51 protein-coding genes (2 of these 51 cut by a window edge) are annotated in these 57,671 nt (G+C 32.8%); 32 read left to right on the top strand and 19 right to left on the bottom strand.

The window, feature by feature from the left end; genetic code table 11:
- The 4 genes from K6T82_RS07305 to K6T82_RS07320 form a co-directional block, all read left to right on the top strand.
- Positions 1 to 1,533, top strand: the 3' portion of a protein-coding gene (locus tag K6T82_RS07305) for a CTP synthase (protein WP_223705278.1). The gene continues 81 nt to the left of window position 1, outside the view; only the last 1,533 of its 1,614 coding nucleotides appear in the window; its start codon lies off the left edge, out of view; it ends in the stop codon at positions 1,531 to 1,533.
- Between the two features lie 79 nt (positions 1,534 to 1,612).
- Positions 1,613 to 3,526, top strand: a complete 1,914-nt coding sequence (gene yidC / locus K6T82_RS07310; protein WP_223705279.1) for a membrane protein insertase YidC — start codon at positions 1,613 to 1,615, stop codon at positions 3,524 to 3,526.
- 98 nt (positions 3,527 to 3,624) lie between these two features.
- Complete coding sequence (locus K6T82_RS07315; protein ID WP_223705280.1) at positions 3,625 to 4,350, top strand: toxin-antitoxin system YwqK family antitoxin; 726 nt, start codon at positions 3,625 to 3,627, stop codon at positions 4,348 to 4,350.
- A gap of 89 nt (positions 4,351 to 4,439) precedes the next feature.
- A complete protein-coding gene (locus tag K6T82_RS07320) occupies positions 4,440 to 4,997 on the top strand; it encodes a DUF4956 domain-containing protein (RefSeq protein ID WP_223705281.1) in 558 nt (185 codons plus the stop codon).
- On the opposite strand, the gene K6T82_RS07325 is transcribed toward K6T82_RS07320, so the two are convergent.
- The gene (locus K6T82_RS07325; protein WP_223705282.1) at positions 4,991 to 6,871 is read right to left on the bottom strand and encodes a PEP/pyruvate-binding domain-containing protein; all 1,881 of its coding nucleotides are present in this window, start codon (positions 6,869 to 6,871) and stop codon (positions 4,991 to 4,993) included. The two genes, K6T82_RS07320 and K6T82_RS07325, sit on opposite strands and share 7 nt — an antisense overlap.
- A 143-nt stretch (positions 6,872 to 7,014) precedes the next feature.
- Here K6T82_RS07325 and mnmA point away from each other — a divergent pair, with 143 nt between their 5' ends.
- The 4 genes from mnmA to K6T82_RS07345 are packed head-to-tail and all read left to right on the top strand — an operon-like array spanning position 7,015 to position 11,234.
- A complete protein-coding gene (gene mnmA, locus K6T82_RS07330) occupies positions 7,015 to 8,202 on the top strand; it encodes a tRNA 2-thiouridine(34) synthase MnmA (protein ID WP_223705283.1) in 1,188 nt (395 codons plus the stop codon).
- Between the two features lie 41 nt (positions 8,203 to 8,243).
- Complete coding sequence (locus tag K6T82_RS07335) at positions 8,244 to 9,851, top strand: S8 family serine peptidase (RefSeq protein WP_223705284.1); 1,608 nt, start codon at positions 8,244 to 8,246, stop codon at positions 9,849 to 9,851.
- Between the two features lie 8 nt (positions 9,852 to 9,859).
- Complete coding sequence (locus K6T82_RS07340; RefSeq protein ID WP_223705285.1) at positions 9,860 to 10,804, top strand: NAD(P)H-dependent flavin oxidoreductase; 945 nt, start codon at positions 9,860 to 9,862, stop codon at positions 10,802 to 10,804.
- 19 nt (positions 10,805 to 10,823) lie between these two features.
- Positions 10,824 to 11,234, top strand: a complete 411-nt coding sequence (locus K6T82_RS07345; protein ID WP_223705286.1) for a hypothetical protein — start codon at positions 10,824 to 10,826, stop codon at positions 11,232 to 11,234.
- Positions 11,235 to 11,406: 172 nt separating this feature from the next.
- On the opposite strand, the gene K6T82_RS07350 is transcribed toward K6T82_RS07345, so the two are convergent.
- Entirely contained in the window at positions 11,407 to 11,841 is a 435-nt protein-coding gene (locus K6T82_RS07350) for a DUF4268 domain-containing protein (protein ID WP_223705287.1), read from the bottom strand.
- 92 nt (positions 11,842 to 11,933) lie between these two features.
- Here K6T82_RS07350 and K6T82_RS07355 point away from each other — a divergent pair, with 92 nt between their 5' ends.
- On the top strand, positions 11,934 to 12,584 hold the full coding sequence (locus tag K6T82_RS07355) for an NUDIX hydrolase (RefSeq protein ID WP_223705288.1): 651 nt from the start codon (positions 11,934 to 11,936) through the stop codon (positions 12,582 to 12,584).
- 126 nt (positions 12,585 to 12,710) lie between these two features.
- Positions 12,711 to 13,520, top strand: coding sequence for a lysophospholipid acyltransferase family protein (locus K6T82_RS07360; protein WP_223705289.1), 810 nt, complete (start codon positions 12,711 to 12,713; stop codon positions 13,518 to 13,520).
- A gap of 147 nt (positions 13,521 to 13,667) precedes the next feature.
- Here the strand turns inward: K6T82_RS07360 and K6T82_RS07365 are convergent, their stop codons facing one another.
- The 3 genes from K6T82_RS07365 to K6T82_RS07375 all read right to left on the bottom strand — a co-directional run bounded on the left by K6T82_RS07365 (position 13,668) and on the right by K6T82_RS07375 (position 16,013).
- On the bottom strand, positions 13,668 to 14,300 hold the full coding sequence (locus K6T82_RS07365; protein WP_223705290.1) for a hypothetical protein: 633 nt from the start codon (positions 14,298 to 14,300) through the stop codon (positions 13,668 to 13,670).
- A gap of 8 nt (positions 14,301 to 14,308) precedes the next feature.
- Complete coding sequence (locus tag K6T82_RS07370) at positions 14,309 to 14,803, bottom strand: RNA polymerase sigma factor (protein WP_008462500.1); 495 nt, start codon at positions 14,801 to 14,803, stop codon at positions 14,309 to 14,311.
- A 148-nt stretch (positions 14,804 to 14,951) separates the two neighbouring features.
- The gene (locus K6T82_RS07375; RefSeq protein WP_223705291.1) at positions 14,952 to 16,013 is read right to left on the bottom strand and encodes a DUF3810 domain-containing protein; all 1,062 of its coding nucleotides are present in this window, start codon (positions 16,011 to 16,013) and stop codon (positions 14,952 to 14,954) included.
- 239 nt (positions 16,014 to 16,252) lie between these two features.
- On the opposite strand from K6T82_RS07375, the gene K6T82_RS07380 reads away from it, so the two are divergent.
- The gene (locus K6T82_RS07380) at positions 16,253 to 17,713 is read left to right on the top strand and encodes an aminoacyl-histidine dipeptidase (protein WP_223705292.1); all 1,461 of its coding nucleotides are present in this window, start codon (positions 16,253 to 16,255) and stop codon (positions 17,711 to 17,713) included.
- A gap of 99 nt (positions 17,714 to 17,812) precedes the next feature.
- Here the strand turns inward: K6T82_RS07380 and K6T82_RS07385 are convergent, their stop codons facing one another.
- The 3 genes from K6T82_RS07385 to K6T82_RS07395 form a co-directional block, all read right to left on the bottom strand.
- Positions 17,813 to 18,586 (bottom strand): carboxypeptidase-like regulatory domain-containing protein, encoded by a 774-nt coding sequence (locus K6T82_RS07385; protein WP_223705293.1) that lies wholly within the window; start codon positions 18,584 to 18,586, stop codon positions 17,813 to 17,815.
- A gap of 171 nt (positions 18,587 to 18,757) precedes the next feature.
- A complete protein-coding gene (locus K6T82_RS07390; protein ID WP_223705294.1) occupies positions 18,758 to 20,674 on the bottom strand; it encodes a DEAD/DEAH box helicase in 1,917 nt (638 codons plus the stop codon).
- A gap of 203 nt (positions 20,675 to 20,877) precedes the next feature.
- The gene (locus K6T82_RS07395; protein WP_223705295.1) at positions 20,878 to 21,456 is read right to left on the bottom strand and encodes a non-canonical purine NTP diphosphatase; all 579 of its coding nucleotides are present in this window, start codon (positions 21,454 to 21,456) and stop codon (positions 20,878 to 20,880) included.
- 83 nt (positions 21,457 to 21,539) lie between these two features.
- Here K6T82_RS07395 and K6T82_RS07400 point away from each other — a divergent pair, with 83 nt between their 5' ends.
- Positions 21,540 to 23,318: an ABC transporter ATP-binding protein gene (locus K6T82_RS07400; protein ID WP_223705296.1), complete on the top strand. Its 1,779-nt coding sequence runs from the start codon at positions 21,540 to 21,542 to the stop codon at positions 23,316 to 23,318.
- Here K6T82_RS07400 and K6T82_RS07405 read toward each other — a convergent pair.
- Entirely contained in the window at positions 23,299 to 23,682 is a 384-nt protein-coding gene (locus tag K6T82_RS07405) for a ribosomal maturation YjgA family protein (RefSeq protein WP_223705297.1), read from the bottom strand. The genes K6T82_RS07400 and K6T82_RS07405 overlap by 20 nt on opposite strands.
- A gap of 119 nt (positions 23,683 to 23,801) precedes the next feature.
- Between K6T82_RS07405 and K6T82_RS07410 the strand changes: the two genes are divergently transcribed.
- The 3 genes from K6T82_RS07410 to K6T82_RS07420 all read left to right on the top strand — a co-directional run bounded on the left by K6T82_RS07410 (position 23,802) and on the right by K6T82_RS07420 (position 26,092).
- Positions 23,802 to 24,980 carry a glycoside hydrolase family 88 protein gene (locus K6T82_RS07410; RefSeq protein ID WP_223705298.1) on the top strand — a complete coding sequence of 393 codons (1,179 nt, stop codon included), beginning with the start codon at positions 23,802 to 23,804 and terminating at the stop codon, positions 24,978 to 24,980.
- A 7-nt stretch (positions 24,981 to 24,987) separates the two neighbouring features.
- Positions 24,988 to 25,395 (top strand): hypothetical protein, encoded by a 408-nt coding sequence (locus tag K6T82_RS07415; RefSeq protein WP_223705299.1) that lies wholly within the window; start codon positions 24,988 to 24,990, stop codon positions 25,393 to 25,395.
- 265 nt (positions 25,396 to 25,660) lie between these two features.
- Positions 25,661 to 26,092: a hypothetical protein gene (locus tag K6T82_RS07420; RefSeq protein WP_223705300.1), complete on the top strand. Its 432-nt coding sequence runs from the start codon at positions 25,661 to 25,663 to the stop codon at positions 26,090 to 26,092.
- A gap of 54 nt (positions 26,093 to 26,146) precedes the next feature.
- On the opposite strand, the gene K6T82_RS07425 is transcribed toward K6T82_RS07420, so the two are convergent.
- Entirely contained in the window at positions 26,147 to 27,661 is a 1,515-nt protein-coding gene (locus tag K6T82_RS07425) for an FMN-binding glutamate synthase family protein (RefSeq protein ID WP_223705301.1), read from the bottom strand.
- A 36-nt stretch (positions 27,662 to 27,697) separates the two neighbouring features.
- A complete protein-coding gene (locus K6T82_RS07430) occupies positions 27,698 to 28,477 on the bottom strand; it encodes an NYN domain-containing protein (protein ID WP_223705302.1) in 780 nt (259 codons plus the stop codon).
- A 200-nt stretch (positions 28,478 to 28,677) separates the two neighbouring features.
- Between K6T82_RS07430 and K6T82_RS07435 the strand changes: the two genes are divergently transcribed.
- From K6T82_RS07435 to K6T82_RS07455, 5 genes are all read left to right on the top strand, one after another.
- A complete protein-coding gene (locus K6T82_RS07435) occupies positions 28,678 to 29,127 on the top strand; it encodes an RrF2 family transcriptional regulator (protein WP_223705303.1) in 450 nt (149 codons plus the stop codon).
- A gap of 22 nt (positions 29,128 to 29,149) precedes the next feature.
- A complete protein-coding gene (locus K6T82_RS07440) occupies positions 29,150 to 29,677 on the top strand; it encodes a plastocyanin/azurin family copper-binding protein (RefSeq protein ID WP_223705304.1) in 528 nt (175 codons plus the stop codon).
- Positions 29,678 to 29,775: 98 nt separating this feature from the next.
- Complete coding sequence (locus tag K6T82_RS07445; RefSeq protein WP_223705305.1) at positions 29,776 to 32,010, top strand: nitric-oxide reductase large subunit; 2,235 nt, start codon at positions 29,776 to 29,778, stop codon at positions 32,008 to 32,010.
- A gap of 31 nt (positions 32,011 to 32,041) precedes the next feature.
- On the top strand, positions 32,042 to 32,773 hold the full coding sequence (gene ric, locus K6T82_RS07450) for an iron-sulfur cluster repair di-iron protein (RefSeq protein ID WP_223705306.1): 732 nt from the start codon (positions 32,042 to 32,044) through the stop codon (positions 32,771 to 32,773).
- Between the two features lie 262 nt (positions 32,774 to 33,035).
- Positions 33,036 to 34,247, top strand: a complete 1,212-nt coding sequence (locus K6T82_RS07455) for a cbb3-type cytochrome c oxidase subunit I (protein WP_223705307.1) — start codon at positions 33,036 to 33,038, stop codon at positions 34,245 to 34,247.
- Between the two features lie 546 nt (positions 34,248 to 34,793).
- Here the strand turns inward: K6T82_RS07455 and K6T82_RS07460 are convergent.
- The 3 genes from K6T82_RS07460 to nirK are packed head-to-tail and all read right to left on the bottom strand — an operon-like array spanning position 34,794 to position 37,651.
- Positions 34,794 to 35,390, bottom strand: a complete 597-nt coding sequence (locus K6T82_RS07460) for an SCO family protein (protein ID WP_223705308.1) — start codon at positions 35,388 to 35,390, stop codon at positions 34,794 to 34,796.
- A 16-nt stretch (positions 35,391 to 35,406) separates the two neighbouring features.
- Positions 35,407 to 36,189, bottom strand: coding sequence for a formylglycine-generating enzyme family protein (locus K6T82_RS07465; protein WP_223705309.1), 783 nt, complete (start codon positions 36,187 to 36,189; stop codon positions 35,407 to 35,409).
- A 16-nt stretch (positions 36,190 to 36,205) separates the two neighbouring features.
- On the bottom strand, positions 36,206 to 37,651 hold the full coding sequence (gene nirK / locus K6T82_RS07470; RefSeq protein WP_223705310.1) for a copper-containing nitrite reductase: 1,446 nt from the start codon (positions 37,649 to 37,651) through the stop codon (positions 36,206 to 36,208).
- 256 nt (positions 37,652 to 37,907) lie between these two features.
- On the opposite strand from nirK, the gene capB reads away from it, so the two are divergent.
- Both capB and K6T82_RS07480 read left to right on the top strand, forming a co-directional pair.
- Complete coding sequence (gene capB / locus K6T82_RS07475) at positions 37,908 to 39,167, top strand: cysteate-C-fatty acyltransferase (protein ID WP_223705311.1); 1,260 nt, start codon at positions 37,908 to 37,910, stop codon at positions 39,165 to 39,167.
- Between the two features lie 124 nt (positions 39,168 to 39,291).
- Positions 39,292 to 39,780: a hypothetical protein gene (locus K6T82_RS07480; RefSeq protein WP_223705312.1), complete on the top strand. Its 489-nt coding sequence runs from the start codon at positions 39,292 to 39,294 to the stop codon at positions 39,778 to 39,780.
- Positions 39,781 to 40,094: 314 nt separating this feature from the next.
- On the opposite strand, the gene K6T82_RS07485 is transcribed toward K6T82_RS07480, so the two are convergent.
- The gene (locus K6T82_RS07485; protein WP_223705313.1) at positions 40,095 to 41,213 is read right to left on the bottom strand and encodes a GTP cyclohydrolase; all 1,119 of its coding nucleotides are present in this window, start codon (positions 41,211 to 41,213) and stop codon (positions 40,095 to 40,097) included.
- A gap of 45 nt (positions 41,214 to 41,258) precedes the next feature.
- Complete coding sequence (locus K6T82_RS07490) at positions 41,259 to 42,224, bottom strand: transporter (protein ID WP_223705314.1); 966 nt, start codon at positions 42,222 to 42,224, stop codon at positions 41,259 to 41,261.
- Positions 42,225 to 42,348: 124 nt separating this feature from the next.
- Between K6T82_RS07490 and K6T82_RS07495 the strand changes: the two genes are divergently transcribed.
- The 6 genes from K6T82_RS07495 (at position 42,349) to K6T82_RS07520 (ending at position 50,280) form a co-directional block, all read left to right on the top strand.
- Positions 42,349 to 42,642 carry a DUF4834 family protein gene (locus K6T82_RS07495; protein WP_111378714.1) on the top strand — a complete coding sequence of 98 codons (294 nt, stop codon included), beginning with the start codon at positions 42,349 to 42,351 and terminating at the stop codon, positions 42,640 to 42,642.
- Positions 42,643 to 42,691: 49 nt separating this feature from the next.
- On the top strand, positions 42,692 to 45,148 hold the full coding sequence (locus tag K6T82_RS07500) for a YfhO family protein (protein ID WP_223705315.1): 2,457 nt from the start codon (positions 42,692 to 42,694) through the stop codon (positions 45,146 to 45,148).
- Between the two features lie 64 nt (positions 45,149 to 45,212).
- Positions 45,213 to 46,499: a glycosyltransferase family 4 protein gene (locus K6T82_RS07505; RefSeq protein ID WP_223705316.1), complete on the top strand. Its 1,287-nt coding sequence runs from the start codon at positions 45,213 to 45,215 to the stop codon at positions 46,497 to 46,499.
- A gap of 37 nt (positions 46,500 to 46,536) precedes the next feature.
- Complete coding sequence (locus K6T82_RS07510) at positions 46,537 to 48,006, top strand: oligosaccharide flippase family protein (protein ID WP_223705317.1); 1,470 nt, start codon at positions 46,537 to 46,539, stop codon at positions 48,004 to 48,006.
- A gap of 45 nt (positions 48,007 to 48,051) precedes the next feature.
- Positions 48,052 to 49,722, top strand: coding sequence for a mechanosensitive ion channel family protein (locus K6T82_RS07515; RefSeq protein ID WP_223705318.1), 1,671 nt, complete (start codon positions 48,052 to 48,054; stop codon positions 49,720 to 49,722).
- A 258-nt stretch (positions 49,723 to 49,980) separates the two neighbouring features.
- On the top strand, positions 49,981 to 50,280 hold the full coding sequence (locus K6T82_RS07520) for a hypothetical protein (RefSeq protein ID WP_223705319.1): 300 nt from the start codon (positions 49,981 to 49,983) through the stop codon (positions 50,278 to 50,280).
- A gap of 87 nt (positions 50,281 to 50,367) precedes the next feature.
- On the opposite strand, the gene uvrA is transcribed toward K6T82_RS07520, so the two are convergent.
- Positions 50,368 to 53,163, bottom strand: a complete 2,796-nt coding sequence (uvrA, locus tag K6T82_RS07525) for an excinuclease ABC subunit UvrA (protein ID WP_223705320.1) — start codon at positions 53,161 to 53,163, stop codon at positions 50,368 to 50,370.
- Between the two features lie 391 nt (positions 53,164 to 53,554).
- On the opposite strand from uvrA, the gene K6T82_RS07530 reads away from it, so the two are divergent.
- From K6T82_RS07530 to K6T82_RS07540, 3 genes are all read left to right on the top strand, one after another.
- A complete protein-coding gene (locus tag K6T82_RS07530; protein ID WP_223705321.1) occupies positions 53,555 to 54,139 on the top strand; it encodes an RNA polymerase sigma factor in 585 nt (194 codons plus the stop codon).
- Positions 54,140 to 54,188: 49 nt separating this feature from the next.
- Positions 54,189 to 54,332 carry a hypothetical protein gene (locus K6T82_RS07535; protein ID WP_223705322.1) on the top strand — a complete coding sequence of 48 codons (144 nt, stop codon included), beginning with the start codon at positions 54,189 to 54,191 and terminating at the stop codon, positions 54,330 to 54,332.
- A gap of 525 nt (positions 54,333 to 54,857) precedes the next feature.
- Positions 54,858 to 55,922 carry a tetratricopeptide repeat protein gene (locus K6T82_RS07540; protein ID WP_223705323.1) on the top strand — a complete coding sequence of 355 codons (1,065 nt, stop codon included), beginning with the start codon at positions 54,858 to 54,860 and terminating at the stop codon, positions 55,920 to 55,922.
- Between the two features lie 56 nt (positions 55,923 to 55,978).
- On the opposite strand, the gene K6T82_RS07545 is transcribed toward K6T82_RS07540, so the two are convergent.
- Complete coding sequence (locus K6T82_RS07545; RefSeq protein ID WP_223705324.1) at positions 55,979 to 56,647, bottom strand: endonuclease III domain-containing protein; 669 nt, start codon at positions 56,645 to 56,647, stop codon at positions 55,979 to 55,981.
- Positions 56,648 to 56,917: 270 nt separating this feature from the next.
- Here K6T82_RS07545 and bcp point away from each other — a divergent pair, with 270 nt between their 5' ends.
- On the top strand, positions 56,918 to 57,370 hold the full coding sequence (gene bcp / locus K6T82_RS07550; RefSeq protein ID WP_223705325.1) for a thioredoxin-dependent thiol peroxidase: 453 nt from the start codon (positions 56,918 to 56,920) through the stop codon (positions 57,368 to 57,370).
- 232 nt (positions 57,371 to 57,602) lie between these two features.
- Here bcp and K6T82_RS07555 read toward each other — a convergent pair whose 3' ends face one another.
- Positions 57,603 to 57,671: the 3' end of a TonB-dependent receptor gene (locus K6T82_RS07555; RefSeq protein WP_223705326.1), read on the bottom strand. 1,392 nt of this gene lie beyond the right edge of the window; the window shows 69 of its 1,461 coding nt (coding positions 1,393-1,461); its start codon lies off the right edge, out of view; the stop codon is at positions 57,603 to 57,605.

Genomic DNA, 57,671 nt, shown 5'->3' on the forward strand with positions numbered 1-57,671 from the left:
AAATTGTTACAAGGAAGAGGATACCGTACAACTATTCAGAAATTTGATCCATACATTAACGTAGATCCGGGGACACTAAACCCGTATGAGCACGGAGAATGTTATGTAACAGATGATGGAGCTGAAACTGACTTAGACTTAGGACACTATGAGCGTTTCTTGAACGTTCCTACTTCTCAGGCTAATAACGTTACTACAGGAAGAGTTTATCTTTCGGTTATTGAAAAAGAAAGAAGAGGAGAATTTTTAGGAAAAACGGTTCAAGTTGTTCCTCATATCACAAACGAAATCAAAGACAGAATGCAATTGCTAGGTAAATCTGGCGATTATGATATTGTTATTACTGAAATTGGTGGTACTGTTGGTGATATCGAATCTCTACCTTATATCGAATCTGTTCGTCAGTTAGTTTGGGAGTTAGGTGAAAATAACGGAATTGTTATTCATTTAACTTTAGTTCCATTTTTGGCTGCAGCGGGTGAATTAAAAACAAAACCAACACAGCATTCTGTTAAAACTTTAATGGAAAGCGGTATTAAAGCCGACATTTTGGTTTGTAGAACTGAGCACGAATTGTCTCAGGAATTACGTCAAAAATTAGCTTTATTCTGTAATGTGAAAAAAGAAGCAGTAATTCAGTCAATTGACGCTTCTACTATATATGAAGTTCCAAATTTAATGCTTGAAGAAGGATTAGATGTTGTAGCTTTAAAGAAATTAGATCTTCCTAAAAAAGCATCTCCAGATCTTAAGACTTGGAATACTTTCTTAAAAAGATTAAAAAGTCCAAAACAAACTGTAAACATTGGTTTGGTTGGAAAATATGTAGAAATGCAAGATTGTTACAAATCTATTTTAGAGGCGTTCATTCATGCAGGTGCTGCAAATGAAACTAAAGTAAATGTAATTTCGATTCACTCTGAGCATATTAATGCTGATAATGTAGAAGAGAAATTAGGTTCATTAGATGGAGTTTTAGTTGCTCCAGGTTTTGGTGAAAGAGGTATTGAAGGAAAAATCGAAGCAGTTCGTTATGTTCGTGAAAACAATATTCCTTTCTTCGGAATTTGTTTAGGAATGCAAATGTCTGTTATCGAATATTCTAGAAATATTTTAGGTTACGCTGAAGCGAATTCCACTGAGATGAACGAAAAAACGTCTCATCCGGTTGTGAATTTAATGGAAGAACAGAAAAATGTAACAGATAAAGGAGGAACAATGCGTTTAGGTGCTTGGAAATGTGATATTAAACCAAATACGTTGGCATTTAAAATCTACGGAGAAAAAACTATTTCGGAGCGTCACCGTCACCGTTATGAGTACAATAACAAATATGCTGATGAATTGCAAAAAGCGGGATTAAAAGCTTCTGGAGTTAATCCTGATACAGGTTTAGTTGAAATTGTAGAGCTTGAAAATCACCCGTTCTTTATTGGTGTACAATATCACCCAGAATACAAAAGTACAGTTGCAAATCCGCACCCGATTTTTGTAAACTTTGTGGCTGCTGCTGTAAATGCACATAAAAAATAATAATTATATTCTAAGAGGTGTAACTTTTAAATTAAACGAATAACTAATAACCTCAAACGAATAACTTTTTTTAAAAATAATGGAAGAAAAAAAATTAGACTTTAATTCAATCATTGGTTTTGTATTGATATTTGGAATTTTGATTTGGATTATGTACCAAAATCAACCTTCTGAAAAAGAAATTGCTGCTGAAAAAGCCAAGAAAGAATTAGTTGCTAAACAAGAAGCACAAGCAAAAGCTGATAAGGCTAAAACTGCATCATTACCAGCTGTGGCTGTAACTCCTGGAGATACGCTACAATTGGCTCAATTGCAAAAAACTTTAGGAGGATTTGCTTATTCTGCAACGCTTCCTTCTGCAAAAGAAGCTTTTACAACAATTGAAAACGAGAAAATTAAACTTAAAATCGCTAATAAAGGTGGTTACATTGTTGAAGCTACTTTAAAAGAATTCGAAAGATTTAAAAAAGGTTCAGGTCAATTAGTGGAGTTAATCAAAAATAATAACTCGAATTTAAATTTACAGCTTCTTACTACAGATAACAGAACATTAAATTCTAAAGATTTGTATTTTGAACCTACTTTAGAAAAAATTGGTGTAGACCAAGTTTTATCTATGCGTTTGAAAGCAGGAGCTAACGAATTTTTAGAATATAAATATATCTTGAAACCAAATGATTATTTAGTTGGTTTTGATATTCGTTCTCAAGGTTTGAATAGAGTTCTAAATTCTGCTAAACCAATTGATTTGCAATGGGATCTAAAAACGTATCGTAATGAAAAAAGTATTTCTTACGAAAATCGTTATGGACAAATTGATTACAAATACGAGGAATCAAAATACAATAATGTAAGTTCTCACGGTCAAGGAAAAGAAGAAACTCCTACTAAAGTAAGTTTTATAGCTTTTAAACAACATTTCTTTACGACAATTTTGTCTACAGAAAAACCTTTTGAAACTTCAAAATTACAATCTGATGATTTAGTTAAGGATGAAAAGATCGATACTGTTTTTACAAAGCAGTTTAGAGCTAATTTGCCTTTAGTATTTACAAATGGTGAGATCGATTACAAAATGAATTTGTATATGGGTCCTGCAGATTATAAGACATTAAAAGCTTACGATAAAAACTTCGAAAAAATCATTCCATTAGGATGGGGTATTTTCGGATGGATCAACAAATGGATTTTTATTCCGTTATTTGGATTCTTAAGTTCAACAATTGGATTGGCATTAGGAATTTCAATTATCATTTTTACCATTATCATCAAATTGGCTATGTCGCCAATTACGTATAAGTCATTCTTGTCTCAGGCTAAAATGAAAGTTTTAAGACCTGATATTGCAGAGTTGGGAGAGAAATTCAAAAAAGACCCAATGAAGAAACAACAGGAAACAATGAAACTGTACAACAAAGCAGGAGTAAACCCAATGGCAGGATGTATTCCAGCATTGATTCAGTTGCCTTTCATGTATGCTTCTTTCCAGTTTTTCCCTGCAGCATTTGAATTAAGACAAAAAAGTTTCCTTTGGGCAGACGATTTATCATCTTTTGACTCGGTTGTAAAATTACCATTCAATATTCCAATGTACGGAGATCACATCAGTTTGTTCCCAATTTTGGCTGCAATTGCGATTTTCTTCTATATGAAAATGACTTCTGGAGATCAGCAAATGGCAGCTCCTCAGCAAGAAGGTATGCCGGATATGGCTAAAATGATGAAAATCATGATTTATGTTTCGCCATTGATGATGTTAATTTTCTTCAACAACTACGGTTCTGGATTGTCTTTATATAACTTTATTTCCAACTTAATTACAATCGGAATTATGTTTGTAATTAAGAATTACATTGTAGATAGTGATAAAATTCACGCTCAGATTCAGGAAAATAAACAAAGAGAACCTAAAAAGCCAAGTAAGTTTCAACAGCGTCTTCAAGAAGTAATGGAACAACAAGAAGCGGCAAAAGCTCAGAATAAAAAGAAATAATTCTCATATAAAAAAAATCCCGATTTAATCGGGATTTTTTTATATCAATATAATTTATAATTTAGATTTTCGTTAAGCTTAAAAACAAAACTATTTCTATGATCTCTAAAAAAATCATATCAGCAATATTATTCTTGTCATCTTTAATTTCTAACGCTCAGGCAGACATCAATAAGGTCGATGCAGCTGGAAAAAAAGACGGGCTTTGGAAAGGTACTTATACAGAATCTAAACGACCTCGTTATGAAGGAACTTTTAATCACGGGAAAGAAACCGGTATTTTTAAATTTTTCGATGATACCAAAAGAGGAGATGTTATCGCTACTAGAGATTTTAGCGCAAATGATGGAAGTTCGTATACTATTTTTTACGATCAAAGCAAAAACAAGGTAAGCGAAGGAAAGGAAGTTGGAAAATCTCGTGAAGGAGAATGGAAATATTACCATAAAGCTTCTAAAGTTTTGATGACGCTTGAGAACTATAAAAATGGTAAGTTAGAAGGGTTGAGAACTATTTATTATCCAAATGCAAATGTTGCAGAAGAGATGATGTATAAAAATGGTATGCAAGAAGGACCGTATAAAAAAATGGGAATAGACGGAACGCTTTTGGAAGAGTCAAATTTTAAAAATAATGAATATAACGGAGATGCTGTTTTTTATGATTCAGACAAATCTGTTGCTTCTAAGGGGAAGTTTGTAAATGGTAAAAAAGCAGGGATGTGGCAGTTTTATCAAAAAGGCAAATTGGTAAAGGAAGTCAATATGAGTGATCCTAAAAATACTAATAAAGCTGCTGAAAAAGGTTCGGCTCCTAAAAAGTAATAGTGTAAAAGCTTTGTGTCTACTTCATTAAAAATAAAATTGATAAAGAATAAAATTGTTTACATTTGAGTAACCAATTATTCTAACCAATGGATTTAAAAGAGCTTTTAGGACGATTTTTATTATTGTTTGTCTCAATTTTAATTCTCTATTTTTTCTCTAACAGAAAAGACAATGCTACTATAAATCCGTTAATGGTGATTGTCGGACTTTGCACTTTTTCTCTTTGTTATCTTTTTACGAAAATAGAAATCGGAGTTGGAATCGGTTTTGGACTTTTTGCTATTTTTTCGATACTTCGGTTTAGAACACAATCTTTTACGGTAAATGCTATAATCTTTCTTTTTGCGACAATAACTTTGTCAATTCTGGATATTATGTATCCGTTTGAAAAGATGGAGCTATTACTTTTCTTTCAGGTCATAATTATCGGATTTTACATTGCTGCTTCAATAATCGTCAATAAAAAAGCTTCAAAATATCTCAATACCGTAGATTTGAAAATTCCGCTTGACGATAATTTTTCTTTAAATTCAGAAGTAATTCGCAAATCAATTCAGGAGAAAATTAAGATTGAAGATTTTGATTTTAAGATTGTTTTGATCAACACGGCAAGCAACGAAATAGATGTATTAATTTTCTATTGATCGTTAAAAGGTCGAACTTGTTTGATGTATAAGTGTCTTTTTTCGCCCACAATTTTAAATTCAATATCAACAGGATGAAATTGGTTTTTACGCCAATAACGGTACATCTTTTCTTCAATTTTTTTACTGACATTAAAAATGTTGCTCATTTCTTTTCGACTCAATAAAGGCTCGTTATTGTTTAGATTTGAATTGGAGGTATAATCGATTTCAAAGTCGGTTTCATCTTTACCATCATTAAAATGATAAGCTACAAATTGTTCGCAGATTTCTCCTTTTTCTGGTTTTACAACCGAGTTTTCTCCTTTTTGAATGTTTACCGTAATGCCGGGGAAATTTTTTCTAAAAAGATTTTTGGTAATGATAACGCCATTTGCCAATTCGTCCGGAAAAGAACGATGTACTAGAACGCCCATTGCGATGTTTTGCTGGTCGATTCCAAAAAGTTCTCTTTCATTATACGAAGCTTCGTTCCAGACACTTGCCCAAACTTGTTTTATAGCTTTTTCGAAAGTTTTGATGCTATCGCCTAATATTCCAGTTTTAGAATCGTACAATCCAGCGCCATTAAAATCGTCTAAATCTTCTGCGTTTGTTGAGGAGCGGAATCGAAAGTTTTTAAATTTTGCATTTTTAAGTGTTTCGTTCAGTTTGGCAATCAATACTGGATTGACATTTTCTTTTTTAATCGCATCTCTGATTTTTTTCAATTGTTTATTAATCCAGACTGTTGAGTCTTTGTGCGGATAAGCTATAAGTTCTGCAATTAAAGGAGAAATTGACGGGTTTTGGATGTGTTTCGTATAAAAATAAAATGGAATAGCGTATGCATCTTCCGGAGTTTTAAACGGAATCTCTTTTGAAATTGCAATTAAATACGCCATGTTCTGCGCTTTTGAGCCAATGTAATTCACTCCCTTTTTAGGAATTGAGGATAAGCTGACTAACTCTGTTACAGAATTGTCAATGATAAGTTTTTTCTTTTTTCCGACTATTTTTACTGAGATTTTCTTAGTTGTTTCTTTAATGAAAAAAGTATCAACCTGAATTTTTAATTCGACTTTTTTAGAAAGTAGGTTTTTAATATTGTTGTCTTTTTCAATATCAGTATAAGCCATAATTGGGATTTTTCTATTTTTTCCCAAAAGAACCAAATGACTCAAAGGTGTCTGAAGCTCACTTACAATTATTCCCCGAACATTTGGAAGAATATCAGGTGTTCCATCCAAAATAATAATTTCGTCGGAATTAGGTTTTAAAGTTTCTAATTCTTTGATTTTGTATTTTTTCAAAATTCCAATGTTACTTCCATGAACAACTTCCTGATACTTTATTTCACCGAAAATATAATCTGATTTAACGCATTGAATTTTAAATTTTCCTTGCTGAAATCCTACCATCATTTCGGGATTATTCAAGTAAAATTTTAATTTTTCGCCTATAAAAGTTGAGCTTTTGACCAAATTGAAAAATCGTTCAATCAATGGAATGGGCATATGGTCTGATGCGGCTAATTCAAAAATCCATTTGTCAGTTCCTTTAATATGATTCAAATTTCCGAGAAGAAAATCTCTGTTTTTTTCGGTGTCACTATAATTTTCATTGTTAAATACATCAAGATCTTTGCTGTAGCCTAAATAATTAGTAACAAAATCGAAGTGCAATAAAATAAGGCTACTGTTGAAGTAATACATTTTCTGTTTTCGGAGATCGTAAATCACCTTTACTGATTCGATGTTGGAGAATTTATCAGACAAAGGTTTTCCTTTAAATGCTTTGTAGGCTTCATAACTTGGAATAGTAGCTGTGAAACGCTGCGCACTTAAAGTAGTGAGTATGAATAGGAAAAATAAACTGTAAATGTATTTTTTCATATCTTTAAAATAGAGGATTAAATGTACTTAAAAAAGCAATAAGTTTTATCTACTGTTGGATTACTTAAACTAATGAAAAGCTTTGTGAAATTCTCTATTATTTGGTGTACCTTTGCAACCTTAAAAAAAATAAACATTTCAAAATGAAACGAGTAGTTGTTGGACTTTCAGGTGGAGTAGATTCTAGTGTTGCCGCTTATTTATTGCAGCAGCAAGGATACGAAGTAATTGGCCTTTTTATGAAGAATTGGCACGATGATTCGGTTACTATTTCTAATGAATGTCCGTGGCTTGAAGACAGTAATGATGCTTTGCTTGTTGCTGAAAAATTAGGTATACCGTTTCAAACTGTGGATTTAAGCGAAGAATATAAAGAAAAAATTGTGGACTATATGTTCAACGAATACGAAAAAGGAAGAACTCCAAATCCTGACGTACTTTGTAATCGCGAAATCAAATTTGATGTGTTTATGAAAATCGCTTTAAGTCTTGGTGCAGATTATGTTGCAACAGGACATTATTGTCAAAAAAACGAAATTGAAGTAGACGGAAAACCTGTTTATCAATTGGTTGCTGGAGTTGACAATAATAAAGATCAATCTTATTTCTTATGTCAGCTTTCGCAAGAGCAATTGTCTAAAGCATTGTTTCCAATTGGAGCTTTAACCAAACCAGAAGTGCGTAAAATCGCAGCTGAAATGGAATTGGTTACAGCAGAAAAGAAAGATTCTCAAGGTTTATGTTTTATTGGGAAAGTTCGACTTCCAGAATTTTTGCAGCAAAAATTACAGCCAAAAGAAGGTAAAATTGTTCAGGTTGATAAAAATGATCCGATTTATGATGTTGAAAAATCTACTGGAATTTCATTAGAAGAAGAGTTAAAACTAGAATCTCATAAACTGGAATATCTTCCAACAATGGGAAAAGTAGTTGGAAAACATCAAGGAGCTCATTATTTTACAGTTGGACAAAGAAAAGGTCTTAATGTTGGAGGAACAACAGATCCTTTATTCGTAATTGCAACCGATGTCGAAACGAATACCATTTATACCGGTTTATCAAGTCAACATCCAGGTTTGTTTAAAAAAGCACTTTTTGTCGGAAAATCAGAAGTTCACTGGATTAGAGAAGATATGATGCTAAAACCAGGAGAAAAAATGGAAGTAATGGCAAGAATCCGTTACCGTCAGCCTTTGCAAAAAGCAGTTTTACATCAGTTTGAAGATGGAATGTATGTAGCTTTTGATGAAGCACAATCTGCTATTACAGAAGGACAATTTGTGGCTTGGTATTTAGAAAATGAATTAGTTGGTTCGGGAGTAATTTCTTAAATTTATACCTTATTTGGAAGAAATTCCTCAAAAGGTATACAATGAGATATAACTTTACTTTTCTTTTATTACTTCTGTCATTTGCTGTTTTCGCGCAGCAAGATGCTTGGGTTTATTTTAGTGGAAAACCTAATTCACAGGCTTTCTTTACCAATCCGTCTACAGAACTTTCTCAAAGAGCTTTAGATCGAAGAACTGCTCAAAATATCGCTTTAGATATTACTGATGCTCCATTGGAGATTTCGTACGTAAATCAAATTAAAAATAGTTCTGGGATTGCAGTAATGGCACAGTCTAAATGGCTGAATGCGCTCCATATTCAGGGAACACAAGCAAATATTGAGGCTTTAAAAACATTGGCTTTTGTTTCTAAAATAGAATTTGCAGATAAGACTTTAAATGCAACAGCAAAGAAAGTTTCGCAAGCTAGAGCCAGTCAAAACAATAATAAATTAAAAGCTGCAATTGATTATTCTTATGGGAATTCTGCCAATCAAATCCAGATGTTGAATGGACAGGTTTTACATCAGCAGAATTATACTGGAGAAGGAAAAATTATTGCAGTTTTAGATGCTGGGTTTCCAGGTGTAAATACTGCTCAGCCGTTTGAAAATCTTAGAAATAATAATAAAATTTTGGGTGGTTATGATTACACAACTAGAAATGCAAATTTTTACACAGGAAGTGATCATGGAACAAAAGTTCTTTCTACGATTGGTGGTTATAAAGAAAATTCATTAATTGGAACAGCGCCAAATGCATCGTTTTATCTTTTTATTACCGAAATTAATGCTTTTGAAAATCCTTTGGAAGAATCACTTTGGGTAGAGGCAGCGGAGAAAGCCGATGCATTAGGAGTCGATATCATTACAACTTCACTTGGGTATTTTGCAGATCGCGATAATCCGAATTATAATCATACTTACAAGGATATGGACGGAATCACGAATTTTGTATCGCGTGGAGCTGAAATTGCTTTTAGTAGAGGGATTTTGGTTTTGGCCTCTGCAGGAAATGAAGGAGCGCAAGTCGAAAAGCACATTGGTTCGCCAGCTGATGCAGTTTCTGTACTTGCAATAGGTTCGGTTACAGCATTGAAGGTACAATCAAGTTTCAGCTCGATTGGTCCAAGTTATGATGGCAGGATAAAACCAGATGTTATGGCACAAGGAACTGCTTCTGTAGTTTCTGATGCAAATGGAAATATTGGTACCGTAAACGGAACTTCTTTTTCTTGTCCGATTATGGCCGGTATGGCAGCTTCTTTGTGGCAGGCTTTTCCAACGAAAACCAATAAAGAAATCAGACAAATGATCATCACTTCAGCTGATCGATATTCAAATCCAGATAATAATTATGGTTACGGAATTCCGAATTTTGGAAAGACATTAAGCGTCGATAACTTTATTGCAGAAACTGCTTTTTCAGTTTATCCAAATCCGGTAAAAAATACGGTAACATTTTCTTTTTTAAATGAAAGTAATACTGCATCGGTAACGATTTATTCTGTATTAGGACAGAAATTAATAGAAGAAAAAATAAATAACTCAAATCCGGTTCTTTCTTTACAATCACTTCAGAGCGGATTGTATTTTTATAGTTTTGATGCTGATAATATGCATAAAACAGGAAAGCTAATCAAGCAATAATTCTTTTAATGAATAAAATTACTCAACTTTTCAATATCAAATATCCAATCATTCAAGGTGGAATGATCTGGAACAGCGGTTATAAATTAGCGTCAGCAGTTAGTAATGCAGGAGGTTTAGGACTCATTGGAGCGGGTTCCATGTATCCTGAAGTTTTGCGGGAACACATTCAGAAATGTAAAAAAGCGACAAATAAGCCTTTTGGAGTTAATATTCCGATGTTATATCCAAATATTGAAGAAATCATGAATATTGTGGTAGAAGAAGGGGTGAAGATTGTTTTTACTTCTGCAGGAAATCCAAAAACCTGGACTTCTTTTTTAAAGGAAAATGGTATTACTGTTGTGCATGTTGTGAGTAGCAGTGTTTTTGCTTTAAAGGCGCAGGATGCGGGTGTTGATGCCGTCGTAGCGGAAGGTTTTGAAGCAGGCGGGCATAACGGACGTGAAGAAACCACAACCTTAACTTTGATTCCGATGGTAAAGGAAAAAATCCAAATTCCTTTAATTGCCGCTGGCGGAATTGCTACAGGAAGAGGAATGTTGGCAGCAATGATTCTTGGAGCAGATGGTGTTCAGGTTGGAAGTCGTTTTGCAGCATCTGTAGAATCTTCATCACACAATAATTTCAAAGAAACGATAGTTAATACTAAAGAGGGTGGTACGCAGTTGACTCTGAAAGAATTAGCGCCAGTACGATTGGTGAAAAATAAATTTTATCAGGATGTTCAGGAACTCTATCAAAAATGCCCTTCTAAAGAAGAATTAGTTCAACTTTTAGGACGTGCCAGAGCAAAAAAAGGCATGTTTGAAGGAGATTTGGAAGAAGGCGAATTAGAAATCGGACAAGTTGCAGGTTTGATTCATGAAATTTTACCTGTTGATCAAATTGTTCAACAAATGATTGCCGAATTTGAAGTCGCATCCAAAGAAAAGACTACATTTGAGTTTTAATTATCTGCAAGAAATATTTATGAATTCTATACGCACTTATATACTATTCCTTTTTTTAGCATTTGGTCTGCAACAGGCTCAAAGTCAATCGTATCATTTTAAAACTTCAGGATTTAGTGTTTTAGAGAAGAATGAAAGAGGAAAATGGGGTGAGTGGTCCAATTTAGATTTAGTGAATCTATCAGTTGTTTTGGATACCAATAAACATAGAATTGTAGTTTATTCGCAGGAAATACAACTTTTCAATATTCTGGATTATATCGAAAGAGAAGAAAATGATACCGATATTACTTATTCTTTTATGTGCAAAGATAACGATGGGAGAGAGTGTAAATTATCAATCATTACACGTAAAAAGCAGGATTTCAGAAAACAGCTTTATATTAATTACGACAACCGTATTATTGTTTATAATATTTTTACAGTGTAATTAAGATGCTAAGTTTCTAAGCTTCTAAGATACTAAGTTTCTAAGATTTGAAACTTAAGTTTAAAAATAAGAAACCCGACAGATTTTAAAACCTGTCGGGTTTGCTATATAAATACTAAAAAGCTTAGAATCTTAGAAACTTAGAAGCTTAGAGTCTCAGAAACTTAGGATCTTAAGAGATGTCCTTAATAAACTCATCATATTCTAGATAGAACATTTCCAAGGCATGCATTTTTTCATTGAAAAAGTTGAAAATTGCATCCCAATTGTTTTTATTGCTAAAACCAACGCCAAGTTTTTCAACCCAGATTCTACTGATCGTCTTACCACTTTCTAAAGTATAGTTTTTCTCGAAAACCAAATCTTTGATGAATTCTTCTTCCAGAATGTTTTTCAAAGCTTCTAATTTTTCAAAATAAGCAATTCGTTTTTCATCGCTTCGATGTTCGATATCAATTAAAACCTGAGCTTTTTTATTATCAACAAAAAACTTAAAGGAGAAATCTTTAATTTTAGTATCATAAAGCACCCATTTACGAGGATATTTTTCGGCAAAAGCTACCCAAAATTCTCTTTTAATTCTTTGTGATTCTTCTCTACTGTACATTTTTTTAGGCTTTAATAATAGAAAACTTGCGGTACTGCGTTTTCTGAAGTATATTTATGTTTTATTTGAAAGTACAAAAATAAGCTTTGATTATGAATTTTCAAGACTTTTTGAAATATGTTCCCAATATAATTCCAGTTGAATTGCCCGCAGTGGCTTCACATTTGAAAATGGCTCCCAAAGAGCGTATAGAGGGATTAAAAAATCTTGATATTGAAGCCTTAAATGCGAGAATGGCAGGTGTAATGATGTTGTTTTATCCCAAACAGGAAAAGACACATTTGGTTTTGATTGTGAGAAATGCTTATGATGGGGTACATTCGGCTCAAATAGCTTTTCCGGGAGGAAAATACGAAAAAGAAGATCTGAATTTTGAAACCACAGCATTAAGGGAAACACAGGAGGAAATTGGAATAACACGAGACAAAATAGAACTTATCAGGCATTTTTCTCCTATGTATATTCCTCCAAGTAATTTTTTGGTACATCCATTTTTAGGAATTGCAAAAGAAGAACTTTCATTTTATCCTGATATTAGAGAAGTTGCAGGAATTATAGAATTGCCTTTGTCTGTTTTTTTAAATGATGAAATAATAATCGAAGCTAGATTATCAACTTCTTACGGAGCAAATATCCTAGTTCCTGCATTTAATATTCAAAATCATGTTGTTTGGGGAGCCACAGCAATGATTTTAAGCGAATTGAGGGATGTGCTGAAAACAACCTTTGAGAGTAAGTTTTAGAAATGATTATTTAACAATTTGATATTCATTTAGATAACATTTAATTCGGGAAAATGTTTTAAAATGTTGCTGAAAGAATAATTTTTGTATGTTTGCGACCTAACAAAAAAATAAGATAAATTAGTTATGGGATTGTTTAAACGAAATCCTTTTGGGCATATATTATTCATCAAGAAATGGTTAATCCGTATTTTGGGTGCCATGACGCATAGAAGATATAGAGGTTTTAATGACTTGCAGATTGAAGGGTCTGAAATCATTAAATCGCTTCCAGATACTAATGTTTTATTTATATCAAATCATCAAACTTATTTTGCAGATGTTGTAGCGATGTTCCATGTGTTTAACGCAAGTTTATCAGGACGTCAGGACAATATTAAGAATATTGGTTATTTATGGCAGCCCAAAATGAATATTTATTATGTTGCTGCCAAAGAAACGATGCAAGCAGGTCTGTTACCGAGAATATTGGCGTACGTAGGCGCTATTACAGTCGAAAGAACCTGGCGTGCAAAAGGCGTTGACGTAACTGAAAAACGCGAAGTAAACCCAAACGATACAGAAAACATCAAAATTGCTCTAGCCGATGGTTGGGTAATTACTTTTCCTCAAGGAACTACAAAATCTTTTAAACCTGTTCGTAAAGGAACAGCCCATATCATTAAACAACATAAACCAATTGTGATTCCAATCGTTATCGACGGTTTTCGCCGTTCTTTTGATAAAAAGGGATTACGAATGAAAAAAAAAGGTATCCTTCAATCTTTCATCATCAAAGAACCTCTTGATATTGATTATGAAAACGATACAATCGACGAAATCGTAGAAAAAGTAGAATATGCTATTGAACAACATCCTTCTTTCTTAAAAGTTATCCCAGCAGAAGAAATCAAAGCACAGGAAGAGCTTAACAGGTTGAGACAGTGGGAGTATTAAGATTTTTGTTTCAGGTTTAATGTTTCAAGTTCCCTTCGACTTCGCTCAGGGTGACAAATAAGTTTATTCAAGTTTTTTGTTTGAATTCTTAGATTTCAAGTGGAAAACTTTGTCCCTTTGTAACTCTGTTGCTTTGTCCCTTCAAAATTAGAAATCTATCTTCTTCAACTCTTTATAATTTGCGTACAATCTGCGCAAAAGTGTACCGTAAATTACTCTGTAGAAACACCAGAACAATCCGAAAAAGCCTAAGATTACTAAGATTAGTATACCAATTGTAAAAAACATTGCTCTTCCGTTCATGGCTAATTTGTCTCGTAGAAATTCCATGTCCGGATTGTAAACGTATGCAATGAAAAAGCTTAAGATAGATGTGATTACAATCATACCTAAATTATACCAAACATAATATTGAACTGCTTTACGAGTTTTTAAAATAGAACTCATCAAAGATTTTGTTGCAATTGTAGTCGAAATTGTCTTGTAATTTTTGTAGAAAATATAAACGAAAATTAACACAACAATGTAGTTGAAATAAGTTAGAAACTCTAAAGTAGCAACAATTTCAGGATGATTTATTTTTCGAAGTACATCATCGGTATTGAGGAATAAGTTTGAAAAAGTCCAAAACGAAATTTCCAAAATGCTGATAATTAAAATCCATTTTACGATAGATGATGATTTTTTGTGGATCATCTTATAGATTTCATTTTCAGAAATTTGTTGAAAAGAATCCGAGTTCTTTTGCCAGTCTTTTTTTAGTAAATCCAGTTCTTTCATAATAATTTTTAAGGATTTAGTATTTTTTTAAGTTTCCCTTTAATTCTGTTCATTTTCACGCGCGCATTCACTTCGCTGATTCCTAACGTTTCAGCTATTTCTTGATAGTCTTTGTCTTCTAAATACATAAAAACTAATGCTTTTTCGATATCATTCAATTGATAAACTGCTTTGTACATCAGTTTAATCTGTTCTTCTTCTTCATAATTATAATCAACATCTTTTACAAAATGCTGATGATTTTCATAATCTACGGTAGAAATAGTTCTTTTGGTTTTTCGGTATAAGGTAATAGCAGTGTTTAGAGCAACACGGTAGGTCCATGTTGAAAATTTACTGTCGCCTCTAAATTTTGGATAAGCCTTCCAAAGCTGAATGGTGATTTCCTGAAACAAATCCTTATGAGCATCTTCGCCAGCAGTATACAATCTACAAATCTTGTGGATTATATTCTGATTTGCCTGCAGCTGCGCAACAAATGACTGTTCTAGATTTTCACTCATATAGTATTAGTAGTTATGAAATCATTTTTGTTACAGTTGATGTTTTATTTTTTTTGCCACTGATTAAAAAGATTTCAATGATTTTTTATTTTAGATAAAAAGAAAGTTTTAGAAATCTTTTATAATCCTTTAAATCTTTGGTATAAAACTATAATTCTTTTGTTCTATAATAATTAATCATCAAATCAATAAACTTGCTGTAACTGTCCATTCCGTCTTTTTGATTGTTTGTTTTCAAGAAATTATCATAAAGAAAATGAAAACCTTTATCAATAAAAGTGTAATATTTTTTCCAGAAATCTTCGCTTTCTTGGTAGTTTTTTAAGATTCCTACGTGAACCATTTTATTTAATTGGTTAAATACCTTTTCGTTTTTATACTTCCAAATTCCAAGACAATTACGTAAAGCAAAACTGTAGCCAGAATATTGGTAATAAAGATTTTCGTTTTTAATAGAAGCCAATACTCCAATAAAATTACATTCGCTTTCGTTTGCAAAACCAATCTGATGTGCCATTTCGTGTGAAGTCGTTAATGGGAAATTGTACATAGGAAGTAAATCATTGATTTGGGCTTCATTTGTAAATGGATTCAAGTAACCTCCGAAACCCATATAAGTCAAAGGAACACTAAATAGTGATTTTTTTACACTTAAAGTTTTGTATTTAAAATAAGGATGTTCTTTTGCTAAATTATCATAACCATTTAAAATCATTTTAAAAGATTCCTTCTGCGAATATGGAAAGACAATCTTAGCGCTATCATTTTTTGTTATTTGAAATTGAATTTCATTTGTTTTTGCAATTAATCTTTTAGTGAAAGCCAAAAGATCAGCATCGGTGTATTCTCTTTTGATTTCCATTTTTTCAAAAAGAGGTTTTCGGTAATAATTGAAAGCCCAGAGAAGATGAAAGAAAAAGTAAAAAACAGATATTTTGCCTAATATTTTCAGAAGATGATCTTTCCAGTCTGTTCGCCATGTTTTTCTAATTCTCCAAAACCAGCTTATTATTGAAATGATTAAAATAGCATAAAAAATGTCACCAACAGAAAATGGAATTTTACCTAAAACAGTTCTTGAAAAATGAGAAATTCTGACAAATAAATTTTTGCTGTAAAAGCCCTCCACAAAATCTGGAAAGAATGGTAGGATTTTATAAAAAATAATCTGAACAAGAAGGAATAAAGGTAAAATGTATTTTGATTTCACAGTGTAATTTTTAGATAAGTAAATATAAATACAAATATTAATGGATGAAAAGAAGTTAGCTAGGAATTCTGAGAATTTTCGGTAATTAATAGTTTCTCCATGGTTAAAACAAGAATTTATTCGAGAAATTGTATTTTAATTTCAATAAGATTAGTGCTAATTCGTGGAATTCGTGGCGAAAAGACTTTGAAACTTTGTAACTTTGGGACTCTTAATTGTTAAACATCAAACAAAATATAATGAGTCAAGAAATAAGAAATCTCGAACCAAAAGCACTTTGGAACAAATTTGCAGATTTAAACGAAGTTCCTCGTCCATCGAAGAAAGAAGAGCGTGTAATTGAGTTTATGAAAAACTTTGGAAACAGCTTGGGTTTAGAAACTTTCGAAGATGAAATCAGAAACGTAATCATTAGAAAACCAGCGACTCCAGGAATGGAAAATCGCAAACCAATCGTAATGCAAGGACATTTAGATATGGTGCATCAAAAAAATGCAGATACCGTTTTTGACTTTGATACGCAAGGAATCGATATGTATGTGGATGGTGACTGGGTTCGCGCTCGCGGTACAACACTTGGGGCAGATAATGGGCTAGGAGTGGCGACTATTATGGCTGTTTTAGAAAGCAATGATATTCCGCATCCTGCAATAGAAGCTTTGTTCACTGTTGATGAAGAAACAGGAATGACAGGTGCTTTAAACTTAAAAGGAGGTATTTTGCAAGGTCAGATTTTGTTGAATTTGGATACCGAAGAAGACGATGAAATTGATATTGGATGTGCTGGCGGAATTGATGTAACGGCTACAAGAACATATCATGAAGAAGAAGTTCCAGAAGGTTCTGTTGGGTATACCATTACGGTAAAAGGCTTAAACGGAGGACATTCGGGAATGGATATTCAAAAAGGTTTAGGGAATGCCAACAAAATCATGAATCGTTTGTTGTTTGATGCATTCGAAAACTTTGGTTTGCAGATTGTTGAAGTAAACGGAGGAAGTCTTAGAAATGCTATTCCGAGAGAAAGTGTTGCGAAAGTAATTATTTCTCAAATGTTTGATGAGGCGTATGTTTATGATATGCAGGAAATTATTGCGGATATCAAAGCCGAATACAAAACAACTGAACCAAACTTATCTATTGAAATCGTAAAAGGCGATTTGCCTGAAAAAGTGATGGATTTAGGAGTTCAGGAAGGAATTATCAGAGCGATTTACGCGGCACAAAATGGAGTTTACAGAATGAGTGCAGATATGGCTGATTTGGTTGAAACTTCAAATAATATTGCTCGTGTTGTGATTAAAGACGGAGAAATCTTAGTTGGATGTTTAACGCGTTCTTCTGTTGAATCTTCAAAATTTGATTTGGCTAATTCTTTGCGTTCAGCTTTTGAATTGGTTGGATGTGAAGTAGAGCTTTCAGGTTCTTATCCAGGATGGACTCCAAATGTAAACTCTGAAATATTAGAAGTTTTAAAAGAAATTTACGAAAAGCAAAACGGAGAACAGCCTAAAGTTGTGGCTTGTCACGCTGGTTTAGAATGCGGAATCTTAGGAACAAATTATCCTGGTATGGATATGATTTCTTTTGGTCCAACAATTCACGGAGCGCACTCTCCAGATGAAAGAGCAAGTATTTCATCTGCACAGAAATATTGGAAATTTGTATTGGAAATTCTTTCTAATATACCGTTGAAATAGTATTCAGTCGCAGTTACAGTTTTCAGTTTTACTCAGACTGAAAACTGAGACTCAAAAAAAATCCCCAATTGAAAATTGGGGATTTTTTTATATCGTGAATTAATTTCGTTTCAAGACTTTATATTGTTCGTAACAGGCGCTGATGGCGTCCATAATTTGCAAATCATTAGCAGATTGAATGAAAGAATCAGAATAGTTACAACGATGCATAATTTCGGGAATTTCATCTTTGCTTACTCCTAATAATACTGCGACTGTTTCACGATCGTATTTGGATTCTAAAAGCGTTCGAACGGTATCATCTTTCTTCATTTCTTTTAATTTCTTAAGCTCCTTGCCATTTTTACCAAAAAAATTATAGAGCATATCGGCGGGATTAAAAATCGAACCGAGGACTTTACCAAATGCATTTGGAGCATATTCTCCTGCTTCATAACCTTGTGTAAGCCCGGAAATACTATATCTGTAATTTTCTTTTGTTGGAATAAGTTTAGAATCGATTTCAAGATAACCGGTCAAAGTAAACGGAGCGATAACGACTTCCTCTAATGCAATTGCTTTTTCTGTAAGTTGAATACGGGTTACTTTGTTTTTTATCCAGTCATTGGTTACTCTGATTCTCAAAGATTGAAATCCCAGAATAGTAAAATGGAGTGTATCATTAACCTGGACGTCAATTTCAAAATATCCTTTTTCATCAGATTTTGCACCACGCACTTTGTTGGTGTTAATAATGTTTACACCTGCAAGCGGTTGTTTGCTGTTGTCATTAATAATGTAACCTGAAACTCTTTGTGGAACTGTTGGCTGCGTATCTTGTGCAAAACCAAAGTTGGCTAGTAATGTAAAAAAGAAAACTGCGAAATATTTCATATCCTGATTTAAAGCACTAAAAGTAGTAAATCGGGATTAAATATCTCGTAGTCTTGGAATTTAATTATAAGAAAATTAACAAAGACACTAATAACATTATTAGATATAAGAAAAAATCCCAAATTCCGTATAAATTGGAATTTGGGATTTGTATTTTAAGAAATTAAATGATTAATCTCTTCTTGATCTTCTTGGTCTTGAATTGTCACCAAAGTTCTCTGAACGTCTTGGAGCTCTATCAGAACCACCATTTTCGCTTCTTGGAGCAGAACTTCTGAAACCGCCTTCTCTTCTTGAAGAATTTCTATCGCCTCTGAAACCTCCATCACGAGATCCGCCTTCGCGTGAACCTCCATCTCTTGAAGAATTTCTATCGCCTCTGAAACCGCCTTCACGTCTTGGAGCGAAGTTTCCGTCTCTTCTTCCAGAATCACGTCTTCCGCCACGGTTGTTGTGATCACGTCTTCCACCACCATCATTTTTAGAAATCTCAACATTAATACGACGACCTTCTAATTGAACGTTGTTTAAAACATCCATTACTTTGTCTGTATGCTGTGGATCTGTGTTAAAGAAAGAGAATCCTTCTTTTACATCTACTTTGAAGATATCATCACGACCTAAGTCTAATGTTTCTTTTAAGTAATCTTTTAATGACATCCAATCGAAGTTGTCTCTAGAACCAATGTTTACGAAATAACGAACAGCTCCATTATTGCTGAATTCTCTTGGCTCAGAATCACCTCTTTCACGTCTTTCTCCACCAGAAACAGAAATATCTCTGTTTTTCTTGTAGTAAGCGATGAAACGGTTGAATTCTACAGATACCATTTTCTTAATCAATTCTTCTTTAGAAAGATCTTCAAGAACGTTGTTGATTGCTGGTAAATAGTTGTCAATTTCGTGGTCAACCTCAGTATCTTTAATTTTGTTTGCTAAGTGCAATAACTGAATTTCGCAGATTTCGATTCCAGATGGAATAGATTTTTCTTCGAATTTTTGTTTGATGATTCTCTCGATAGAAGAAATTTTACGTAATTCACTTTTTGTAACAATTACAATAGAAGTACCTAATTTTCCTGCTCTACCTGTACGGCCAGAACGGTGGTTGTACGTTTCGATTTCGTCAGGTAATTGATAGTTTACAACGTGTGTTACGTTATCAACGTCAATACCACGTGCAGCAACGTCAGTAGCAACAAGCATCTGAATTTGTCTTCCACGGAACGATTTCATTACACCATCACGTTGTGCTTGAGATAAATCTCCGTGTAACGCAGCAGCGCTATATCCATCTTCAATTAACTTTTCAGCAATAGCTTGAGTGTCTCTTTTTGTACGACAGAAAACTACAGAGAAAATGTCTGGATTAGCATCGGCTAATCTTTTTAAAGCTTCGTAACGGTCACGAGCATTTACTAAATAAAATTCGTGAGAAACTGTAGAAGAACCAGAGTTTTTAGCTCCTACAGTAATTTCTAAAGGCTCGCTCATGAATTGTTTTGCAATTCTAGCAACCTCTTGCGGCATAGTTGCAGAAAACAACCATGTGCTTTTTTCGTCTGGAGTATCTGATAAAATAGATACAATGTCATCATAGAATCCCATGTTTAACATTTCGTCAGCCTCATCAAGAACACAGTAATCTATGTTTTTAATGTTAACCAAACCTCTGTTAATCATGTCTTGCATTCTTCCTGGAGTTGCCACAATAATTTGTGCACCTCTCTTTATTTCTCTTGCTTGCTCTGTTATACTAGCTCCTCCGTAAACTGCTACCACATTAATACCTTTTTCGTATTTTGAGTAGTTTTTAAGTTCGTTAGTAATCTGTAAACATAACTCGCGTGTTGGCGATAAAACTAATGCTTGTGTATTTCTGTTGTCGGCATCAATTTTTTGAATTAGCGGAAAACCGAAAGCTGCCGTTTTCCCTGTCCCTGTTTGAGCCAACGCAACCATATCCGTGTCTTTTTCCAATAATAGGGGAATCGCCTTTTCCTGTACCTCTGACGGATTTTCAAATCCTAGATCTAAAATCGCCTTCAGTAACGATTCATTCAATCCTAATTGTTCAAATTTATTCATATGTGTTTTAAAATAGGGTGCAAAATTACTGTTAATTATTCAGATAAACTAATGCAATTTTAAGAATTGTGTATTTGTTAAGAATTGATTATCAAAAAGTTACAGTTTTATTAAAATAAAATTTCATGCATAAATGAGAAATTGACTAAAAAATACGTCGTGAAATGTAAAATTTAGCGCTTAAAATGTTGTATTTTAAACAATTATTTTGTGTTGTTCAGAAAATCAATTAGTTGCTTTACGGCTTTTCCTCGATGACCAATTGTGTTTTTAGTTTCTAATGGCAGTTGGGCAAAGGTTTCGCTGTAATTTTCAGGTTGAAAAATGGGATCATATCCAAAACCATTTGTTCCCACTTTTTCTAAAGTGATATTTCCTTTAACGATTCCGGTAAATAAATATTGTTTTCCTTTTAAATTTAAAGTAATAACAGTCTTGAACTGAGCGCTTCGATTTTCTTCATTTTTTAAAGCATTCAAAAGTTTGTTCATGTTATCATCAGCATTTTTTTGTTCGCCTGCGTAGCGTGCAGAATAGACTCCAGGTTCTCCGTTTAACGCATTTACTTCTAAGCCGGTATCGTCTGCAAAACAATCGTAGCCATATTTCTGAGTTACATAATCGGCTTTTAAAACCGCATTTCCTTCAATTGTATCCGCAGTTTCAGGAATATCTTCCAAACAATTGATATCTTCTAAACTTAATATTTTAATGTTTTCGGGAAGCATACTTTGAATTTCTGCGATTTTATTTTTATTGTTGGAAGCGAAAACGAGATTCATAAAATTTCTTTTTTGAGTTGGAATAGATTTTAAATACAAATTTAGAATTCTTATATTTGATAGAGGGTTAAAAATATAATTAAATGCAATTATCAGTACTTTATAAAAAAATAATGCCATTTGTAAAGCCTTACAGAAAAATGGTAATTGCTACTTTGCTGCTCACTTTTATAGGGTCATTTGCCGCACAGGTCAATGCACTCATCTTAAAATATACTGTTGATACAATTAATAATTTAATGGTGGCGCACGAACCACTCTCCAAAGGATTTCATTTGTTGGGTATAATAAGTATTGTGCTGCTCACTAAAGAATTAGTGAATTCGGTTGTACAGTTTGGACAAAAATTTTACGGAGAAAAACTTCGTATTTTTATTACTCGTGATATTTCTCAAACCATTGTAGAAAAAATTCTGAGCTATAGAATGGAATTTTATACCTCTGATGAAAATGAAAGCGGGAAGCTCCAAACCAGAATAGATGCCGGAATAAGTAGTCTCACAAGATTGGTTCAAAATTTCTTCATCGATATTTTTCCATTGTTTGCAAATGCTTTCGTCGCGTTGGTCATTATGTTTTATGCGAATGTATATGTTGGTTTAGTCAGTTTGTGTATTATCCCGATTTACTTTTACATCAGTCAGTTGCAAGCTACTAAGTTGAGCGGATTTAGAAGAAGAATGCGTAATTATCGGGAAACAAAAAATAACGGAATTATCAGTTTGATTGAATCTATAACTGTAATAAAGTCTTTCGTACGAGAGCCTTCTGAAGCTGATCGTCATCAAAAAATTCAATTTGAAATGACCGAAAATCAGCTCGCAACTAGAAAAACGAGTTTTATTTTTGAAAGTATTAAAAGTTTCGTAGAACAAATAGGGGTGGTGATTATCATTATTTTGACAGCTTATTTTGTGTTGAATAATCAAATGACAATTGGCGCTATTATGTTTCACATTATGTTGTTTAATAATGTCTCGGCACCGATTCGTCAATTGCATCGAATTTATGATGAAATTAATGATGCTCTCATTTATTCTGAAGGATTTTTTGATATTCTGGAATCCGATAATGAGATTGAAACGAGCGGAGATTACATTCCAGAGAAAATTATCGGATTGATCGAAGTAAAAAATGTAGATTTTGTATATCCAAATGGTACAAAAGCACTTTCGGATATCAATTTTACAGTAAAACCAAACGAAACAACTGCTTTGGTTGGATTAAGTGGTGCAGGAAAAAGTACTATAATTAATCTTCTCGATAAGTTTTATCTCCCTTCATCAGGAAAAATTTGTTTGGATGGAGTTAATTTGATGGATTATAATACCGATTTCCTTCGTAAAAATATCGGATTGGTTTTGCAGAAGAATCATATTTTTAAAGGAACAATTGCAGAGAATATTTTATATGGAAATCCTGGAGCTTCTCAAGAAGAAATTATCGAAGCTGCAAAACAAGCTTATATTCACGATCAGGTAATACAATTGCCTAAAGGTTATGAGTCTGATGCGCATTTGCTTTCCGGCGGACAACAACAACGAATTGCCATTGCGAGACTTTTTCTTAAAAACCCACCGATTATTTTTCTGGATGAACCAACAGCAAGTTTGGATGCCATCGCAACAGAACAAATCAAAAAATCATTAGATGCAATTAAGAAAGATAGAACTGTGATTATCATTTCGCACAGCATTTCTCAAATTGTAGATGCAGCCAATATTGTTGTTTTAGAAAAAGGTAAGTGTGTCGAAAAAGGCACTCACGATGAATTGTTTGATAATAAGGGAGTGTATCATCAAATATTTATGGCAATGGCAAATAGCTTGAATATTGATAAAATTACGCAGACTTTTGATTGATGATTTTCGAAATAATATTCTCTAAAACAAAAGCTGAGGAAGCACCAAAAGTATAAGCCAAAATATCCGACCATAAAAAGCCTTGCCCTAAAACGTATCTTCCAAAAAGCGTTTTCCTTAATTCAATAATCCACTCAGCTTGGTACAATTGAAGAAATTCAATGCAATAACAAATGATCAAGGAAAGAAATAATATTGCGAAAGCTTTTTTGAATGGAAGAAATATTCTAACCAAAAAATAAATCATTACCGCATAAAGAAAATCGCCGATCCATAAAGGGATGAATGAGATTTTTCTTGAGAGGATTCCAAGAATAATAATACTCAGAAAAACGAAGAAATAATGGGTTCTGGTTTTGCTCAAAATAGTTTTTGCTGTATGAATTGTACATTTTTAGTGAAACAAAAATACAAAGATCCAAATACGTTTCGTTTATTTTATAAATTTATCAGTTCAATTAACTATCCATCAAAAATAACCACATGAAGGCAAAATTTTTTACGCTGATGATTGCTCTATTTCTATTAGGAAATCAAAGTTATTCTCAAAAAAGTAATTCGTTTAACATCAAAAAGCAATTGGATTATTGCGCAGAACAAGCTTCAAAAACTTTAAAAGTAATTCCAAATGATGGAACTTCACCAAGAACAATTCCGAACGGAAGTAAAGAATGGAAATTTGTAGGTTACAAAGATTGGACAAGCGGATTCTGGCCTGGAGAATTGTGGTTTTTGTATGAAGCAACAAAAGATAAAAAATGGGAAAAAGAAGCGGATAAATTCAGCCGTTTTTTAACGCCTTTGTCTGTCAGTAAAGCAGGAGATCACGATTTAGGATTTCAGGTTTTTAATAGTTTTGGAAATGGGTATCGATTAACCAAAAATCCAGAATACAAAGAAATTATTTTAAAAACAGCCGATACTTTAGCGACGCTTTTTAATCCAAAAGTTGGAACAATTCAATCTTGGCCTCACAATAAAATGGGAGGACATAATACCATTATTGATAATATGATGAATTTGGAATTGCTGTTCTGGGCTTCTAAAAATGGAGGAAACAAAAAACTGTATGACATTGCAGTGAAACACGCCGAGACTACAATGGCAAATCATTTCAGACCGGATAATACTTCTTATCACGTAATTATTTACGATTACGAAACTGGGAAAAAGATAAAAGGAAGAACGGCTCAAGGTTATAGTGATGATAGTATGTGGGCGCGTGGTCAAGCGTGGGCGATTTATGGATTCACAATGACATATAGAGAAACGAAAGACCCTAAATTTTTAGACTTTGCGCATAAATTAGCGCGTGTCTATCTGGATAAATTAACTACAGAAGATTTAGTTCCGTATTGGGATTTTAATGCACCAAATATTCCGAACGAGCCAAGAGATGCTTCTGCAGCGGCTATCGTCTCTTCTGCGCTTTTGGAGTTAAGTTCTTATACTAAAGACAAGAATTTAAAAGCAGAATATTTGACTAAAGCAAAAAAAATGATTGTTTCTCTCTCAGATAATTACCAGAGTCATGATACTAATTCAGCATTTTTATTGCACTCAACAGGACATAAACCTGCCGGAAGTGAGATAGATTGTTCTATAAATTACGCAGATTATTACTATCTTGAGGCATTATTAAGACTTCAAAAATTAAAATAGAAAAATTATGCTAAAGAAAATATCTCAAATTGCCTGTGCGATTTTACTTGTGGCAACGTTTGTTAGCTGTAAAAACGCCAAACAAAAACTTCAGGAATATGTAGTTACGTACAACAAAACTATTGCGCCGAGTTTTAGAGCTGAAAATGTAACACTTACAACAGCAAGAGGTTATATTAATGACGATAAAATCGAATTACGATTTGAAACTAATTTAGAACAGAATGAAACCAATAAAGCTGCTGCAGCAGTTTCTTTTCCTAAATTGATTAAATTGATGATCGATAATGATCAAATTCCAAGACAATTAATCGAAGAAGGAGTACAGTTTGATGTTTATTTCCTCGCAGACGATAACACTGTTTTTGACAAAGAAGTGTTAACTGGAGAATCTCTGAAAGATTTTTTGAAATAATAAATTAAAAATTTGTAAAAAATACAACTGTTTAATTCCTACATATTCAAAGTCTCTTTAAGTTTAATTTAAAGAGACTTTTTGTATTTAGTAATGAAAGTTAAGTGTAAAATGTACTCTTTTATTCTTACAAAAAGGAATGTTTTTTTAGGATAAATGATTTGTATTCAAAGAATTATGTGCTGGTTTTTTATAGTTGAATGTTGTTTTTATGTTATAAATTAATTATGTTTGAGTTAAAAAATAACTATAAAACCAATAATTTATGAGAAAAATTACCCAAATCGCATTTGTTTTAACTTTTGCTCTTATTTTAGTAAGTTGTAAAAATACCAAGCAAAAAATACAGGAACATGTAAGTGCTTACAATACTTCATCTTCTATAAAAGGAAATGGTATTACCAGTACAACTGCTAAAGCTTTTCTAAATGACAATAAAATCGAAATTAGGATTGAAACCAATTTAGAAGAAAACGATGAAAACAAATTAGCCTACAAAGAATCGTTTCCGGACTTGTTGAAAGAGATGATTAAAAATGATCAAATTTCATCATCGCTTATTGCAGAAGGAGTAAAGTTTGATGTTTATTTTCTGGCATACAATAATGCTATTTTAGCACAAAAATTAGTTGGTCAGGAAGAATTAGCTGATTTGGAAAAAGAATCAACACAAAATAAAGAAACAGCAAAATTGTAATTAAAAATAGATTTAAAAAGAAAAGCCTCTTTAATAGTAAAGAGGCTTTTTTGCTTATGAGAATTGAGTAACGTTTTTTAAGTTGTCTGGAAAATATTGTTCAGATAAATTTGAAAATTCGTCACCTCGCATGAAAATATTAATGTCTACGTCTGCAAAACTACTTTTTCCTGCTGCAGCCAGAAGTTCATTTGCAGAGTGAAGCGTGTTTTTATGAAAATGATACACACGATCTGACTTGTCTGTAACTACCAAACCTTTCATCAGCATTTTGTTTTGAGTTGCTACGCCAGTTGGACATTCATTGTTATGACATCTTAAAGCTTGAATACAACCCAAAGAAAACATAAATCCTCTTGCGCTGTTGCACATGTCAGCGCCTAATGCAATTGCATGCAAAATAGAATAACCAGAAATGATTTTTCCGCTTCCAATAATGCGCATTTTATCTCGAATTCCTAAACGAACTAAAGTCTTGTTTACAAAAATTAAAGCTGGCTCAAAAGGCATTCCAACTCCATCTGCAAATTCTAGTGGTGCAGCACCAGTTCCTCCTTCAGCACCATCAACGGTAATAAAATCTGGATATATATCTTCTGCGATCATTTCCTGACAGATATTTTCAAATTCTTCCGTATTTCCAATACACAATTTAAACCCTATTGGTTTTCCGTTTGAGAGATCGCGTAATTGTTTGATGAAATGAATTAATCCTTTGGCATCAGAAAAAGCATGATGACCTGGAGGAGAAAGAATCATGGTATGTGGCTGTACGCCTCTAATTTTGGCGATTTGTTCCGTGTTTTTCGCAGCAGGCAAAACACCTCCATGACCTGGTTTAGCACCTTGCGAAAGTTTGATTTCAATCATTTTGACATTCGGAAGATTGGCTTTCTCCTTGAAATTTTCCGGACTGAAATTTCCTTCTGCATCGCGGCAACCAAAATATCCTGTTCCAATCTGCCAAGTGATGTCGCCGCCGCCGGCCAAGTGAAATTCTGTCAAACCACCTTCTCCGGTATTTTGATAGAAATTACCTTTTTGCGCTCCAATATTGATAGCACGTACAGCGTTTTCACTCAACGAACCAAAACTCATGGCAGAAACATTAAACAAAGAAGCAGAATAAGGTTGTTTGCAGTCTTTTCCACCAACTAAAACACGAGGAAGCTCTTCATTTACTTTTGCTGGAAAAATAGAATGTTTGATTCCTTCGTAGTTTTCTGTATTTAAGTTTAACTGCGTTCCAAAAGGCGTACTAGAATCAATATTTTTGGCTCTTTGATAAACCAACGAACGCTGATTTCTAGAAAACGGTTTTCCGTCTGTAGATCTTTCAATAAAATATTGCTGAATTTCAGGTGCAATCATTTCAAATAAATATCTGAAATAACCCAAAACAGGGAAGTTTCGTAAAATAGCATGTTTCTTTTGTGAAGCATTATAAGCTCCAACAATCAATAAAATTGGAATTAAGAAAACGAGTAAATAACCTCTTCCTGTGTAATAATAAATTGCAGTAACAATTAGAAACAATAAGAATCCGTAAATAAAGAATTTTTTTCTCATGTTTTTAAAAAATTAAATAGGTAATAAATGCGATAATTAGTTGAATCTTAAACGTACATAAACGTGTTTGATTCCTTTTTTGTCTGATTCTCTTTCATCAATTTCAAGAAAATCAGTCAGCGATTTCAGCATAGGTGTAAGTTTCGAAAAACCATAATTTCGAGGATCAAACTCCGGTTTTTTCTTTACAATCAAATTGCCGACATCACCAAGAAACGCCCAGCCATCATCATCTTCGATATCTTCAATTGTAGCTTCGATTAATTCTATAGTTTGTTTGTCAACTTTATGAAGCGCTTTTTCAGCTGGTTTTTCAACTGGCTTTTTGGTATCGGCGGCAACAGTTTTTGGTTTTTTCTTTTGAGTTGCACCATCCAAAACCTCAATATAAATAAATCGGTCGCAGGCAACGATAAACGAATTTGGCGTTTTCTTTTCTCCAATTCCAATTACTTTCATGCCCGATTCGCGAAGTCGTACAGCAAGTCTGGTAAAATCGCTGTCGCTGGAAACAATACAGAATCCGTCTAATTTTCCCGAATAAAGCAAATCCATTGCATCGATAATCAAAGCAGAATCTGAAGAATTTTTTCCAACCGTATAACTATATTGTTGAATAGGAGTAATGGCATGTTCCAATAAAACACCTTTCCAGCCATTTGCATTTGGTTTGGTCCAATCGGCATAAATCCTTTTCGTAGTTGGCGTTCCGAGTTTTGCAATTTCTTCCATCATGCCTTTTACATTGCTGTAAGGCACATTGTCTGCATCAATAAGAACAGCCAGTTTTAAATCTTTTGAATTGCTTAAAGGCATTGTTTTAATATTTAAAATTAAATACTCTCAAAGTTAAAATTAAAATTGGTTTTTATAAGAATTGAATGATGAATAAGTGATTAAATCAGTATTAATTATTTTCATTATAAATAATTTTTCTTCGATTAAAAATTAATTAAAGATAAATTTGTCTTTTATGTAAAACCTATATATCTTTGTAGGGAATTAATAAAGGATGTATGTTTTCAAAAGCGTGTGAATACGGAATAAGAGCTTCAATATTTATTGCAACCAAATCTTCTAAAGGGATCAGGGTTGGAATAAAAGATGTTGCTAAAGAAATTGATTCGCCAGAACCTTTTACAGCCAAGATCATGCAGATTTTGACTAAGAATGGAATCATTCATTCTGCTAAAGGAGTAGGAGGCGGTTTTGAAGTTTCGAATGAAGCTGTAAAATCAATCAAATTAATTCAAATTGTGGATGCCATTGATGGAAACAAAATTTATAGTGGTTGTGGGATCGGATTGAAAGAATGTTCAGAAACGCATCCTTGTCCCGTGCATCATGAATTTAAAAAAATACGCGGTCTTCTTTTAGAAATGCTGACTAAAACTACTTTAGAGCAATTGGCATCAGATGTAAAATCGGGCGATTTCTTTTTAAAAACATTAAATATAAACGAATAACATATAATAAATTATCTTAAAAATGAATACAAAAACCAAAATTTCAGTATTAATCCTAATGGGATTTTTAGCAGTTACTTCTTGTGGTAAAAAAGAAACAGCTCCTGCTGATCAAACCGAAACTACTGAACCATCTACAGAAGGAGAAGCTGCGCCAGTAATGCCTGCTGCTGAAGAAAATGTTTTAGTTATTGAAGGAAACGACCAAATGCAGTTTAATGTAAATGAATTGAAAGCTGTTGCTGGAAAACCAATTAAATTGACTTTGAAACACGTTGGTAAGATTCCAAAAGAAGCAATGGGGCACAATTTAGTGATTTTACAAGAAGGAACAGACCAAACAGAATTTGCTTTAAAAGCGAATGATGCAAAAGCAACCGATTATATTCCAGCATCTGAAAAAGCTTCAATTATCGCTCACACTAAATTATTAGGTGGTGGAGAAGAAGATACAATCGAGTTTACAATTGATAAAAAAGGATCTTATCCGTTTGTTTGCTCTTTCCCTGGACACGTTGCCATGATGAAAGGTGTATTAATTGTTGAGTAAATAACCAAGACTCCAAATACTGTAAATAGGTTTGGAGTTTTTTTAAAACCTAATAAAGGATAAAATTATCTTTTATTACTAAATTTTCCCCAAAAGAAATGAAAAGAGAAAAAAAATTATGGATAGTTTTTGCATTGGTAATGACTATCTCATTTGCCGTGCTAGGTTATTATGGTTACGAAATCTATCAGCAGGCACCACCCGTTCCAAAAGAAATTGTAACCGATTCTGGTAAAGCTGTTTTTAGCGAAAGCGAAATTAAAGACGGACAAAATATCTGGCAAAGTATAGGAGGCCAGGAAGTAGGATCTATCTGGGGGCACGGCGCCTATGTGGCCCCAGACTGGACCGCTGATTGGTTGCACAGAGAAGCAGTTTTTATACTGGATATTTATGCCCAAAAAGATTTTAATAAAAAGTATGACGAATTGAATGCGGAGAAACAATCGGCATTAAAAATTCGTCTGCAAAAGGATGTAAGAACCAATCGCTACAATCCAGAAACAGGAGTGCTTACCATTTCTGAAAACCGTTTGGCAGCGATTGAACACTTAAGCGAATATTATAAAGGTCTTTTTACAAATGATCCTCAATTTGATAAACTGAGGGAAGAATATGCCATTCCGAAAAATTCTATTACCGATGTTGATAGAATGCATAAAATGAATGCCTTTTTCTTCTGGGCAACGTGGGCTACAGTAACCAATCGTCCTGATGGAGATATTTCGTATACACACAACTGGCCATCAGATGAATTGGTTGGAAATACTGCTACAACAGAACTTTTAGCTTGGTCTGGAGTAAGTATTATTTTATTGATTTTAAGTGTCGGAATTTTAGTTTTCTATCACGCAAAATCAGGTGAAGAGGAAGAATTTCCATTACCAAAAGAAGATCCACTTATCAAGCAGGGCAAAACAAAATCGATGGGATTGGTAACCAAATATTTCTGGATTGTCAGTTTGCTGATGGTTTTACAGATGGTTTTCGGAATCATAACAGCACATTATGGAGTGGAAGGAAATGGTTTGTACGGAATTCCAATTGATAAATTTCTGCCTTATGCTGTAACACGTACTTGGCACACGCAATTGGCAATTTTCTGGATTGCAACAGCCTGGCTGGCAACAGGTTTATATATTGCTCCAGCGGTTTCTGGTAAAGATCCGAAATTTCAATGTTTTGGTATTAACTTCTTGTTTATCGCCCTTTTGATTATCGTTTTAGGTTCAATGGCTGGACAATGGTTTGGAGTGATGCAAAAACTGAATTTAGTTCAAAACTTCTGGTTTGGTCATCAAGGTTACGAATATGTTGATTTGGGGCGTTTCTGGCAGATCTTCCTTTTGGTTGGACTGTTTTTATGGTTGGCTTTAATGGTTCGTCCGTTACTTCCAGTTTTAAAGAAAAAAACAGAAGAGAAAAACTTAATCATTTTGTTCTTAGTTTCTTGCAGCGCGATTGCAATGTTCTACGGAGCAGGATTAATGTGGGGAAGACAAACCAATTTAGCTATTGCCGAATATTGGAGATGGTGGGTAGTTCACCTTTGGGTTGAAGGTTTCTTCGAAGTTTTTGCAACGGTTGTAATTGCGTTCTTATTTGTTCGTTTGGGATTATTAAAAACGAAAACAGCGACTTTAAATGTGCTTTTTGCGACGATTATTTTCATGTCTGGAGGTATTTTAGGAACATTCCATCACTTATATTTCTCAGGAACACCAACGGCTATTATGGCTTTGGGAGCTACATTTAGTGCCTTAGAAGTTGTTCCTTTAACTTTAATTGGATTTGAAGCGTATCAAAACTATAAAATCTCAAAATCGACACAATGGATTGCCGATTACAAATGGCCAATTTACTTTATGATTTCTGTGGCATTTTGGAATTTCCTTGGAGCCGGAATCTTCGGATTCATCATTAATCCTCCAATCGCGCTTTATTATGTACAAGGTTTAAATACAACGCCTTTACATGGACATACAGCTTTATTTGGAGTTTACGGAATGTTAGGAATTGGTTTGGTATTATTTGTACTAAGAAGTTTATATCGAAATGTAAGCTGGAATAATAAACTACTTAAAATCACTTTCTGGTCTTTAAATATTGGTTTATTTCTAATGGCAATTTTGAGCTTATTGCCAATAGGAGTTTGGCAAGCTGTAGAAAGTATCAATCACGGAATGTGGTACGCTCGTTCATCAGAATTAATGCAACAGCCAACAATGATTACCTTAAAATGGCTTCGTGCGATTGGAGATTCCATTTTCGGAATCGGATTTATAACCATGGCTTGGTTTGTATTTGAACTGACCTTAAAAAACAAAAAATAAAAATATAACACACAAAATAAAATAGACTATCATGGAAAATTTAAAAAACAAAACAATTGGATCGTTTGTAGCTGAAGATTTTAGAACAGCTGCTGTATTCTCAAAATATAGAATTGACTTTTGCTGCAAAGGAAACCGAACAGTAACTGAAGTTTGCGAAAAACAAAATATTGATGCAGATGCTTTATTAGAAAATGTGCTGCAAGTTGTACAATCAGAAAACAATGGAAGTATCGATTTTAATTCATGGCCTTTAGACTTATTGGCAGATTATATCGAGAAAACACACCACCGCTATGTAGAAGAAAAAACAAATGTTTTGCTTCCGTTTTTAGATAAATTGTGTAAAGTTCATGGAGCAAATCATCCTGAATTATTTAAAATAAATGAATTGTTTATTGGTTGTGCAGGTGAATTGTCACAACACATGAAAAAAGAAGAATTGGTTTTATTTCCTTTTGTAAAAAGGATGGTAAAAACCAAAGAATCTGACGGGATTTTAGCTCAACCCTCTTTCGGAACTGTTTCAAATCCGATTGCGATGATGATGCACGAGCATGACAATGAAGGCGAGCGTTTTAGAGAAATCGCTGCTTTAACTGATAATTACAATCCGCCAGCAGATGCTTGTACGACTTACAGAGTAACTTTTGCGATGCTAAAAGAGTTTGAAGCCGATTTACACAAACACATTCATTTGGAAAACAATATTTTATTTCCAAAGGCTGTGATTTTAGAAAAAGACTTTGTTGAAGTAGAATAAAGGTTAATTTTAATAGTGAAAGAAGCACCGATAAAATATCTAAACATGATAATTATCGGTGTTTTTTATTTCAAGAAATCTTATTTTTAACGGGTTGAACTTAAAATTAAACACATAGAGACATAGATTTTTTTACCAATAAAAGATGTTTGAAAAAAATCTAGATTTTACCACATAGAGCTATGTGAATTAATGCAAGTGAAACGCCTTTTACGCGATTACAATCTATGTTTCTATGTGTTTAAATAAAATTTATTCATTTATGAATTTGCAAAAAAGCTGGATACTTTGCTGTTTTTTTAATTTTCTGATTGCCTGTGTTTTCGGATTATTGATGCGTTTTATGTATCTCTTTCCTTTAGATTTTCTAAACTATAGTTTTCTGCTTCATGCACATTCTCACGTTGCCATGTTGGGCTGGGTTTATATGATTGTTTATGTTTTGGTGGTTCATTTTTTTATTCCGAAAGAAAAAAGCCAGAGACCCATTTACAACCGTTTATTTTGGCTGACAGAGTTTTCGGTTATCGGAATGATGATTGCTTTTCCAATTCAAGGTTATGCTTTGTTTTCGATTGTTTTCTCAACAATGCATATTTTGCTTAGTTATGTTTTTTGCCGTTTGGTTTGGAAAGATTGTTCGAGAGATAAATCTCCATGGCAAAGACTTTTGTTGGTTTCGATTTTGTTTATGATTTTATCGACTTTCGGAGTTTGGTGTCTCGGACCAGCCGTAAGCACATTAGGAAAACAAAGTGCTTTTTATCAAATTGCAATTCAGTTTTTCCTTCATTTTCAATTTAATGGCTGGTTTATATTGGCGATTTTAGCTTTGTTTTTGAAGCAATTTCAAGGACAAATTGATGAGGTGAAGTTTAAGAGGTTTTATTTTCTAATGATTATTTCTACGTTGCTGACAGTTTGTTTTCCAGTGCGCTGGTTCGTCGAAAATGATGTTTTGAGCTATATCAATGTTTTGGGAGTTTTGCTTCAATTGGGAGCTTTTATTTATTTCTATAAAATGCTAAAACTGCAAATAAAACATTTCAAAAGCACTTTAGATAAAACGACTAAAATAGTTTATTGTTTGGCTTTGTGTTCTTTGTTTTTGAAAGTCGGAATTCAATTGCTGACCATCTTTCCCAATTTAGCTGAAATTTCACATCAAATTAGAAATTTTGTCATCGGATTTATTCACTTAACGACTTTAGGAATCATCACTGGATTTCTCTTTGGAATTCTACTTCAGAATAAAATGCTTTCTGCCAATTCTTCGATATTGAAAATAGGAGTGAAGTGCTTTATTTCAGGATATATTTTGACAGAAGTTTTATTGTTTCTTCAAGGCTCGTTTTTCTTTTTTGGAGAAGGAAGCATTCCAGGATATTTTCAAAGCATTTTGATTTTTAGTATTCTTTTGGTTTTGGGATTGATTTTAGTTTTCAGCTCAATAATAAAAGAACGTGTAGAATAAAAAGTTCCAGAGGGACGACATATTTATAGAAAAATAAGATAGCAGGGAAAAGGAGCTCCAGCGGAGCGAAATATTTATAGAGGACATTCGACGAAGGAAAAAAGTTCCAGAGGAGCGGCATATTTATAGAAAGCGTTTTGATAAAGAGTAAAGAGCCCCAGCGGGGTGAAATGTTTTCTAAAAGTATTTTTTTCTAACCTGATAAATATTTCGCTCCGCTGGAGCTTTAAAACTTGATGTATAATGTTTTCTATAGATATTTCGCTTCTCCGAAGCTTTACAATATGTTTCTTTTTAACTTAGTTATAAATAAAAAACAAGAGCCGATTTTATCATAAACCTGCTCTTGTTTCTTACTAATTAACCTATTTATCAAATGAAATTTTTAAATTTAAACACATAGAAACATAGTTTAGAACCTTAAAAAAAGGCGTTTCACTAGCATCAATTCACATAGTTCTATGTGTTAAAAATCTAGATTTTTTTTAATTCTCTTTTTCGATTCTCTTAAAAATCTATGTTTCTATGTGTTTAGAAATTATGTTTTCATATTTTCCCTGCTTCCATATTTATTGCTTCAATTGTTTTATCATTATTTACACCTAAACCTTCCTGTTGAAAAATCAATTCACCTTCTGGATTAAAAACGCTTATAATATTCGAATGCGAAAAATCTATTGGCGATATTTTTTTATAATTTACCGCTAAAACTGCTGCAAACTCACGCGTGTTTTCTTCTGTTGAACGAAGAAAAATCCATGGTTCTTGATTCATTTTGTTTTCAATGGCAAACGATTTTAATCTTTCTGGCGTATCGGTTTTTGGATCTATACTTACCAAAATTAATTTTACATGCTGTTTGGTTTGTTTCTCCAATTTCGATTCAATATCGCGCATATCGGCAACCAATCTTGGACAAGCCGATTTACAGCTTGTATAAATCATAACCATTACTAAAACATTTCCTCTAAGCGATTTCAATTCAATATCTTTTCCGTCTTGCGTTGTCCATTTAGAAGGAAGATTGTAAATCGATAAATCACTGATTTCCTTTTTTGTTTCTGCTTTAACCTCTTTTTTATCTGCTTCTTTACAATTATAAATTGTGAAGAGAAGAAGAAAAGCAATTGCTATTTTTTTCATTTTAAACTAATTTAAATTAGATTTTCGGTTTTGTCGTGCTGGCACATCTAAAACCAAGATTTCGTGTTGAATATTGCGCTTTCAAGCTTCCGCGAAAAGCATAACGCATAAAAGCTGCATAATCCATTAAGTCGGATGCATTTACAGATCCGCTTCCGCAGAAAAGATTTTTATCAGAGCTTTTGTCTTTTCTTGACTCTCCCGATAAAAAAATACTATTGAAATCGGAAGTCCATTCCCAAACCAAACCGTGCATGTCGTAAACTCCCCAATAGTTTTTGAAAGTTTTTCCAATTTCATTTTCATACGTTTTCGATTTCTCGTACCAAGACAAAATATATTCGTTAAATTCTTTTTTGGTTCTGGCATCAATTTTTCTGGTATCGGCCATTGCAACATATTCCCATTCATCCATTGTCGCTAATCTTTTTCCTTTGCATTCGCAATATTTTTTGGCAGCAAACCAAGAAACACCTGTTACTGGTGAATTGGGTTTTGCATTTCCAAAATTAAAATCACTTGTCCAATATGATAAATAGCTTTTATCAGCAAAAATCCCTTTAATTTTTGATTTTTGAAAAGAAGGATTTTTTTTGACAAATTCTAAAAACTCGCGATTTGTAACGGGATAAATGTCTATGTAAAAAGATTTTACTTCGACAGGTTTTTTAGAAACAGCTCCATAAAGAGGGATAAATGATCCCTCTTTGATGTAAGCCATTTTTGTTTCCTGTGCCGTTATGACACTGGTAAACACAGAGAAAAAGACAATTATAAGTATGAAAATAAATTTTTTCATGCTGTTGGTTTTGCTGTTATCTTAACGCTTTTACCATTTCTGGTGTAATTTCTGTTTTATTATTTCCCCAACTGCTGTAGATGTACGTTAATACATTTGCAATTTCATCATCAGATAAATTCTGAGCAGGCATTATGTTGTTGTATTTCTTACCGTTAACAGTCACTTCTCCCGTCAAACCATGCAGAATTGTATTAATAGCTCGTTTAGAATCGGCATTTAAATAATCTGATTTTGCTAAAGGAGGGAAAGTATTCGGAATTCCTTGTCCTTCAGATTGGTGACAAGCGAAACAAGTGGTGCCGAAAATTTCTTTACCAATTTTAACTTTTTCTGCAACAGTTCGTTTCGGAATCTCCGTTTTCGCAGCTGTAGTTCCCGGCATTTTCTGAATTGTTCCGCCTTCTGGTAAATAAATACCTTCTTGAATAGTTCCAGAATAAACGTTTTTGTTTTCTTTTCCTTCCACTTTCAACATTCCTAAGGCACCTTTATTAAACGCTCTAAAAATGGAATGATCAACTAAGATGAAGGTTCCTGGAGTTTCAACTTTAAAATCTACAATGGCAGCACCACCTGCAGGAATCAGCGTGGTCTGAACATTTTTATTTACTACGCTTCCGCCTTCAACATGTACACTGTCAAAGATTTCTCCAATTACGTGAAAAGAAGAAACCAAGTTTGGTCCACCGTTTCCAACGTATAAACGAACTGTTTCGCCCACTTTTGCTGTCAATTCTCCTCCATTAGTTAATGAACCTACTTTTCCGTTAAATACAACATAATCAGGAGTTTCTTTTACGGCTTTATTCATGTCAAATGGCTGAAGGCCTTTTGCACCATATTCACCCTGAGTATAGAAATCACCTTGCATTACATAGTATTCTTTATCCACAGGAGGAAGTCCGCCTTCTGGTTCAACCAAAATCAATCCATACATACCATTTGCAATATGCATTCCCACAGGAGCTGTTGCACAGTGATAGACATACAATCCAGGATTAATCACTTTAAAACTGAATACTTTTTCATGTCCTGGCGCCACAAGAGATGAGGTTGCTCCACCACCAGGCCCAGTTACGGCATGTAAATCAATGTTGTGTGGTAATTTGTTATCTGGATGGTTTTTTAAGTGAAATTCGACTTCATCACCAACACGAGTTCTAATAAAACTTCCTGGAACAGAACCTCCAAAAGTCCAATAGGTATATTTTACACCATCGGTCATGGTACCTTCCTGTTCTTTAATTTCCATGTTTAGCTTCAGTTTCATAGCTGTTCTGTTTCCAACTGGTTTTGGAACATGAGGAGGTGAAGTAAGCTCAGCGTTCATTTCGCCTTCCGTCATAATATCAGCATAATTTTTAGTGTCCTCTTTTTTGCAACTGCCTAAAAGAAGAATCATAAAAAATGAACAAAGTAAGATGTTCATTTGAGTCCAAATTTTGTTATTTCTTTTCATATTACTTGGTTTTTGTTTTCGTTTAAATATAGATCAAAAATAAAAGACTAATTTGTCTTTTATTATGATAAAAATCATGTTTGAGAGATAATTTTGATGTGACCTTATTATTGTATTAGACTATGTTTTAAGGTAAATCTCACAAAATTAAAACTATTGATTATTTTTAAATAAAAATAATTGAGGCTCTTCATTTTAAATTAATATTGATTATTTTTGCTCGCTGATAAAGTAAAAAATATTACTACAATATACTATGGTAAAAGATTTATTCGAAAGAATTCAGGACAATAAAGGACCTTTAGGAAAATGGGCTTCTCAAGCAGAAGGTTATTATGTTTTCCCAAAGTTAGAAGGAGAGTTGGGTCCTAGAATGCAATTTCACGGAAAAAATATTTTAAACTGGAGTTTAAATGATTATTTAGGTTTAGCAAATCATCCTGAAGTTCGTCAGGCAGATACAGATGCAGCAATTCAGTTTGGTGCAGCTTATCCAATGGGAGCTCGTATGATGTCTGGACACACTACGTACCACGAACAGTTAGAAAATGAATTGGCTGAATTCGTAATGAAAGAATCTGCTTATTTATTGAATTTTGGTTACCAAGGAATGGTTTCTATCATTGATGCTTTGGTTACTAAAAATGATATTATTGTTTATGATGTAGATTCACATGCTTGTATCATTGATGGTGTTCGTTTACACATGGGTAAACGTTTCACATACAAACACAATGATTTGGAAAGTATGGAGAAAAACTTGCAGCGTGCTACTAAAATGGCAGAAGAAACAGGTGGAGGTATTTTATTTATTACTGAAGGTGTTTTCGGAATGCGTGGACAGCAAGGAAAATTAAAAGAAATCGCTGCTTTAAAGCAAAAATACAATTTCAGATTATTAGTAGATGATGCTCATGGTTTTGGTACTTTAGGTAAAACTGGTGCTGGAGCAGGTGAGGAGCAAGGAGTTCAAGATCAGATTGATGTTTACTTTTCTACTTTTGCAAAATCTATGGCTAACATTGGTGCTTTCGTAGCAGCTGATAAAACAGTTATTGATTATTTAAAATACAACTTACGTTCTCAAATGTTCGCAAAAGCATTGCCAATGATTCAAACAATTGGTTCTTTGAAACGTTTAGAGTTATTGCGTAAATCTTCAGCAATTAAAGATAAACTTTGGGAAAACGTAAATGCATTGCAAAACGGTCTTAAAGAAAAAGGATTTAATATTGGAGATACAAATACTTGTATTACACCAGTTTACTTAGAAGGAAGTATTCCTGAAGCAATGGTAATGGTAAATGATTTAAGAGAAAACTACGGAATTTTCCTTTCTATTGTTGTTTATCCAGTTATTCCAAAAGGGATTATCTTATTGAGAATGATTCCTACAGCTTCTCATACATTAGCAGATATCGAAGAGACTTTAACAGCTTTCGAGGCAATTCGTGAGAAATTAACTAACGGAACTTATAAAGAAATTGCTGAGCGCACAACTGTTGACGTTTCGTAAATTCTCAAAAAAAAATAGATTTCCTTAAGTGGAAATTATGTAAAAAAATCCATTTGTTCTACGAATGGATTTTTTTTATTTAGGGTAACTTTATATCATAATCACAAAATAAAAATAAAGAATTATGAAAAAAGTACTAACACTAACAGCGGTACTTGCGTTGTCGATATTGGCTTCTTGTAAAAAAGAAACGACCACGACAGAACCAGTACAAATTACACCAAGTCCACCAAAAGAGGCTGAAATTGTTGAACCTGCGGGAGATCAATGTTACACATGGAAATCAAATGGAAGCATTGTTGAGATGAGTTTTAATGTAAATTCACATCAGGAGGTAAACGGAAAACTGAGCTACAATTTAGTAGGAAAAGATAAAAATGAAGGAACTTTAATTGGAAACATGAAAGGGGATACTTTAGTAGCTGATTATACTTTTTCATCTGAAGGAGTTTCTTCAGTTAGAGAAGTTGTTTTTTTACAAAAAGACGGTACTTTCATTGAAGGCTACGGAGATATTGTGGAAGCCAATGATAAAGTGAGTTTTAAAGATAAATCAAAATTGAAATTTGATCAAAAAAATACTTTAGTAAAAGTAGATTGCAAAGTAGAGTAAATAGAGTTTTTATTTCATGAAAAATCCATTCGTTTTGGGGAACGAATGGATTTTTTTTATATTAAAATTAATTCTTGAGAGTATTTATATATTCAGTTGAATTTCCGTTCCAATAGCATTTTGTGCAGCGACCATCAGTAAATTCATGAATACAATTTTCATATCCATAAATATAGTGAGCACATTCTGGACATAAGTTTTTCATAACGGATGAATTTTTATAAAATTCACTTTTACATTCATCACAAAATATTAATGAAGATTTGTTTAAGTCCATAATACCTAAAAACTGTCACTGCGACTGAAAACTAAAATTAAAGATTCTTCAAATAAGTCTTTCTTTGACAGTGAATAGTGGGATCAAAATTCTTCCAAAGCAAGTGAATTGCGTTGTTTTCTAATAATTCAGGAGTTCTAATGCAAGTTTGGATTCCTTTTGCAGAAAAGGTTTTGTAATATTCATCAAAAATAATAGCCGTAACTCCTTTGTTTTGATATTCAGGGCGAACTCCAATCAGATAAAAAACAACATCCTTACTGTGTTTTTTAGCTTTTAATAATTGAAGAAAACCAAATGGAAATAATTTTCCTTTTATTTTCTGTAAAGCTTCTACAAAACTTGGCATTACTATACTAAAAGCGACTAAATTATCATCTTTATCTACAACAAACTTTATGTATTCAGGATTGATAAAACTGATATATTTCTTTTTGAAATACTCTTTCTGAACATCAGAAATAGCAACAAACGAAGCTAGTTTTTCGTAAGATTCATTAAACAAATCAAACATTTTGTCTACGTGAGGCATAATGTCTTTTGTTTTGGTAAAATTAAGAGCCTTTAATCCGTAGCGTTTTTTAATTAATTCCTGCGCTTTCTGGAAGAATTCAGGTTTTACATTCGAGAATGGAAATACACTTTCGATATATTGTTTTTCAACCTGAAATCCTAATTGTTCTAAATGGGTTACATAATACGGATGATTGTACCACGTAATCATAGTTCCAACCTGATCGTAACCTTCTGTAAGAACTCCGACTTTATCTAGATTTGAAAATCCCATCGGACCTTCGGTATGTTCTAAATTGTGTTTTCTTCCTAACTCGTATACTTTTTCGAGTAATGCTTTAGTGACTTCTATATCATCAATAACATCAAACCAACCAAAACGAACTTTTCTCTTGTGTTGATTGTTCACTTCAGACCAGTTAATAATAGCTGTTATACGACCAACAATTTTGTTGTCTCTGTAAGCCATATAAAAATAAGCTTCAGCATTGTCAAAAGCAGGGTTTTTTGTTTTGTCAAAAGATTCCAATTCATCTGAAATAATTGGTGGTACCCAATACGGATTGTCTTTATACAATGAAAAAGGAAATTTAATATATTCCGTTAATTCTTTCTTGCTTTTGGCTTCTTTAATTGTGATCATTAATTTGGTATTGAGTGTCTCTTTTAGAGTGTTTGATATTAAATTTTATTCGTATTTTGCTTTACGACGACGTTCTTTTTCCTGATAATCTATGCTTTTTTCATTATCGGTATTCTTTTTAGCTTTTTCCTCGGCTTTATTAGAAGCTTGTTTGTTTTTGTACCACCCATCGTAACGCCAAGAAACACCAACTCCTCCATATAAAATAGACGGTGTATTTTTGAAGTTTGTACTGATAGATGCATCAACCTGCATATTTGCTGATAGAAGGTAAGCTGCACCACCACGAACTATGGCATCACTGTAAAAATCGCTTTTATAGCCTTGATTTTCTACAAAACCAGACCATCTTTCGTTAAATCCGTGGGTCAAAGTTAATATATATCCGTAACTTGGATAATCTGTGCCGATGTAATCTGCTATGATATTGGTTACGAAAACCCATTTTCCGCCACCAAATTGATTTTGTGTAATAAGGGAAATTTTTGGAGAAATAGCACCATCAGGAGAGAAATAATATGGATTATCGGCACCAACAAAATTGGCTCCTGCAAAGACAGAAACGGCTGGAATTAATTCGCGCCAATCGAAACTATGATTCGCTTTATAACTATAAATATTTACTTCTCGTTTATTTTTATAAGGATCATAGATCAGATATTTTGCGCCAAGAACCGTTTGTCTGAAATTATTCTTTTTATAACTAGTATAAGGAGTGTCGAAATTTTCCATTTGATATTGTACATCTAGAACAAATTCTAATTGTTCTAAAAAAGCACCGTATCTAAGCGAGAAATCAGTGCCAAAACCACTGGCGTCATAATTTAGTAAATCATGTTTTTCTTTGATGCCATAAACACCAAGTTCGGCTTGAATTACTGATTTTCCAACACCGTAAGCCGACATGGTTTCGCCTGGGCGATTAGAATTAATGACATCTGTATATTGCGCAAAAAACAGTTGTGGAATAAAAAAAAGTACTGGGGCAAGTAAGTTTTTAATTTTGAACATAATTTTTTTTTAAGATTAAAAAAGTGATAACGCATTTCAAATGTACATATTTTATTATTTATTTAAGATTCATATTTTATTTTTAAGCAATGGATTTATTAATTTTGGAAAAAATTATATAGTTATGCAAGAAGCATCATTTTCAGGTTTGTTTAAGACCATCATGTGGGTTATCGCTTTTTATTACATTTTTAAATTTTTGGCTAGAATCTTTTTGCCAGTATTGGTTAAAAAAGCTGTAGAGAATGCTAGTGAGAATTTTCAAAGACAACAACAGCAATATAATCAAGGCAATACGTATCAGAACAATCGCAATACAAATAATAACGACGAGATAATTATTAATACTGCGAATGCTAAAAACCCGCGCGAAACCAAAAAAGTGGGAGAGTATGTTGATTACGAAGAAATAGATTAGATTTGTGTCCTGAAAAATTAGGATTCATTTTAACCCAAACCAGCCAAAATTGAAAATAGTAAATAAGTTCTATCCGCACGCCCTTGTTGTTCTGGGCTTTATTCTTGTTTCATTAATTTATTTTTACCCAGTTCTACAAGGAAAACAAATTTTCCAGTCAGATATCGCTCAATATACCGGAATGGCAAAAGAGCAAAATGACTTTAGAGCGGTTCAGAATGCAGAACCTTATTGGACAAATTCGGCTTTTGGTGGTATGCCTACTTATCAGCTTGGGGCAAATTATCCTTATGATTTTGTTGGAAAAATCGATGATGTACTTCGCTTTTTACCGCGCCCTGCAGATTATCTATTTTTATATTTCCTTGGTTTTTATGGTTTGTTGTTGGTTTTAAAAACCGATCCTTTAAAAGCTTTTATCGGCGCTATTGCATTTGGTTTTTCAACTTATTTAATCATTATTTTAGGAGTTGGTCATAATGCAAAAGCACATGCTATTGCTTATATGCCTTTGGTAATAGCCGGATTTATACTCGTTTTTCAGAAAAAGTATATATGGGGAGGATTACTCACCATGTTTGCCGTGGCATTAGAAATTAATGCCAACCACTTTCAAATGACCTATTATTTATTGATTTTCTTATTGATACTTTCAGGTTATTTTGCTTTCGATTTTATTAAAAATAAAGAATATAAACCACTTTTAATTTCGGGTGTAACTTTAATTGTAGCTGCGATTTTTGCAATCGGAGCTAATGCTGGTAATTTATTAGCAACAAGCGAATATGCTAAATTTAGTACACGAAGCAACAGCGAATTGACTTTTAATCCTGATGGAACTAAAAAGACAAATGAAAACGCTTTAAGCCGCGAATATATTACAGAATACAGTTACGGAATTGCAGAGAGTTTCAATCTAATCGCACCAAGACTTTTTGGAGGATCAAATCATGAAAATTTAGGTCCAGATAGTAGAATGTATTCTTTCTTTATAGAAAAAGGAGCGTCACCATCTCAAGCGCAAGAATATGCAGCAGGTATGCCAACTTATTGGGGAGACCAGCCTATTGTTGCTGCTCCGGCATATATTGGTGCGGTGGTTTTTTTCTTGGCGGTTTTGGCTCTTTTTATTGATGACAGAAAAATTAAATATGTATTTCTTGGAGGAGCATTATTTTCGTTAATTCTTTCTTGGGGTAAAAACTTTTCTCTGCTGACAGACTTTTTCATTGACTACGTTCCAATGTATGATAAGTTTAGAGCGGTTTCTTCTATTCAGGTAATTTTAGAATTATGTTTCCCTGTATTAGCTGTAATGGGAATTCAGTCGTTTTTTAAAGCAAAAGACGAGCCTAAGAAACAGCAAAAAGCACTTGTGCAGACAGGAGTTTTTGGAATAGGAGTGATTTTAATTTTAGCCATTGCAAAAGGATTTTTCCATTTTTCTGGAACAAGCGATCAGTATTTCATGGAATCTTACGGACCAGATTTCGTTGATGCACTTAAAGAAGACAGAATGACTATGTATTATGCAGATTTGCTACGTACAGGTTTTCTTATTGTAATCACTTTTGTAATTCTTTGGTTATTCCTTAAAAATAAATTTTCACAAACTACAACTTTAATCATCGTTGGAATTATCATGATTTTTGATTTGTTTTTTGTGGATAAAAAATATGTTTCTGCAAAAGATTTTGTAAGTCCTGTTCAGATTGCGGCTCCATTTCAGGAAACAGCTGCAGATGCTCAGATTTTGCAAGATACAACACATTACAGGGTTTTTGAGGTAAATGGCAATATGTCTAGCGCTAGAGCTTCTTATTTCCATAATTCAATAGGTGGTTATCATGCTGCAAAACCTCGTAGAATGCAACAGCTTTTTGATTATCAAATTGCTAAAAACAATCTTGAAATACTTAATATGTTAAACGTTAAGTATGTTATTCAGACTGACAAAGAAGGGAAGGAAATTCCAACAATTAATCCTGATGCCAATGGTAATGCTTGGTTTGTAAGTACTGTAAAATTGGTGAACAAACCAGATGATGTAATGAAAGCTTTGAATACTTTGGATACTAAAAAAGTAGCTGTTTTCAATGTTCATGAGCATGAAAGCAAATTCCAAAATGCAAGATTAAAGAAAGCTTTTGATACTACTGGAACTATTAAAGTAGTGGAGTACAAACCAAATTATATTAAATACAAATCAGATAATGCAAAAGACGGTTTGGCGGTGTTTTCTGAAATTTACTATAAAAATGGTTGGAATGCTTATGTTGATGGTCAATTGACAGATCATTTTCCAGTTGATTATGTTTTGAGAGCAATGGAAGTTCCTGCTGGTAAACATACAATTGAATTTAAATTTGAACCGCAAGTTATAAAGACAGGAGGAACAATCACTTTAATTAGTTCAATTGGAATGTTGGTGCTTTTGGCTGGTGGAGTTTACTTTGGATTTTTCCGCAAAGATTCACAAAGTAATATCGGAGATACTCAAAAATAATTTTTAAACTTTGTGAAAACTTCGTGGATATTTTGCGAATCTCTGTGAAACAGAATAGATCTTAATGGAACAAAAGAAACTTTTAATAATTACTTATTATTTTCCGCCTGCGGGAGGACCAGGTGTACAGCGTTGGTTGAAATTTGTAAAATACCTGCCAGAATTCGATGTACAGCCAATTGTTTATGTTCCAGAAAATCCAACTTATCCAATTGTGGATGAAGGTTTGGTAAGTGAAATTTCAGATAAAGTAATTGTTCTAAAAAATCAAATATGGGAGCCGTATCAATTGGCTTCTGTTTTTTCGAAAAATAAAACCAAAAAAATCAGTTCTGGAATTTTTCCGCAAAAGAAAAAACAGACTTTTCTAGATAAAACTTTTCTATGGGTTCGTGGTAATCTTTTTATTCCAGATGCCCGTGTTTTTTGGGTAAAACCATCTGTTTCTTATTTAGAAAAATACATTCAAGAAAATAATATTGATACAATTGTAACGTCTGGTCCACCGCACAGTCTACATTTAATTGGTTTAGAATTACAGAAAAAACTAAACGTAAAATGGTTTGCAGATTTCCGTGATCCTTGGACTACAATCGGGTATCACAAAGCACTTCGATTATCGTCGTATGCTGCCAAAAAACACAAAAATTTAGAGCATAAAGTATTGAATGCTGCCGACGAAATTATTGTGACAAGTAAAACAACAAAAACAGAATTTCAAGCTATTACAAATAAACCAATTACGGTAATTACAAATGGTTATGATGTTGAAACTGTCGAAAAACAGGCTTTAGATAGTAAATTTACTTTAGCACATATTGGTTCTTTTTTATCAGATCGAAATCCGCCTTTTTTCTGGGAAGTTTTGGTTGAATTACTACAAGAAGTTCCTGAGTTTAAAAATCATTTAGAAATTAAACTAATTGGAGCCGTTAGTCAGGAAGTTTTAGACGCCATAAAAGAACATCAATTAAATGATTATCTGAATTTAGTTGGATATGTTTCACATAAAGAAGCAGTAGCACATCAAAGAAAATCTCAAGTTTTGCTTTTAATTGAGATTAATTCTGAAGATACCAAAAGTATTATTCCGGGGAAATTATTCGAATATATGGTTTCAAACCGACCTATTGTTGCAATTGGTCCACAAGGTTCTGACTTTGCAGACATTGTTACACAAACGAATACTGGAGTATTTTTTGATTATTCTGAAAAAGCGAAGCTAAAAAGTGTAATTTTGGACTTTTTTAATCAGTTTTTGGAAGGAAAATTGCAATCGCATGGAATTGGTTTACAGCAATATTCCAGAAAAAATCTAACCAAACAATTAGCGGATCTGGTTAAAAAATAATTCGTCAAAATTCTAAATTACAATCTAAACTCAAGAAATGGGTATTGTCTTAAATCAGTCTTTTAAAAACACTGTAATTACATATATTGGTTTTGGTATCGGAGCCATTAATACGCTTTATTTATATCCGATTTTTCTTGGGTCAACTTTTTATGGATTAACCAACTATATTACTTCTAGCGCAAATGTTATAATGCCTTTGTTTGCTATTGGAATGCAAAATACATTGGTGAAATTTTATTCTCAATATAAAACCGAAGAAGAAAAATCTCAGTTTCTTTCCTTTACGGTTTTGTTTCCCATTCTGTTGATAATTCCGCTGTTATTACTAGGGCTTTGTTTTTATGATGAAATTTTGTTCTTTTTATCAAAAAAGAATGCTATTGTCAAGAGTTATGTTTGGTTGATACCTTTTATAGGGCTTACAATGGCTTATTTCGAAATTTTTTATGCCTGGGCACGTGTTCACATGCATTCTGTTTTTGGCAATTTTATAAAAGAAATAGGATTGCGATTGTTTTCTCTATTTCTCTTGATAGCCGTTTATTATAATGTCCTAAGTGTTGAAGGATTTGTGTATGCAACTGCAGCCTTATATTTACTGGCATTTTTAGTTACAATGTTTTACGCATTCAGTGTTCAGAAACCACATTTCCAGCTTACGAAACCACAGAATACAAAAGATGTATTAGTATATTCATTTTATATTATTTTGTCGGGAAGTGTTGCCAATTTACTTTTAGACGGAGATAAAATGATATTGAATCAATATATGATTATTGATAATATTGCCTTTTATTCTGTCGCAACTTATATCGCCTTAGTAATTTCGGTTCCAAGCCGTGCCATGCATCAAATTGTATATCCAATTACGGCTAAATTGATGCATGAAAACAAGCATGACGAATTAAATCAGCTTTATAAAAAAACGTCTATTAATTTACAAATTGTGGGCGGATTTGTAATGCTTTGTATTTTTGTAAATATAGATCAGTTGTATGAATTAGTTCCAAAAGAATACAGTGGCGGAATTCCCGTAGTATTTATGATTGGGCTATCCAAATATTTTGATTTAATTTTAGGAAACAACAATGCTATTATTTTCAATACAAAATATTACAGAATGGTATTGTATTTAGGTCTAATGCTGGTGGTTTTAACTGTTGTTTTAAATATGATTTTTATTCCAATCTTTGGAATTTTCGGATCTGCATTTGCGACACTTTTATCGATTACTTTGTATAGTCTTGCAAAATTACTTTTTGTTGTAAAAAAGCTTCATTTGTATCCATTTACCAAGCAAACGATACATTCTATACTTTTGACTTTTGCTCTGTTCTTAGTATTTTATTTTTGGGAATTTCCATTTTTCCAATTAATTTCGATTGCTCTAAAATCGATTTTAGTAACTATTTTGTACGTCTACTTAAACTATAAATTTAAAATCTCACCAGATATCAATAACGTGATTGATACTATTCTTAAAAAAATCGGAATTAAGATTTAAGCTATTTTTTAGTAAAGCGAACTGTAATTTAAAATTGTACGTTTTTTGTTTTTATATTTGTTAGAAAGGATAACTAATTTATTTCTAATCGCATATGAAAATAAAATTACTCAGGTTATTGGCTTTCTTTCTTTTTTTATTTGTTTTTCGGTACTTGCGAGAACTACAATAGTAGAACTTCCTGATAAATCGCTCCCGCCAACAAAACATCAAGGCTATCCCGTAACTCCTTTTAAAGACACACTTTTTCTGGTATATAATAATGTAGGTTCTTTTTCTGCCAAAGAGCGTGCAAATTATATTTCTAACAAAATAAAAAAACTTTATGAGGAATCCTTTTTTGAGAAAGATTCGATTAGTTTGATTCCTTCAGATGTTTCTTTAGATATTGTTTATAAAAACGATTTTGTTATTATGTCTGTTTTAGAAGCAGATGCCAAAGCCGAGAATCAATCAATTTCTTATATTGCTAAACGTAATTTGGCATTAATCAAAAAGGCCATAACTGACCAAAACGAAAACTATTCGCAATTACCTAAGCGCATTGGATACACGGCACTATTAATTCTGATAATAACATTAGTTTTGGTTCTGGCTGGCAAGCTTTTTAATTTGCTGAAAAAATATATCATTAAAAACAAGACAAAATATTTTAAAGGATTTAGTTATAACACGATTAAAATATTATCTCCTGCAAAACAGCAATTTGTATTTCTTCGTTTTTTTGGATTCATTAAGATGGTAACATTAGTTTTTATCGTTTACCTTTCTCTTCCAGTCTTGTTTAGCATTTTTCCAGCTACAAAAGAATATACAACGACATTAATTCAATGGATTTTAACGCCAGCTAAATCTGTCGTTATGGGGCTTGTTGATTTTCTGCCGAGTTTAATTACTATAATTGTCATTGTTGTCATTTTTAAGTATTCATTAAAAGTGATCAAATTTTTCTTTTACGAAATAAAATCAGAAAACATTAAAATTGACGGATTTTATAGTGACTGGGCTTTGCCAACTTTCAATATAGTCAGATTGCTGATGTATGCCTTTATGTTGGTAATTATATTTCCTTATCTCCCTGGTTCCGATTCGTCTATTTTTAAAGGGGTTTCTGTATTTGTTGGCGTTTTGTTTTCCCTTGGTTCATCAAATGCTATTGCTAATATGGTCGCAGGTTTGGTAATCACGTATATGCGTCCGTTTAAAATTGGAGATTACATAAAAATTGGAGATGTAAGTGGAGAGGTTATAGAAAAAACGGCTTTAGTAACCAGAATCAGAACTCCAAAATTTGAAGATATAACTATTCCGAATGCAACTGTATTGTCTAGTACTTCAACAAATTACTCTGCAAACACACAGCATTCGACCAATGGATTATTGGTTCATACTACGGTTTCAATTGGTTATGATGTGCCTTGGGCAGACATTCATAAAGCCTTGATAGAGGCGGCATTAAAAACCGAAATGACTGAAAAAGAACCACAGCCGTTTGTTCTTCAAACAAGTTTGGATGACTTTTATGTTTCATATCAAATTAATGTTTATACCAAGCATCCGACCAAACAGCCAAGAATTTATTCTTCACTTCATCAAAATATTCAAGACTCATTTAACGCTGCCGGAATAGAAATTATGTCTCCACATTACAGTGCTTTAAGAGATGGAAATGCAACAACTGTACAATCTGAGATAAAAGATAACAATAAATTATAGTCTTTACAGTTTAGATTAGATAAGGTTAATTAATTGAAAACGAGTGATTAAATTTAAAATTTTAACACTTGAATATTTTGTAATTAATTGAATTAAAATTAACTTTAACATGAAAATTTAGCAACGCTTTGTTGTAATTGCGGTTTTTTTTCTAACAAAATCATTAAATGTAGGTATTTTTTTATGTTTTAAGATTTAGTAAATTTGCAGGAAATTACAAATAAAAGTGTAATTAGAATTAATTGTAGAGTAATAATTATGAAAGACAATCATCTGAGCCATGAACAAAGCATGCAGGTATTTTCTAATATGATCTCAAACAAAGTTCATAAAGGATTTACGCTGGAAGAAAGAAATGATAAATTGCTTTTTGCAGTTTTATCTAAAGGAGGAAAAGTGGTTAACCACAGTTTAAATTTCATGATTTTTTGTTTAACTCTAGGTTTATGGTCATTTGCTTGGCTGTATCTTACTTTTGAGGCTTCAAAACAGAAAAAGATTTTAGTAGCTATCGATGAAGACGGATTTCCTTTTGAGGAAAGATGTTTAGTAGCTTAAAAGTATTAAAGAGAAATAAAATGAAAGCCATAAATACAAACTAATCAATTGTATTTATGGCTTAATTATTTTAAAGTGTTTCCTGAATTATAATTTGTCTTTCAAATAAACTCCAGTAACCGATTCTTTTACTTTTACAATTTCTTCTGGAGTTCCCGAAGCTAATAAATATCCTCCATTTTCCCCACCTTCCGGTCCTAAATCCAGAATCCAGTCGGCACATTTTATCAAGTCAAGATTATGTTCGATTACGATAAGTGAATGTCCTTTTTCAATTAAGGCATCAAAAGAAGCTAAAAGCTTTTTGATATCATGAAAATGAAGTCCCGTTGTAGGTTCGTCAAACACAAATAAAGCTTTGTCTTTTGTTGCTCCTTTTACTAAGAAAGAAGCTAATTTTATACGTTGTGCTTCACCGCCAGAAAGAGTAGATGAAGATTGTCCTAATTGCACATATCCTAAACCTACATCTTGAAGTGGTTGTAGTTTTTGTGTAATTTTTGATTGCTTATTTTTCTCGAAGAAAGCAATTGCATCATCAATAGTCATGGTTAGAATATCATTGATGTTCTGATTATCAAAAGCAACTTCCAGGATTTCTTTTTTGAAACGCTTTCCGCCACAAGTTTCACACGGAAGCGAAACATCGGCCATAAAAACCATTTCGACATTGATAGAACCTTCTCCTTTACAGGTTTCACATCTTCCTCCGTCAACATTAAAAGAAAAATGTTTTGCCTGATACCCCCTTATTTTTGATAATTTTTCTTTGGCATACAAATCACGTATGTCGTCATAAGCTTTAATATACGTGACAGGATTTGAACGAGAACTTCTTCCAATCGGATTCTGATCTACATATTCAATATGTTTAATTTGTGAAAACGATCCGTTGAGTTCTGTAAACTGTCCAGCTTTTTCAGAGGCGCTTTCTAGTTTTTTCTGCATTGCAGGAAACAAGATTTTCTTAATTAAAGTACTTTTTCCACTTCCTGAAACTCCTGTTACAACAGTTAAAACATCTAAAGGAAAAGTAACATTAATATTTTTTAGATTGTTTTCTCGTGCGCCAACGATATCTATATGATTTTTGAATTTTCTTCTCTTTTTAGGAACAGAAATTTCTAAATCTCCGTTAAGGTATTTGGCCGTTAAAGAATCAGATTTCAAGATTTCATCATAAGTTCCTTGCGCGACCAATTTTCCTCCAAAAGTTCCTGCTTCTGGTCCAATATCAATAATCATATCGGCCGCTTTCATAATATCTTCATCATGTTCTACGACAATGACAGTATTGCCTAAATCACGTAGAGAAAGCAAAACTTTAATCAGTCTTTCAGAGTCTTTTGGGTGTAAGCCAATACTTGGTTCGTCTAGAATATACATCGATCCGACTAAGCTGCTTCCTAAAGAAGTTGCAAGATTAATACGCTGCGATTCTCCTCCAGAAAGTGTTGCAGAATTTCGATTTAAAGTAAGGTAGTCCAAACCAACTTCTGTTAAAAACGACAAACGATTATTGATTTCAACCATCAAACGTTTTGCAATTTGCTGTTCGTAAACGTTCAATTCGATATTTTTAAAGAAAGTAACCAAATGTCTGATAGGCAAATCAACTAAATCAGAAACTGTTTTGCCATTAATTTTTACATAAGAAGCTTCTTCGCGAAGACGTTTCCCTTTGCATACATGACATTTCGTTTTACCACGATAGCGCGATAACATTACACGATTCTGAATTTTATAATTTTTTTCTTCTAATTCTCTAAAGAAATCATTTAAACCCTGAAAATATTGATTTCCGGTCCAAATTAAATCTTTTTGTTCATCGCTTAGTTGAAAATAAGGTTTGTGTATTGGGAAATCAAATTTGTAAGCATGTTTTACTAATTCGTCTTTATACCAGCTCATACTATCGCCGCGCCACGGATAAATGGCACTTTCATAAATGGATAAGGAAGTATTTGGAACAACCAAATCAGCATCAATACCAATAATATTACCATAACCTTCACAGACTGGACAGGCTCCATAAGGATTATTAAAGCTGAACAAATGAACATTAGGTTCTAAAAAAGTGATTCCGTCAAGTTCAAATTTATTTGAATATGAAAATCTTTTGTCCGAATTTAATTCCTGTAAATAACAAATTCCTTTTCCTTCAAAAAAGGCGGTTTGAACTGCATCCGCAAGACGATTGTAAAATTCTTCTTCCTCTTTTACCACAATACGGTCTATAATCAACAAGATGTCTTTATTATCAAGTTTATGTAGATCTGAAGCGTTGAATTCATCTAAACGAACCATTTCATTGTCGACTAAAATACGTGCAAATCCCTGTTGTAAAAGCACTTTTAATTTGTCTTCAAGCTGTCTTCCTTCTTCCAGATGAATAGGTGAAAGCAAAAGCCATTTACTATCGATTTCCAGATTTTTCACATCCGAAATAACATCTGTAACTGTATTTTTTTTAACTTCCTGACCAGAAACTGGAGAATAGGTACGTCCGATTCGTGCAAACAAAAGCTTGATGTAATCGTAAATTTCTGTAGAAGTTCCAACAGTCGAACGCGCATTGGTTGTATTTACCTTTTGTTCAATTGCTATTGCAGGTGCGATACCTTTAATATACTCTACTTTAGGTTTATCCAAACGACCTAAAAACTGACGTGCATAAGAAGATAAACTTTCTACATAACGACGCTGTCCTTCGGCATATAAAGTATCAAAAGCTAAACTCGATTTTCCTGATCCCGAAAGACCTGTAATAACAACAAGTTTGTTTCTCGGAATGACCACATCTACATTTTTTAAATTATGTACCTGCGCTCCTTTTATTATAATATTTGATTTTGGGTCTATTTTAGAAAGATCAATTTGCATAAAAAAGTCAATTTTTACAAAAGTAATCAATTTTAAATTGGATTTTGTTATGGATTTAGTTCCAAATAGTAACTATTTAAGTGGTTAAAATGAAAGAAAGCCCAATTTGAAACTGATAATTTTTTTAGCAATAAAATTAAAGATCACATTAATTTTAAGGATTTTATGAAGGTTTTTTGGGCTTTTCAGTGTAAATTTTAAGTTTATTATACATTATTAAATGATTTTCTTATAATTATTACTGATTTAATTTGGATTTTAAAATAAATATTTGTTAAATTTGGCCATAATATTCATGTAACCCACAAAAAAAAGGAACGCCTATATAGAAAAACTACTTTTTAGAAAATTTACTCCAAATTTTAAAACAGAAACTAAAAAAGTAGTTATTATGGCTGATCTGCATACTCCAGATGCTCTATTAGTAAAAAATTATGTTGAAGGCAACGAGAATGCACTTGCGACATTAATAAAAAGGCATGAGTCTAAGATATATGGTTTTATATATTCGAAGATTGCTGATAGAGATATTTCAAATGATATTTTTCAAGATACTTTCATTAAAGTAATCAAAACTTTAAAAGGTAATTCTTATAATGAAGAAGGCAAATTTCTTCCTTGGGTTATGCGTATTTCTCATAACTTAATCGTAGATCATTTTAGAAAAACAAAAAAAATGCCAATGTATAGAGAAACAGAAGAGTTTTCTATCTTCTCTATAATGTCTGACGATTCATTGACAATTGAAGGCAAAATGATTGTAGATCAGGTAGAACTCGATCTTAAAAAACTAATTGAAGAACTTCCAGAAGATCAAAAAGAAGTTTTGGTAATGAGAATGTATCAAGACATGAGTTTTAAAGAAATCTCTGAAATTACAGGTGTAAGCATTAATACAGCATTAGGAAGAATGCGTTATGCGCTTATGAATTTAAGAAAAATAATTGAGAAACATCAAATTATTTTAACCAACTAATACTATTTTGATAATAAGCTCGTTATACTAATATAAAACATTTGATAGTATGGCGAAAATTTACTCAAAAAAAGCATTAGCTTCTAAAGATCTTAAACCTAAAAAAGAAGTCGTTTCTTTTATCTTAAACTATTCTCAAGCTTTGACTGTAGTTAAGATCGAAGATAAAGATTTTGAGATTATAGCTAACTAAGCCACCCGCTCTTAAGCCGGAGGTTTATTAAAAATAAAGCCAAATGGTCGTTTTGGCTGACAGACTCACTGTTTGTATGTTTCATACAGATAGTGAGTTTTTTTTATGGATGTAATTTTTTATAAGGTTTTTATTCTATTTTTTCTAAGTTTTGTTAAAATTTAACATTATGATTCAATTTTATATGTTTATTTAGTTTTTAATTTTATTTTAGTTAAAAACTAATGTTTTATTCAGTAAAAAAGCTTTTATGTGTGCTTTTTGCTAATTGTCATTTTTGTAAATAATAAAATTTAATTAATAATGAATTAAGAACCAAATATTTAACCAAAACCAAAATTACCTATGAAGAAAAATTATCCTGCTTTGTTAAGTTGATGCTTATTTGATTGTGTGCTAAAAAGATTTGGACCAGAAAATATTTTTAGTACTGATTAATTTCAATGTAATAAGAGATTATTATAAGAAATTAATGCCTCAAGAACAACACAAAATCATTTAATCAACCCAAAACTTAACCGCAAAATGAAAGAGAACATTACAATGCTATCATGCTTGTTTATGATTAGTGTGGGTGCTTTTGCCCAAAAAGAACAAATCAAGGAAGCACAATCTTTGTATGATAAAGGAAAAAGCCAGGAATCTTTGGCCGCTTTAAAGAAAGCAGAATATCTTATCCTTAATGCTTCAGACGAAGACAAGTCAGATTATTATTTTTTAAAAGGAAATGCTCATAAAGATCTTGCAACTAAAGACGTAGATGCTGTCAATAATTTTACATTGGCATCTCAGGCTTATCAGGATGTGTTTTTATACGAAAACGAATCTGGAAAATACAAATCAACAGTAAAGGCGAATATGGCTTTAAAAGACATGAAAGGTAGTCTTGTAAATGGTGCCATGGCAGATTTTAAAGCCGGAAGATTCAAAGAAAGTGCAGAGAAAAGTTATAAAGTATATTTGTTCGATAAGAAAGACACATTAAATTTATACAATGCAGCGTCATCTTCTATCAATGCTAGAGATTATAACTCTGCAGTAACGTATTATGAAATCCTAAAAAAGATTAATTATACAGGAAAAGGAGTTTTGTATTTAGCAACGAACAAGAAAACAAAAGAGGAGGACAATTTTATATCTCCAAAAGCTAGAGAATCTGCTATTCAGCAAGGACTTTATGATAAACCAAGAACAGAAACAGTTCCTTCAAAAAAGATTGAAGTTATCAATAACTTGGCTTACGCCTATATGGAAAGAAAAGATTATGGTAAAGCAGAATCGACTTATAATTCTGTTTTAGAACTTAATCCTAATTATATTGATGCTTACATTAATCTTGCTTATTTGAAATTGCAGATTAAAAAAGAGTTGGCAGATGAAATATCAACTTTAGGAACTAGTCCGTCAGAAATGAAAAAGTATGATAAATTGAATGCACAAAAAGATGATGTGGCGAGAAGTGCAATTCCGTATCTTAAAAAAGTATTAGCTATTGAGCCTAAAAATGAAGATGCAACGAAAACATTATTAGGTGTTTATAGATCACTTGATATGACAAATGAATATAATGCTTTAAAAGCAGGAAGGTAATTTTAAAGTATAAATCGTAAAAATTTTAAGGGCACAAAGATTTTAATTTTTGTGCCTTACTTTTTTTTAATTACTGAGGCTTTTTCCATTTCTTCAATAATAGATTTTTTTCCAACTGTTTTGGTAATGATATCTTTTTCAAGACTCCAGCCTCGTGCAGGCGAATATTCACGTCCGTACCAAATAATTTGAAGATGTAAGTCGTTCCATATTTCTCTTGGAAATAATCGCTTCGCATCTTTTTCAGTCTGCGCTACATTTTTCCCATTTGATAAATTCCAGCGGTACATTAATCTGTGAATGTGTGTGTCCACAGGAAAAGCTGGAACGCCAAAAGCTTGAGACATTACTACACTTGCTGTTTTATGTCCAACGGCAGGTAAAGCTTCAAGTGCTTCAAAACTTTGCGGAACTTCTCCATTATATTTTTCAATCAAAATTTCAGATAAACCATGAATTCCTTTTGATTTCATCGGTGATAAACCGCAAGGACGAATAATTTCTTTAATTTCTTCCACAGACATTTTAACCATGTCATACGGATTGTCAGCTTTTGCAAACAACAATGGCGTAATCTGGTTCACGCGTACATCTGTACATTGAGCCGACAATAAAACCGCTACTAAAAGCGTATAAGGATCTTTATGGTCTAAAGGAACAGGTATAGTAGGGTAGAGTTCTTTTAATGTATCGATTACAAATTGTACGCGGGCTTCTTTATTCATTTCCGTTATTTTATCCTGTAAAAATAATATAATTTTAATGATGTGCCTAATCCAGCTTTCCGTTTCAACTCCTCATTGTACTAGTAACATTTTTAAGTATTTAAAAGAGCTTCCTCCGGTCGCTTTTTAAATACAAAAAATGTAAACTAGCACAATTCCGGGGTTTTCACTAGAATCTGGGGCAAAAAAAGGACTTTAAGATTTCAATCTCTTAAGAAGAAATCATAATTTTGAAAGAAATCTAAGATCAGAAATTTAAAATAAAAGTATATGACAACATTAAAAGCGGGTGATAAAGCGCCAAATTTTTCAGGAACAGATCAAGACGGAAAAACACATAAGTTGGCGGATTATGCCGGCAAAAAACTAGTTGTTTTCTTTTATCCAAAAGCAAGTACACCTGGTTGCACAGCAGAAGCGTGTGATTTAAGAGATAATTTTCATCGTTTTCAAGCCAATAATTATGAACTACTTGGAGTAAGTGCCGACAGTCAGAAAGCGCAGATAAAATTTAAAGAAAAATACGAATTGCCATTTCCTTTGCTTGCAGACGAAGACAAATCTGTAATAAATGCATTCGGAGTTTGGGGACCAAAGAAATTCATGGGAAAAGAATACGACGGAATTCACAGAACCACTTTCGTAATCAACGAAAAAGGAATTATCGAAGAAGTAATCGAAAAAGTAAAAACAAAAGAACACGCTTCTCAGATCTTGAAATAGAGTTTTTTTTGTTTCAAGTTCCAAGTTTCAAGTTTCACGTTGTCACCCTGAGCGAAGTCGAAGGGCGCAAAGTTGGGTTTCGACTTCGCTCAGCCAGACAAAAAAATAAAAAAGTTCACAAAGCTTTGCGAACTTTGCGGTTAAAAAATATCCGCTCCAACAATAACTTGAAACGTGAAACAAAAAAAAACTTGAAACAAAAAAAAATCCCAATTAAAAGGGACTTTTTTTATTATGTATTTTGTTCTAATTCTTTCTGCGGATGATATCCAAAAAGATGATGTTCTTTTATAATTTCCGG

Origin of the sequence: Flavobacterium potami (assembly GCF_020026915.1) — a bacterium.
In the GTDB taxonomy this organism is placed as follows: Bacteria; Bacteroidota; Bacteroidia; order Flavobacteriales; family Flavobacteriaceae; genus Flavobacterium; species Flavobacterium potami.

Bases quoted from the DNA above. Each gene is read 5' to 3' on its own strand.
- K6T82_RS07360 (WP_223705289.1), top strand. From the start codon at position 12,711: ATGGGATTGTTTAAACGAAATCCTTTTGGGCATATATTATTCATCAAG.
- K6T82_RS07455 (WP_223705307.1), top strand. From the start codon at position 33,036: ATGAATTTGCAAAAAAGCTGGATACTTTGCTGTTTTTTTAATTTTCTG.
- K6T82_RS07535 (WP_223705322.1), top strand. From the start codon at position 54,189: ATGGCGAAAATTTACTCAAAAAAAGCATTAGCTTCTAAAGATCTTAAA.
- K6T82_RS07465 (WP_223705309.1), bottom strand. From the start codon at position 36,189: ATGAAAAAATTTATTTTCATACTTATAATTGTCTTTTTCTCTGTGTTT.
- capB (WP_223705311.1), top strand. From the start codon at position 37,908: ATGGTAAAAGATTTATTCGAAAGAATTCAGGACAATAAAGGACCTTTA.
- yidC (WP_223705279.1), top strand. From the start codon at position 1,613: ATGGAAGAAAAAAAATTAGACTTTAATTCAATCATTGGTTTTGTATTG.
- K6T82_RS07380 (WP_223705292.1), top strand. From the start codon at position 16,253: ATGAGTCAAGAAATAAGAAATCTCGAACCAAAAGCACTTTGGAACAAA.
- K6T82_RS07390 (WP_223705294.1), bottom strand. From the start codon at position 20,674: ATGAATAAATTTGAACAATTAGGATTGAATGAATCGTTACTGAAGGCG.
- bcp (WP_223705325.1), top strand. From the start codon at position 56,918: ATGACAACATTAAAAGCGGGTGATAAAGCGCCAAATTTTTCAGGAACA.
- K6T82_RS07505 (WP_223705316.1), top strand. From the start codon at position 45,213: ATGGAACAAAAGAAACTTTTAATAATTACTTATTATTTTCCGCCTGCG.
- mnmA (WP_223705283.1), top strand. From the start codon at position 7,015: ATGAAACGAGTAGTTGTTGGACTTTCAGGTGGAGTAGATTCTAGTGTT.
- K6T82_RS07400 (WP_223705296.1), top strand. From the start codon at position 21,540: ATGCAATTATCAGTACTTTATAAAAAAATAATGCCATTTGTAAAGCCT.
- K6T82_RS07485 (WP_223705313.1), bottom strand. From the start codon at position 41,213: ATGATCACAATTAAAGAAGCCAAAAGCAAGAAAGAATTAACGGAATAT.
- K6T82_RS07430 (WP_223705302.1), bottom strand. From the start codon at position 28,477: ATGCCTTTAAGCAATTCAAAAGATTTAAAACTGGCTGTTCTTATTGAT.
- K6T82_RS07340 (WP_223705285.1), top strand. From the start codon at position 9,860: ATGAATAAAATTACTCAACTTTTCAATATCAAATATCCAATCATTCAA.
- K6T82_RS07385 (WP_223705293.1), bottom strand. From the start codon at position 18,586: ATGAAATATTTCGCAGTTTTCTTTTTTACATTACTAGCCAACTTTGGT.
- K6T82_RS07335 (WP_223705284.1), top strand. From the start codon at position 8,244: ATGAGATATAACTTTACTTTTCTTTTATTACTTCTGTCATTTGCTGTT.
- uvrA (WP_223705320.1), bottom strand. From the start codon at position 53,163: ATGCAAATTGATCTTTCTAAAATAGACCCAAAATCAAATATTATAATA.
- K6T82_RS07495 (WP_111378714.1), top strand. From the start codon at position 42,349: ATGCAAGAAGCATCATTTTCAGGTTTGTTTAAGACCATCATGTGGGTT.
- K6T82_RS07540 (WP_223705323.1), top strand. From the start codon at position 54,858: ATGAAAGAGAACATTACAATGCTATCATGCTTGTTTATGATTAGTGTG.
- K6T82_RS07320 (WP_223705281.1), top strand. From the start codon at position 4,440: ATGGATTTAAAAGAGCTTTTAGGACGATTTTTATTATTGTTTGTCTCA.
- K6T82_RS07530 (WP_223705321.1), top strand. From the start codon at position 53,555: ATGGCTGATCTGCATACTCCAGATGCTCTATTAGTAAAAAATTATGTT.
- K6T82_RS07355 (WP_223705288.1), top strand. From the start codon at position 11,934: ATGAATTTTCAAGACTTTTTGAAATATGTTCCCAATATAATTCCAGTT.
- K6T82_RS07490 (WP_223705314.1), bottom strand. From the start codon at position 42,224: ATGTTCAAAATTAAAAACTTACTTGCCCCAGTACTTTTTTTTATTCCA.
- K6T82_RS07520 (WP_223705319.1), top strand. From the start codon at position 49,981: ATGAAAGACAATCATCTGAGCCATGAACAAAGCATGCAGGTATTTTCT.
- K6T82_RS07440 (WP_223705304.1), top strand. From the start codon at position 29,150: ATGAATACAAAAACCAAAATTTCAGTATTAATCCTAATGGGATTTTTA.
- K6T82_RS07545 (WP_223705324.1), bottom strand. From the start codon at position 56,647: ATGAATAAAGAAGCCCGCGTACAATTTGTAATCGATACATTAAAAGAA.
- K6T82_RS07410 (WP_223705298.1), top strand. From the start codon at position 23,802: ATGAAGGCAAAATTTTTTACGCTGATGATTGCTCTATTTCTATTAGGA.
- K6T82_RS07325 (WP_223705282.1), bottom strand. From the start codon at position 6,871: ATGAAAAAATACATTTACAGTTTATTTTTCCTATTCATACTCACTACT.
- K6T82_RS07460 (WP_223705308.1), bottom strand. From the start codon at position 35,390: ATGAAAAAAATAGCAATTGCTTTTCTTCTTCTCTTCACAATTTATAAT.
- K6T82_RS07445 (WP_223705305.1), top strand. From the start codon at position 29,776: ATGAAAAGAGAAAAAAAATTATGGATAGTTTTTGCATTGGTAATGACT.
- K6T82_RS07350 (WP_223705287.1), bottom strand. From the start codon at position 11,841: ATGTACAGTAGAGAAGAATCACAAAGAATTAAAAGAGAATTTTGGGTA.
- K6T82_RS07315 (WP_223705280.1), top strand. From the start codon at position 3,625: ATGATCTCTAAAAAAATCATATCAGCAATATTATTCTTGTCATCTTTA.
- K6T82_RS07415 (WP_223705299.1), top strand. From the start codon at position 24,988: ATGCTAAAGAAAATATCTCAAATTGCCTGTGCGATTTTACTTGTGGCA.
- K6T82_RS07435 (WP_223705303.1), top strand. From the start codon at position 28,678: ATGTTTTCAAAAGCGTGTGAATACGGAATAAGAGCTTCAATATTTATT.
- ric (WP_223705306.1), top strand. From the start codon at position 32,042: ATGGAAAATTTAAAAAACAAAACAATTGGATCGTTTGTAGCTGAAGAT.
- K6T82_RS07370 (WP_008462500.1), bottom strand. From the start codon at position 14,803: ATGAGTGAAAATCTAGAACAGTCATTTGTTGCGCAGCTGCAGGCAAAT.
- K6T82_RS07365 (WP_223705290.1), bottom strand. From the start codon at position 14,300: ATGAAAGAACTGGATTTACTAAAAAAAGACTGGCAAAAGAACTCGGAT.
- K6T82_RS07345 (WP_223705286.1), top strand. From the start codon at position 10,824: ATGAATTCTATACGCACTTATATACTATTCCTTTTTTTAGCATTTGGT.
- K6T82_RS07480 (WP_223705312.1), top strand. From the start codon at position 39,292: ATGAAAAAAGTACTAACACTAACAGCGGTACTTGCGTTGTCGATATTG.
- K6T82_RS07510 (WP_223705317.1), top strand. From the start codon at position 46,537: ATGGGTATTGTCTTAAATCAGTCTTTTAAAAACACTGTAATTACATAT.
- K6T82_RS07420 (WP_223705300.1), top strand. From the start codon at position 25,661: ATGAGAAAAATTACCCAAATCGCATTTGTTTTAACTTTTGCTCTTATT.
- K6T82_RS07425 (WP_223705301.1), bottom strand. From the start codon at position 27,661: ATGAGAAAAAAATTCTTTATTTACGGATTCTTATTGTTTCTAATTGTT.
- K6T82_RS07395 (WP_223705295.1), bottom strand. From the start codon at position 21,456: ATGAATCTCGTTTTCGCTTCCAACAATAAAAATAAAATCGCAGAAATT.
- nirK (WP_223705310.1), bottom strand. From the start codon at position 37,651: ATGAAAAGAAATAACAAAATTTGGACTCAAATGAACATCTTACTTTGT.